Source organism: Veillonella sp. S13053-19, from assembly GCF_002959835.1.
In the GTDB taxonomy this organism is placed as follows: Bacteria; Bacillota; Negativicutes; order Veillonellales; family Veillonellaceae; genus Veillonella; species Veillonella rogosae.
Window position 1 is genome coordinate 57,672 of record NZ_PPDA01000002.1, and the last position, 55,562, is coordinate 113,233.

The following is a 55,562-nucleotide window of genomic DNA, read 5'->3' on the forward strand; positions in this document are numbered from 1 at the left end:
ACGCCTGGTACGAATTCAAATGGTACACCAGCTTCCCCAAGAGCCATCGCCTCTTCACCACCGCGACCGAATACGAGTGGGTCGCCGCCCTTTAAGCGTGCTACGATTTTACCTTCTTTACCTTTTTGAACTAACAGCTCATTGATTTCCCATTGGTGCATTGTGTGATCTTTACATTGTTTACCAGCGTAAATCAACTCTGCATCTGGGCGAGCCCATTCTAACAAATGAGCATCTGCTAAATAGTCATATACAATTACATCTGCTTTTTCAATGCATTCGCGACCTTTTACAGTAATGAGTTTAACATCGCCAGGGCCTGCACCGATTAGATATACCATACCTGTCATTTTATAATTCCTTCCTCTATGAGAGCATCCACAATATGTTTGCCACCTTCTTCGTATAAGGCTTTTGCTAGGTTTTTACCAAGAATTTCAGCTTTTTTCGCTGGCCCAGAAATTTCCCCTTCGTATACCGTTTTACCGTCGAGGGAAGCGATCATAGCCTTTAAGGTCAATTGACCTTTCTCAATAGTACCATGTACCCCCATCGGCACTTGGCAACCACCATTTAACTGACGCAAGAAGCTGCGTTCCCCTTCAACAGCATAGCGCGTAGCTTCGTCGTTAATAGGAGCCAGCATTTCAAGCATTTCCGTATCGTCAGCACGACACTCGATAGCAAGTGCCCCTTGACCAACAGCAGGAATCATTTCATCGGCTTTAAATACTTGGGTAATTTGATCATCTAAGCCCAACCGTTTAAGACCAGCTTGTGCCAAGATAACGCCATCTAGTTTTTCTGTTTCAATCTTGCTCAAACGAGTTTGTACATTACCGCGGATAACCTCGACCTTAAGGTCAGGACGGACATGTAATAATTGCGCTTGACGACGCAAGCTACTTGTACCGACGCGAGCACCTTGAGGCAATTTATCTAATGTTTTATACACGGGGCTCACAAGCGCATCGTAAGGCACTTCACGAGCAGAGATAGCACCAAGAGTTAGCCCTTCTGGCAACTCTGTAGGCATATCTTTCAAGCTATGTACGGCGATATCAATATCGCCTTTGTGCATAGCTTCTTCTAATTCAGCTGTAAACAAACCTTTGCCACCAACTTGAGCCAGTGGTTTTTCCAAGATACGGTCCCCTTTTGTATTAAAGTGAACTAGCTCGACCGTAATGTTTGGGTACAGACCTTGTAACTCTGCACTAATATGTTCAGCCTGCCATAGGGCAAGGGCACTTTTTCGCGTGCCGATTCGAATATGGTCTCTCATGGCCTTAGCCTTCTTTCTCAAGATTAAACATATCTTTGAATAAATCCCAGTACAAACCTTCTTCCTCTGTACCAGCGATTTCGTTGAAGTGAATCATCGGTTCACGCAACATTTTGCGAATGATCATGCGACTCATAGAGTCCATAATGCGGCGCTCCTTATCAGAAATATCAGGCAATTTAGCTAATGCGCGATGTAACTCACGGCGGCGAATGCGTTCCGCTTTTTCTGTGAGTAGTGCCATCATTGGACGCACCGTCAAATAGCTCAATTTATCTAATAACTCTTCAATGGCGTCGTGAATGATAGGCTCTGCACGACGAGCTTCCTCTTCGCGCTGTGCCTTATTTTCTTCGACTACACTTTCAAGAGAGTCGATATTAAACAGGTAAATACCTTCCATATCTGCTACGCCGGGATCGATATCGCGGGGTACCGCAATATCAATCATAACGATTGGCTCACCTTTGCGAAGGGAGGCAATTTTCTTTGCTTCTCGCTCTGTAATAATATAATGTGGCGCCCCTGTAGATGTGATGAGGATATCCGCATCTTTAGCGTAATCTACAAAATTATCGAGCTTAACGGCCTTACCGTTGAAGCGTTCAGCCAATACTTCTGCTTTTGCAAAGGTTCTATTGGATACGAAAATCGTTTTTACGCCCTTTGCTTGTAGGTGCGTTGCGGTCAACTCACTCATGGTGCCTGCCCCTAAGATGAGTACAGTTGCTTCAGATAAAGGTTTTTCTAAGCTATCCTCCGCAAGGTTAACAGCAGTGTAACTAACGGATACAGGCGTATTAGCAATGCCCGTATTAGTACGCACCTTTTTACCAACACTAATAGCGCGTTGGAATAAGATATTAAAAATTGTGCCCGTACAGCCTGCGCTATAAGCCTGAATATAAGCCCCTTTTAATTGGCTCAAGATTTGACCTTCCCCCAACACAAGGGAATCAAGGCTCGCAGATACTCGGAATAGATGTTCAATGCAATCGCGCTCTTCATAGAAGAAAAAGGCATCTTCATCGATGTGGTCGGCACCTTTTAAATCTTTTAACACTGCCAACATGTATTCTTTAGGGAACTCTACACCTTCTAAGGCCGCATAGATTTCAGTTCGATTGCATGTAGACAAAATAACACATTCTGCTACACAGTCAAATTCATAGAGGCGGTTCAGTGCAGTAACTACCTCGTCTTTATCAAACGAGAAACGTTCACGCACCTCTACAGCGGCACTTCTATGATTTAGACCTAATACCACTAATTTCATGGTCAAGTTTCTCCTCTATAGTCATCCACTCTCCCTTGAGAATGGCTTCAAAAGTTTCTACGGTCAGATGATCTCGCCAAAATTTCTGTCGAGCCTCTGGGGTAGGAAGTAGTAACTTTACTTCTTCTCTAAATATTTTAAGTCTAGGCATAGCCTTTTGCAACTGCCCATAACGATTCATCATATCTTGCCGCACGAGGCGATTGATACGAGGCCCTACGTTATTAGCGCTAATAGCGATGTGAAGATCACCTAGTTCAAGGGATGAAGGTACAGTAAATCTGCACGCCCTAGGGGCGTCACTGCGATTAGTCCAAACGCGGTGTTTTTTCCCCATATCATCTAACGTATCGTTTAATTCGCTATTATCTGTGCAGATAAAGAACAAACTGCTCGTTATAATGTGGTGTTCATCGTCCATTGTGAAAGCACGGTCGTGCCAAGTGATACGATTATCCTTTGCCCATTGGCAAATCCTATCTGTTACAGTGGGAGCAATTACCACAATATTGCATGGCTCCTTAACAAAGAGCTGCATTCGTCGCTCTGCGACCTCCCCGCCGCCTACGAATAGGATTGTATCTTCTGTTGTAGGTTGAAATGTTATGGATACCATGGCTGTCCTACTATATATAAAAAAATCGGCTTGATGGTCAAGCCGATTTTCAATTGCCTACATGAATCGTTTCAGATATACGCCGATACGCCCCTTACGAGATGTACCTGTAATGGCTTCTACCTTCATTCGGCCACGACCACGCATAGAAATCACATCCCCTTCTTTAACCTCTTGGGATGCCCCCTTAGCTGGTTGCCAGTTTACTTGCAATAATCCTGCATTTATAGCGCTTACCAATTTAGTACGAGACACGCTAAAACCAGAACTTGCCACCGCATCTAAGCGCAAAGAAGCAACTGTAGTGCGGACTTCTTTAATTTTTTCTTCTTTTGGTGCAATATCCGATAGCTCAATAGCCTCTACAGATACGGAAACCATAGCGATTTTTGTAAAGTTTTGGATTACAAAGTCTGCTACGCTTTCATCCACCATAATTTGAGCGCCCCCTTGCTGAACGATAACGTCCCCAAATTTGGAGCGATCAATGCCAAGGCCCATCAAGGAGCCTAGCACATCGCGATGGGTAAGCAATCGGAACCGTGGGTCCCAATTCACCTTAAGGGCGCGAATGCCCATGTCCACAGTACCGTTAAAGTCGCTATCTACAAAGGCGATGCGGATACGTTCCGCCCCTTCATAGCCACCATCTGTCTTAACGATAAGCTGTGGGTAGTTAGCCTTGATTGCGTCTGCAATGACAAGACCTGCAGGGCTCGTAAAGTCCGCCACGCGGTAAGGGCGACCTTTTACAACCTGCTCAGCCAAGTCAAGCATGCGACGAGCTTCCTCACCGCTGCCACTGGCTTCAAAATATCGTATTAATTTACTAGTATCTGCCAAAATTATTTCCCCAATTCATTCGACCGAGCAAGACATGCTACTACGCCGTCTTGGAGAGCACTGCGAAGTCCACCTTTTTCCATAGCACCAATACCGGCAATGGTCGTGCCACCTGGACTTGTTACTTGATCTCGTAGTACTGCTGGATGATTGCCACTTTCAAGAGCCATCTTACCAGCACCATACATCGTTTGAGCCGCGGCCTTGATTGCCAAGTGACGAGGCAATCCAATGCGAACGCCCGCATCAGCTAAAGCATCAAGAATGACGAACATATAGCCAGGACCTGCACCAGATAGTGCGCCTAAGCGATCTAAATCAGCTTCGCTTACCACGGCCACTTCGCCGACAGCCTCAAACAAGGCTTGCACAGCGCGACCAAGGTCTGTATTCACATCATCCCCAGCAAGAGCCGTCATGCCTGCACCGATAGAAGCCGGTGTATTTGGCATAGCTCTAAACCAGTTAGCTTGCGGAATCGCTGCATCTAGAGTATCTAAGGTGATACCTGCTGCAACGGAAATCATAACAGTCCCATAAGGTACTTCTTTTAACGTTTCTAATACAGATGGTAACACTTGTGGTTTTACGGCCAACAAAATGGTATTGTACTCGTTTACATCAGGCAATGTAGTAAAACCTACTATACCGAGTTCCTCAGTTAGAGCCTTACATTGTTCTTCGCGACGCACGAGAATGTGTGTATCACTTGCTTTCAATACGCCATGCTGTAATGCACCGCGCAATAGAGCGCCACCCATTGAGCCAACGCCTATACATAGGGTTTTACCTAACATCGTTGTCACCACCATTTATAAAGAAATTATTTATTGTCCCAAGCGTATTCGTTTTGCTCAGTTTTGTTGCTGTCATTATCAGAATAATCAATGGAAATGTTTACAGGTACACACATGAAAATATCTTTACCTACTTTTTCCAATTTGCCATCCAATGCAAAAGTCGCACCAGATACGAAGTCCACAATACGAGCTGCTTCATGAGGATCTGTATTTTCAAAGTTGATCAATACAGGACGCATGTCGCGCAATTGATGTGTAATATTTTCAGAATCTTCAAATACTTTTGGTTCAATTACAACTACTTTCATAGCTGTTGGACGTTGTGTCATCGTAGATTGGCCTCCTACCTTGCGTGGATGAAATTCAGATGCGCCGGATACTGGAGCTACTGGAGCTACTGGTGTAGGTTCCGCTTCATATTCCTCTTCATCTTCATAGTCATAATCATCATATTCATAGTCATCATCATTTTTGCCTAAGAATAAGTTTTTTGCTTTGTCTAAATAATCTCCCAATGCCATTTGGATTTCCTCCTAATACTTAACGCTATCGATTATCAGGCAACCCAAGCCTTAATCATACACACGTTCCCCAAAAATTGCTGTGCCTACACGAACGATGTTAGCCCCTTCTTCTAAAGCGACTTCAAAGTCGTGAGTCATCCCCATAGATAAATATTGAATCTGCCCCTCTTCAAAGTAGCCTTTCATATCCTCATACAAGGCGTTTGCTACGCGGAAGATTGGACGTGCTTCCTCTGGATTGTCGAAAAATGGCGCCATACACATCAAGCCCCGTACACGTACATGAGGCAATGTCTTTGCATAGTCTCGAATATCTGGAAACTCCTCTACGGACATGCCCGTTTTGGAGGCTTCTCGAGCTACATTGACTTGCAATAATACGTCTTGCACCTTGTCGTGCTTTGTAGCAACCTTTTCGATTTCATCTAATAGTTTACGGCTGTCTACAGAATGAATTAAATCAAACATAGGCACCGCTTGACGCACCTTGTTGACCTGTAAATGTCCAATCAAGTGCCATGTTAATTGTGGCCCCTTATAGGTGAGCTGTTTTTCCTTGGCCTCTTGTACTCGGTTTTCCCCTACATGAGTGACACCGAGACTAGCCGCCTCCTCTACAGCTGACACAGGGTGATTCTTTGTAACCGCCACTAACAATGCTGTATCTACGCGACCAACGCGCGCCATAGCATCTGCCATGCGCTGCTGTATTGCGTGTAGGGATTCTTCAATCACGTGAATGCCCCCTTCAATCTATATATAGTAATCATTAAATATATTTGTATAGACTATTCTATTATATAGTATTTAGCCTTGAATGTACATGATTTAGAGCTTATAAGCACCATAAATCCTTGCATGGATATGCTAACAATCATCTGCTTGATTCTAATTATTGTGAAAGCTAATTATTAGCGCTCTTGTAACATTCCAAAGAGTGCCATACGGCCTGTTGTTCCTGCTTCACGGCGATAGGAATAGCAGTCGCTTTCAATTACACTATCGGTACCACCGATAGCAATATGTTCTCTAGGTACACCATTAATTATGAGTCCTTCGGCAATAAAGTTCCATAAATTGATATAGGCCTTATCTAATTTATCACCAGGGTAGTTAACCACGTCAGCTGCATTTCGCTTTGTCATAGCTCGCCAAGCTAATTCAAAGCGTTTTCCTAGCTCTACGTCGACTTCAAATGACTCCGGCCCAATACTCGGCCCAAGATATACATAACAATCTTTGAACTCAGTGCCGTAAGTTTCTTTCATAGCCTCAATCGTGAGCACTGGCAAATGTCCGATAGCACCGCGCCAGCCTGCATGTACGGTAGCGATAGCATGATGTTTAGCATCGTAAATACCAACGCCTACGCAGTCCGCCGTAAACAAGAACAATGGCACATTGGGTAATCTTGTAAATACCGCATCACAGTCAGCAATAGCCGTATCCTCCCCTAGGGCACCAGCACCAACGAGGTTTTCCGTAATTTCTACAGCCTTAAGACCATGTACTTGATTACCGCAGGAAATACGCGTCGGATTAACGCCTAAATGATCCGTCACAATAGCTCGATTAGCTCGTACATTCTGAGCCTCATCCCCTACGTGAAAGGCTAAGTTTAACGATTCATAAGGGGCCTTCGATACGCCACCATGACGATAGGTATCTCCCATAACGATAGGAAATTGTTCAGTCCATTTGGGTGCTTCATAGGACCAAGTACCATGAGGTCCTTTTACATCTATACGTTTTACAGATTCATTCATGAGTACCTCCTATTTACAAACACCACAACGTTTACAGCCTTGTACACACGGCGGTGTATACGCTTCATCAACGGAACGCTTCCATTCCATTTCAAGATAACCTTCGTCCATGCCCATATCTAAGTGGCTCCAGGGCAAGAATTCATCAAAGCTGCGTTCACGATAGTTCATTTCATCCATATCTAGGCCTGCGGCCTTCAATTCAGCTTTGAAGGACTTGCTACCACGATCTGCGGCGCATGCGGCAATGACAGCGCCTAGACGGCGATCACCACGAGCTAGTACACCTTGGATATATGCCTCTTTAGGTGATTCAACGAGCACCTCGATGCGACGATTCTTTTGCAATGCCTTCTTAATATATTGCAGTTTTTTCTCTACCGTTTTTTGATTATCCATAGCCATCCATTGGAACGGTGTAAAAGGCTTCGGAATAAATGGATTAATGCTGAGCGTTAACCGCCCTTTACAGCCTACCTCTGCCATATGAGCTTGTGTCCGTTCTGCAAGGCCTACGATAGCTTCGATATCTTCGTCAGTTTCCGTTGGAAGGCCAATCATAATATAGAGGCGCATATGTTGAATGCCAGACTTTGCAGATAAGGTAGCTGCATTTTGTAAATGTTCTTCGCTAATGCCCTTATTGATGACGCGGCGCAACCGTTCACTGCCCGTTTCGGGAGCAATGGTAATCGTCTTTTGACCACTGTCAGCCAAGCCATCTACTACGGCTTGCGTTAAGGAGTCCGCCCGCAAGGACGCACAGGAGTAGCGCATATCTTTAGAGCGAATATAATTAACTAACTCATCGACCTCTGGATAATCAGAAATAGCGGCCCCCATAAGGCCTACCTTTTTACCTAATTGCTCCGCTCTATCTACGCCTTCTTTTAAAATATCGAGAGGACGCACACGAGGCACGCGGAAGCAGTATCCAGCCATACAGAACCGACAATGACGGCCACAACCACGTGCTACCTCGATGATATACATGGCACCAAACTCGGTATAGTTCGTAGCCACTACGGTTTCACCGCCGCTAGTGAGCATTTCAAAATGGCGTGTAATCGTTGTTGGCACGCCTTCTGCAATATGGTAACCTTTAAATTCGCCTTCTTCACTGTAAATTGGCACATACAAGGACGGAACATATACGCCAGACTCATTCGCTAATTGACGCAAAATAGCATGTCGATCTAGACCCTCCATTTTGCCATCGCGAATAATATCTAGAACGCGACTGACGATGCCTTCCCCTTCACCAATGATGAAAGCATCAATAAAATCCGCAAAGGGCTCTGGATTGAAGGTAGCACAAGGGCCCCCGGCAATGACGATAGGATCAAATTCAGTGCGATCTTTCCCCATAATAGGTACGCGTCCATGACGTAACATCAGCGGAATATGGAAATAGTCCATTTCAAAGGTCACGTCAAAGGCCACCACATCAAATTGATGCATAGGCCGCTGTGTTTCAACGCTCATTAACGGTGTCTTAGTCTTATCATATGCTTCTAATTCCTTTTTCTCAGGTAAGAAGATACGTTCACATACGCTATCATGGCGTAAGTTGATTTCCTCATAAATGATGTGAAGACCAAGATTACTCATGCCTACAAAATATGTATTGGGATAGACCATAGCCACCTTCTGCCCTGCATGAGGATTTACAGTAACTCGACTATCCTCGTCTTTATATAAAGCTTGTAATCGATCAATTAAATCTTTACGATTCACTACTTTCCTTTCTATATAAGCCCACTACACAAGTAGTGGGCTTAATAAAAGTCTATTATATTATCTTTAGCAAATTATAGAACAATCTATTAATACTATAAAGGATATTAAATTTTAGATTTTAAGGTATCCTTAGTTTGAGTAGTCTTAGCTTTAAGACTATTTACAATCTGAGGGCGACGTTTTTTCTCATAAGGATATAATACAACTTTACCATCTTTATATTCAGCAATATAAATATCCTTCACGGAATAACCTTGTTCTTGAACCTCTTGTTCAAGCCATTCTCTGTCCTTTTCAATCATATCAAGAGTAAATTGGTTAATTTGGCCATCATTAATGAGGTCAAATCGGATATTATCATCACCAAACTGAACTATATTAAGCTGCCCATTTTGCTCCAATACAGCACGTTTAACGTCTGTAATATATTGTACACCAGCAGCACGAAGTTTAAGTTTTAACTCTGCTGATTGAATCCCATAACGCATACATTCTTCAGTTAACACCTGCCCTTTTTCGATAACGATAACTGGATGACCATCAAGAATCGTTTTGAAGAAGCGAAGATTACCTTTTAAGAATTTAAGCGTCATTACAAGGATAGTCCATAAGATAAGGACTAACATAAATTGTAAAATACCAATTTGATCATTGTAAATAATGGCACCGATAATACCACCAAGTACGTAGTTTTGCAATTGGTCTAATGCAGATGTTGGTGCTAAATTGCCCTTCCCCATTAAATTGATTTGTAGAATAATAGCTAAGAGACCGATGGCAAGTTTAGCAAAAACCATGCCATATATAGTCATAGATTCTATCATATTATTACTCCTTTTTATGCTTTTTAAAAATCTTTAAGACTGAAGTTTGTTCAAATGGATATATATCAACCTGACCATCCGTATATTCAGCTACGTATACTTGCTTAACCGTATAGCCTTGCTTGTTCACTTCACTAATAAGCCATTCTTCATCTTTATTAATTAAGTCTAGTGCAAAAGGATTAATTTGACCATCAGTGATCAAATCTAATAAAACATTTTCTTCTCCGAACTTAACAACCTTTAACTGTCCATTTTGTTCTAAAATAGCACGTTTTACGTCCTTTGCTCGCTGAACACCAGCTGCACGCAATTTCATTTTTAATTCTGCAGCCTGCATACCAAATCGCATACATTGATCTGTCAGAATCACACCATTCTCTACAAGAATAGCAGGATGACCATCAAGAATTTTTTTGAAGAATCTAAAATTACCCTTCAGGAATTTTATGGTCATTACTAGAATTGTCCATAAGACAAGAACTAGTATAAATTGGAGAATACTAATGGCAGGATTCTAAATAATCGCACCGATAATACCACCAAGTACATAGTTCTGTAATTGGTCTTGCGCAGATGTAGGAGCTAAATTTCCTTTCCCCATTACATTAATTTGTAAAATGATAGCCAATAAGCCAATACCTAATTTAGCAAATACCATCCCATACATAGGTATGAAATCTGTCATGATGAACTCCTTACAACCTTAATCAGCTTTATCATGAAGTCGATCTTCTGGACTCACCTTATACACACGAGTAGTTGTATACGTCGTATATTCAGGATTAAATTGTACCTCATAATAAGCATCACTTACTTTTAAAATCATACCATTACGAACCTTCAAAGAGTTAATCGCTAATTGCTCTTCTGGTATATTGCGTTCGGCACTAAAGGAATGTAAGAATTGAGCCATTCGAGAGGAATCTTCAGAGTAGTTTTTTACACGACCATATTCTTGATATTCTAACCCTAAGAAAAATACAATAATTAAGGATAAAATAACAGTTAAATCGCGATAACGGCTAGTAAACCCATTACGCAACACCTGAATCCCAACACCGAGAAGGGCTAATAAAATAACTACAAAAATAACAAAGCCTACTGTGTGACTAGATGTAATCTGACTCTCCACATATGAAACCGTATAGAAGTCCATTTTTAATACTCCTTTCAAATGAATTACTATTACGTCTATTTATAAATAACGAGGCCCTTTATTATAAAGCACAAGTTTATTTACGTTAATTACTATCATATCTATTATATTAAAATTTGAAAGAATATTATATAAAAAAGTTTCCTATTATTCAATACACAAAATTACTATTTTGATATATAAAACAGATGATGTGATTAGCACATCATCTGTTTTTTAGTATATGTTTTCTAACTCAACCATATAGTTAGATAGGTATTAAATAATACAATACAAAAGCGCCCCATAAAAGGAGCGCTTTTAATTTGCATATTGCTGTACAAGAGATTACTAAATAATACTCTTATTTCAACCAGCTCATCAAGTTGCGAAGTTCTGCACCAACTGGTTCGATTGGATGAACAGCTGCTGCTTCGCGATGTTCTTTAAGGAATTTTTGACCATTTTTGGAATCAGCCAAGAATTCGTCAGCGAATTTACCGGATTGGATATCAGCCAAGATTTGTTCCATCGCTTTTTTAGTATCTGCAGTGATTACGCGAGGACCTGCATGGTAGTCGCCGTATTCAGCAGTGTTGGAGATGGAGTGGCGCATTTTTTGGAAGCCACCTTCGTAGATAAGGTCTACAATCAATTTCATTTCATGTAAGCACTCGAAGTAAGCGTTTACAGGTTCATAACCAGCTTCAGTTAATACTTCGAAACCAGTTTTGATCAATTCAGTAACGCCGCCGCACAATACAGCTTGTTCACCGAAGAGGTCAGTTTCAGTTTCGGATTTGAAGTTAGTTTCCAAGATACCGGAACGGCCACCGCCTACACCGGAAGCCCATGCTAATGCAACTTCTTCAGTATCGCCAGATGGATCTTTTTCTACAGCGTACAAGCAAGGAACGCCGGAGCCTTCTTGGTATGTACGACGAACTAAATGACCAGGGCCTTTAGGAGCTACCATGAATACGTTTACGTCTTCACGAGGAACGATTTTACCGAAGTGAATGTTGAAGCCATGAGCGAATGCCAAGTATGCGCCTTGTTTCAAGTTTGGCTCAATATCGTTTGCGTAAACGTCAGCTTGTAATTCGTCTGGAATCAATACCATAACGATGTCAGCACCTTTAACTGCTTCTGCAGTTTCTTTTACTGTAAGGCCTGCTTCTTCTGCAGCTTTCCAGCTAGAAGAACCACCACGAAGACCAATTGTTACGTCCATACCATTTTCTTTTAAGTTCAATGCATGCGCATGACCTTGAGAACCGTAACCTAAAACTGTAATTTTTTTGCCTTCTAATTTGCCCAAATTACAATCTGCATCATAATAAACTGTAGTACCTAAAATTTTACCTGCCATATTAGACAACCTCCAAACATATTCAATAGAATATAGACTAATATATACTGTACACAATCCAACAAATTTTTGCAAGATGTGGCGTACATTAATTTAGTATCAGTAAGCTAAATTCAAAGTTACTGATAAAGAAATTTGATTACTACCGAACAATCACCCACGGGCGATCATCTTTCCACACAACTTGTACGGGAATACCAAACACATCAGACAGATTTTCATCTGTTAATACAGCGTGTTTAGGCCCCGCATGTATCATCTTGCCTTCTCGCAAGATGGCTACATGTGTAATCGCTGGTAGTATCTCTTCAATTTGATGTGACACATAGATAATCGGTGTCTGTTGCTCCGCAACCAAGTTAGCAACTGTACGCAAGAATTGTTCTCGCGCTGGTAAGTCTAAGCCAGAGCAAGGCTCATCCAAAATCAGTAAATCTGGATTTGCCATGATGGACCGTGCCAATAATACACGTCGCTGTTCTCCAGCGGACAAAGTATGAAAGCGATGTCCTTCTAAGTGGCTTACCCCAAACTCAGCTAATAATTGCATACCACGTTCACGCACATCTGGTGCAACCTCTTGGTATATACCGATGCTATTGAAAGCACCAGAAATGATGACATCCTCTACAACTTGCTTATCCAAGGTAGACTGAAACTGTCCTAGAGCAGAGCTAACAAAGCCTAATCTCGATTTGATTTTAGGCCATGCATATTTCCCAAATTCATGACCAAAGACACGCAAGGTGCCCGTTGTTGGAATTTGGTAGGCTGGTATCATGCTGAGAAGCGTCGATTTACCAGCCCCATTGAGCCCTAAGAGGGCCCAATGTTCACCTTCCTCTATATGCCAATTTACATTATCTAGGATATGTCTACCATCGCGACGAAAGCAGACATTTTCATAATGGAGTAATTCATTCCCCACTCTATCATCTCCTACATTTTTTCTCCACGGCTCATCGCTGTAATACCAGTTTTTGCAATTTCAAGGATACCATACGTTTCCATAATTTGGATGAAACCGCGCAACTTTTCAACACTACCGATGACTTCAATAATCATGGACGTAGGAGAAATATCAAGTACATTACCGCGATATACATCGGCAATTTGTACAATTTGAGAACGTGTTGTAGCGGTCGCTTTTACCTTAATAAGCATCAATTCACGACATACTACATCATGATCTTCAAAGACTTTAACCTTTACAACGTCAATAAGCTTGTAAATTTGCTTTTGAACTTGATCTAAGATGCGGTCATCCGCCTCAACAGTGAGGGTAATACGCGCATAACCTGGCTTATTAGTAATACCAGAGGTCATTTTTGTAACGTTAAAACCACGACGATTAAAGAGTGCCAAAATACGTGTACCAATACCTGGTGTATTTTTTGCAATTACTAAGACTTGATGTTCTTTAGCCATTATAGCACCCCTTTCTTGCCCATCATGCCGCTTACAGTGCCGCCTGCTGGAATCATTGGCAATACATTGTCTTCACGCTCAACGCGACAATCTAGGACAATGCTTTCATCAGACGTAATGTAAGATTTGAAATCTTTATTGAAAGTTTCCACATTATCGAGACGCGCCGCCTTTAAATCAAAGGCATCAGCCAATTTCAAGAAGTCTGGGCTCATTTCCAAATCTACATAGGAGTAGCGACGATCGTTAAAGATTTGTTGCCATTGACGAACCATGCCAAGATAACCATTGTTGATGATTACAATTTTGATTGGCAAGTTGTACTGACGAACCATCATGAGCTCTTCGCAAGTCATTTGGAAGCCACCATCACCTACAACAAGAACTACTTGTTTCTTTGGAGCACCTACTTGTGCACCAATAGCCGCCGGTAAACCATAACCCATTGTACCGGCACCACCAGATGTAACGATGGTATGAGGTTTTTTATGTGTTAAGAATTGAGCTGCCCACATTTGATGCTGACCTACGTCAGAAACGATGATAGCATCATCTTTCACAATTTTATTAAGTTCAGATAATACATATTGTGGATGTAATTCACCATCAGTAGATTCTGGAACAACAATAGGATACTCCTCTTGCCACTGACGAATTTGCTCAAGCCAGGCTTCATGTTTTGCGGGCTCCACAAGTGCGTTAAGCTCTGTTAATACCCGTTTCAAGTCGCCTACGATCGGCACATCGATTGTGACGTTCTTGTCGATTTCAGCTGGATCGATATCGATGTGAATGATCTTAGCTTTTTTACAGAAGAAATCAGGATGACCTGTAATGCGGTCGTGGAAGCGAATACCTGCTGCGATAACAAGGTCTGCCTCGTCTGTACTATTATTAGCCGCCACAGAACCGTGCATACCTACCATACCTAGGGCTAATTCGTGGTCCCCAGGGAAGCCGCCAAGGCCTACTAAAGTATTCGTTACAGGAATATGAGCTGTTTCAGCCAATGCTTTAAGCTCATCTACAGCACCGGATTTCAATACGCCTGCACCAGCTATGATAAGAGGGCGCTTAGCATTTTTAATGAGCGTAGCAGCCTTCTTAATTTGACCTTGATGACCTTTATAAGTTGGATCATAGCCTTCAAGTTGAATCGGTACTTCATATAATTTATTGTATTCTGTCATGGATATTTTTTCTGTTTGAATATCCTTTGGAATATCGATAAGTACTGGACCTGGACGGCCTGTACCAGCAATAAAGTACGCTTCTTTAATGATGCGAGGTAAATCATGAATATCTTGTACAAGATAGTTATGCTTTGTAATCGGCATTGTAATACCTTGAATATCCGCCTCTTGGAAGGAGTCCTTACCGATGAAAGGACGACCTACCTGACCAGTAATGGCTACCATTGGTACGGAATCCATGTACGCAGTCATAATGCCTGTTACAAGATTTGTCGCACCAGGACCAGACGTAGCAAGACATACACCTACGCGACCAGATACGCGAGCATAACCGTCTGCTGCATGTGCTGCACCTTGTTCATGACGAACGAAATAATGTTTAATTTCAGGGAAGCTATAAATTTCATCGTAAATTGGAATGACTGCGCCACCTGGGTAGCCGAACATATCGGTTACACCTAGGCGATGCAATGTTTCAAGGACAATGCGTGCCCCATTGATTGTTTCTGCGCTCATAGGAACCCTTTCAACCAGCTATTCAGACAAGGTCTCGCTGGAATTTAAACGTTTAATAATGTAACCATTATTTTTGAAAGTATCAATAATCTGTTGGATGTGTTCTTCACCATTTGTCTCTACTGTTACTTGTAATTCCACTTCATGGAAGCGGTCAAGGTTTTTAAACTGATTGTGATCGAGTTTAATTACGTTTGCATCTGCCTCTGCCAGCATTTGAGAAACAGCCACCAACTGACCTGGTTTATCCGGCAAGTTAACAGAGAAGGTAAAGATACGACCACGTACGACAAGACCTTTATTGATCATAGAGGAAATGGTAAGTACGTCGATATTACCACCGCTGACGATGGCTACAACCTTTTTACCAGTGCAGTTTAATTTTCTAAGGCCTGCTAATGGTAAAATACCAGAGTTTTCTGCTACTAATTTATGTTTTTCTACGAGTAACAAGAATGCTTCCATCAACTCATAGTCAGAAACAGTAATAATTTCATCTACATATTGTTTGATATATTCTAATGTAGTTTCACCAATTTGGCGTACTGCCGTACCATCTGCGATGGTTGCCACTTCATTGAGCGGCACAGGGTGGTCAGCCTTAAGTGCAGCAATTGCACTAGCCGCGCCTTCAGGCTCTACACCAATAATCTTAATACTAGGATTTTTTAATTTTGCAGCCGCTGCGATACCAGAAACAATACCGCCACCACCAACTGGGACTAGCAATACATCAGCATCAGGCAATTCCTCTAGAACCTCTAATGCAATTGTACCTTGCCCTTCAATTACATCTTCATCATCAAAAGGATGAACAAACACATAACCGTGTTCTTGTTGGAGCTCCATCGCCTTTTGGCAAGCTTCATCATAAATCTCACCGTGTAGTACGACCTCTGCGCCGTATTGTTTCGTTGCATTGACCTTGATGAGAGGTGTATGTTTTGGCATTACGATTGTCGCTTTAATGCCGAGGCGTTTTGCGGCAAGCGCCACACCTTGTGCATGGTTGCCGGCAGACGCGGCGATAACACCGCGCGCCTTTTCCTCTTCCGTCAATTTGGCAATTTTATTATAAGCTCCACGGACCTTGAAGGAGCCTGTTATTTGTAAGTTTTCTGGCTTGATATATACATCATTGCCACACTCGTCAGAGAACACATCACTATGAAGCAATTTTGTTTTCACCGTGATTGTGCTTAATCGCTCACGAGCCTCCATAAAATCATACAACTTATGCATGTACTCTATCTCCTCTAGTTAGTATTAATGAAAATCTACTATTAGTCTTCAAATACTTCGATAGCACCTTGTGCTGCAGAGGATACATGAAGAGCATATTTTTTAAGGTAACCAGTTACATTGGATTTGAATGGTTTCAATGCAGCTTTACGACGAGCGATTTCCTCATCGGATACAGCTAATTCCAATTTACCGTTTGGAATGTCGATGTTGATGATATCCCCATCTTCAACAACGGCGATTGTACCACCTGCCGCAGCTTCTGGAGATACGTGACCAATGGATGCACCACGAGTAGCACCAGAGAAACGACCGTCAGTCAACAAGGCTACGTCTTTATCAAGACCCATACCTGCGATCATAGATGTTGGTGTCAACATTTCGCGCATGCCAGGACCACCTTTAGGGCCTTCGTAGCGGATAACTACCACATCGCCTTTTACGATTTTACCGCCTGTAATAGCTTCAACAGCTTCTTCTTCGCTGTTGAATACTTTTGCTGGACCAGAATGAACGAGCATATCTGCATCTACAGCACCCGCTTTTACAACGGAACCATCTTCAGCAAGGTTGCCTTTAAGTACAGCAATACCACCAGTTTCGTGAACTGGATTATCCCAAGGATGAATTACGTCTTCATCAGCTACATAAGCAGCCTCAGCAATTTCACCTTGTGTTTTAAGGGCTACTGTTTGGCACTCCGTATGGAGACGACCATTTTCTGCTAATCGTTTTAATACTGCAGATACGCCACCTGCTGCATACAAGTCTTCGATGAAGTATACGCCAGATGGGGACAATTTAGATAATTGAGGTGTAATTTGAGCAATGCGATCAAAATCGTCTAAGGATAATGGTACACCTGCTTCGTGAGCAATGGCTGGCAAGTGAAGTGCTGTATTAGAGGAGCCACCTAATGCCATATCGAGTGCTACCGCATTTTCAAAGGCTTCACGAGTCATAACATCTTTTGGACGAAGATTTGCTTTTAATACTTCTACTGCTTGCATACCTGCTAATTTAGCCAAACGTAAACGTTCAGAGTATACAGCAGGGATTGTACCGTTACCAGGAAGGCCCATACCAAGAGCCTCTGTTAAGCAGTTCATTGTGTTTGCTGTGTACATACCAGAGCAAGAGCCACAAGTAGGACATGCATTATCTTCAATGCTTGCCAATTCTTCGTCGCCCATTTCGCCAGTTTGGTGTTTACCTACTGCTTCAAACACGTCGGACAAACCAATTTTTTTACCTTTATGTACACCAGCAAGCATTGCGCCACCAGATACGAATACAGATGGAATGTTAAGGCGAGCCGCCGCAATCAACATGCCTGGTACTACTTTATCGCAGTTTGGAATGAATACCATCGCATCGAATGGTGTTGCCATTGCAGTTGCCTCGATGGAGTCAGCAATGATATTGCGTGTAACCAAGGAGTATTTCATGCCGATATGGTTCATTGCGAGGCCATCGCAAATACCGATTGTATTGAACTCGATTGGCACACCACCTGCGTTGCGGATGCCGTCTTTTACGGCTTGTACAATATTTTTCAGGCCTACGTGACCAGGGATAATCTCGTTGAAAGAGTTCGCAATACCAATGACTGGTCTGCCCATTTCTTCGTCAACGAAACCTAGAGCTTTTAGCAAAGATCTGTGTGGTGCACGTGCTACGCCTGTTTTTAAATTGTCACTTCTACAACTCATGTTAATCTCCTCACTTTTGAAAGCATCCACTTGGACGGCTTTCACAACGCATAAAAAAAGACGATTCCTATGAATCGTCTTAAAAGTTTACAAATGATATTCCTTTTGTTTACAGAATTCCTATATACATAAATAGACCTATGTATCCCTTGGAAAATATACACATAAGAAACAAACTATATAGCCAAAATCTTATTGATTGTATATTAACCCATTCGCGGAACTTCTAAGACAAAAACGTGTTAAGTTGTTGTTCATAATTCGAATGTCATTAATAATCACGACTAGCGCAATAATCAATAAGCTAATGACTAAACCTAACATGTTTCCTCCTAAAATAATCTGTAATATTAATCACGGAATAATAATAACACGTTACATTATCCTGTGCAAGATAATTCGCTATAAATTCTATAGATTCACTATAGTTTTTTTATGAAGTTCACCATATAAAAAAGCTATAGCAAGCCTAGTTAGGTATAAAAGATATACATATAACACGAAAAAATCCCCCACCGTAGTGAGGGATTTTTATACTATAGGATACCAAAGATCCACATACCAAGGGCGCCGCCCCAGAAATGGATGAGGAAGCTTACCACGGAAATGGCAAGCCCAACGCGCCACCACGTACCTTGCGGTACATAACCAGCGCCAAAGAAGATTGGCGTTACACCAGAGCTATAGTGAGTTAATGTACAACCAGGGCTGTTCATCAAACCAAAGAGCAAGATGGTAAACGGAATTGGTGCGCCCATAGCCACGAGAATGGCCGCAAAGGCGGAGAACAAAGCTGTAATACGCGCCGTACCACTAGCGAAGAAATATTGGGAGTATACAAAGGTTGCAGAGATAATAAAGGATGCCCAGAACCAGTCAATACCAGCAAGATGTTGGCTAACAAAGTTTGCAAAGACAGCAACTACACCGAGTTTACCTAGTAAGCCTGCCATGCCAACCAGAGTGCCCATCCAAATGAGGATATCCCAACCAGTGCGCTCACCTAAGATATCATCCCACGTAAGAGAGCCTGTTACTACACATGCAAGAACGCCCATCATAGCCACTACGGTTGGATGAAGCTTCGTCCAAATCGCAGTAGCCCAAAGCAAGATACAAAGCACAAAGATAATGGCTACAGAAATTTCGGCTTTTGTAATAGGCCCAAGAGCATCTAACTCTTTTTGAGCCATCGCCGCTGCTTGTGGGGTTTCTTTAATTTCTGGAGGATAGATTTTATAGATGAACCAAGGCATCAAAATCATACAAATCACACCAGGAATCACACCCGCTTGGAACCATTCCCACCAAGAAATATCATAGCCAAATAATTTTGCACCTAAGGACGTAATAAGTAGGTTACCACTACATGCAGTCAAGAAGATCGTTACAGTAATAGTGTTGATGGTATGAGCCGTCGTCATCAAGTACGCTCCAATGCGACGAGCTGTCTTCCCATATGGTTCAGAATCAAAAGCTAAAGAAATATTTTGCACGATGGGGAATACGATACCACCCCCACGCGCCGTATTAGATGGCGTCGCTGGAGAGATAATCAAATCCGTACAAGCTAATGCATAAGCTAGTTTTAAAGAACTTGTGCCGAATGAACGAATCAAAGTGTAGGCAATGCGCTTACCAAGACCAGAATTAATAATACCTCTAGAAAAGAATACGGCCGCTACGATAAGCCATACATTCGCCTCTGCATAACCACCTAAGGCTTGCACCATCGTAATAGACTTTGTGGCTACTGCTGCAACGATACCAAAGAGCGCCATAATACCAGTTGGCCAAGGGCGCAAAATAAAGCCTACAATGGTAGCCGTAAAGATAGCTAATAAATGCCACCCTTCAGGCTTAATTGCCTCCGTGTGAGGCAAGAACCAAATCACTAAGCCCACCAAAACGGTAAGGGCCGCACGTGTAAAAGGATTCATAGAACCTCCCTATCAAACTACACAAATCAACTATTACAGTAATAGTTACAGTTACAGTTACAGTTACAGTTACAGTTACAGTTACAGTTGATTATAAAACGATATGGCGGTCATCACACATAACCGCCATATATATTAGCAACTTTCTAAGAATTCTTTGATCTTAGGATTTGCCTGTAATCTTTCCATTTCTTCTGGAGATAATAATTTAACCTTATCTCGCTCTTGGTTTACCAAACATAAGAAACCAATATAATCCCCTTTATTAGCGCGGAACTGATGAATTGTCTTGCCTGGAATTTCAATGAAATCACCAGACTCTACATCATGAATTTCGTCACCTAATAAAAGCTGACCTTTGCCGCGGAATATCATAACCATATGCGTATGCTCATGATATTCTAATGTGGAATAACCACCTGGCAAACATTCAAAATAACGGAATTGGCATGGAATATCATAAGCACCATCGTACAGCACTTGACGTGTTACATCTTTAAAAGGACTACCATCTTGTTTATATACCAAGGTGTCGACGCCATCCCACTTGAAATTTTTAGCATCAAACTTGCGTATCATATATTACCTCTTCATACAAAAAAGTGCTGCATCGAAACAGTGTTTCAATACAGCACCAAAGGTTCGATTATTTGAAGAAACGTTTCAAGGTTCCCATTAAACCATGACTATGTTGTTGTACACCATCTGCAACGCCTGTTACTTCAAAGCCAGTTTTTTCAATAGCCATAGAAATAACCTCTACTGCAGATTTAGTAGGATCAAAAGAAATCGTTACAGTTTTATCGTCTAAATTTACTTCTGAGCTCAATACGCCTGGTAGCGCAAGAGATGCCCCTTCTACTGCTTCCTTACAGTTGTTGCACACCATACCAGGTACAGTAAATACCTTTGTTACAACGCCATTTTCTTCGCCACAACCACAATCTTTGCACATAGTAATACCTCCTATTAATCGTTAGCTTCTTTATGTTTATCGTCGTTTTTAGCCCCTGCTGTTACGTCGATAGTAGTCGCCTTTTTAACGGCTTCTTTCGTTTCATCCACAGCCTTTTTAGGACCAGAAATAGCATCCTTAAACTCATTGATGCCTTTACCAATAGCTTTGCCGACTTCAGGCAATTTACCAGGACCGAAGATAACTAGAGCAATCACTAATATAACTATTAATTCAGGTGTTCCTATAGACCCCATATGTATCTCCTTTATCATTACTAATACTTATATTCTTTAGTGTACATCATCATAGGCAGACTTGTCCACATACCAAGTGGCTTCTTGTGAAAGCACTGCCCCAGGTAGTACGCGACCAATGCGTTTTTCCCAAGGTAAATCCTCATAATCCTCGCGTTGGTACAACACCTTAGTAAGTGCGGTTTTCTTGCTTTCACCCGTTACAGTGAACCAAACAGCATCGGATTTAGCAAGGAAAGAAAAGGTCATAGAAATACGCTCCCATACCTTGCCATCCTCTACGGCCACTACCTCTTGATCTGCCACGCGAAGTGCATGAGAGCCTGCAAACAGCCCTGCTGTATGCCCATCTTCGCCTAGATCGAGCAATGCTAAATCGAGGCCAGATTTCTTGCAAGCCTTGAGCACATTCTTAATCTCTTTCTGATATTCCTCAGCCGCCTCTACAACGGTTCTAGAATCCGTATTAATTGGCAAGAAATGAGCCGCCCCTTTTGCCTTACAGAGCAAATGGGGTTTAACGCGATTAAAATAATTATCCTCGTGAGTTTGCGGCAAGAAACGCTCGTCAGTCCACACAAAGAATATGCGCTCCCAATTGAGGCGCTCAATATATTCAGGGGAATTGAGCAATTCTAACAAACCATTAACAACAGTGCCCCCTGTGATACCAACAATGCACGATTCCGTGCGGCTAATCTCTTCATTGGTAAAAGCAATGAAATCCTCCGCTAATGCTTGGACTACATCACTAGGACTGTCATAACATTTAATTGTATTTTGAGCCATGTAATAATGACCTCCTAAACTATTATAATAGTACTATTATATACACTTTTGCATCGTAATGAAAGCAAAAACCGATGTAACTCAATATAGGGAGCCACATCGGTTCGAATTATATTAGTAACTGCTTATAAATTACATGATATTTAGTACAATTACAAGAGGATAATTATTATTTTTGACCAAATTTAGGACGACGACGCTCTGTGAAAGCCAGAACCCCCTCTTTGAAGTCCTCAGAAAGACCTAATTCACATTGTTTTTCTACTTCAAACTTCTTGTATTCTTCCCAGCCAGCTAAGAAACTATTCCACATCATTTCCTTCATAACGCGGTAAGATTGTGCAGGACCTTTAGCTAACTTCTCTACAAGACGTCTTGTGGCTGTTTCTAGATCTTCTAATTCACAAACTTTATATACAAAGCCAAGTTCTTTACCTTTTTCAGCAGATACAGCTTCACCAGTCATAACGATATGCATAGCACGGTTCATGCCAATAGCTCGAGTCAACAAGTATAAACCGCCTGCATCAGGAGCAAGACCTACGTTTACGAAAGCCTGAATAAAGCGTACGTTATTAGCAGCTACAACAAAATCGGCAGCCAACGCCATGTTAAAGGCCGCACCTGCTGCAGCACCTTGAAGGCTCATAATAACAGGTTTAGGCAAACGTTTCAGAGCCATAGAAATCTGAGCTACTAACTCAACGATTTCAAATAAAGACTCTGTATCCCCTTCGTTTACAGCGCGTTCCATTTCTGTTAAATCGCCACCAGCAGAGAATACCTTGCCTTCAGCATTAATAAGCAATGCACGAACACTTTCATCGTTGTGTGCTTGAGCTAAAACCTCAAGGATCTCCTTGCACATCTCGATATTAAAACCATTCGCCACTGTAGGGCGATTAAATGTCAACGTACCAATCCCGTTGTCCACTACGTATTGAATTGTATTATAAATCATATGATTTCTCCTATATGAAAATCTATTTTCGAAAAAATTCGATTATTATATATCTATTATAGGAGAATTAAATGTCTCTGTAAATGATAGAAATGCAAAAACACCTGCAGACATTGTCTGCAGGTGTAATAACCTGTATTCCAAATATTAACGTTTGGAGAATTGGCTTGCTTTGCGGGCTTTTTTAAGACCGTATTTTTTACGTTCTTTCATACGTGGGTCACGAGTCAAGAAGCCAGCTTTTTTCAAAGATTGACGAAGTTCGCCATCTACGTCCAATAACGCACGGGAAATACCGTGACGAATTGCACCAGCTTGACCGGAAGGACCGCCACCAGCTACAGTTGCGATAACATCGTATTGTTCAACTGTGTTAGTCAAATTCAAAGGTTGTTTTACGATCAATTCCAAAGTTTGGCGACCGAAATAATCATTAAGTTCACGTTTGTTAACAGTGATTTTACCTGTGCCCGGTACCAGACGAACTCTAGCAACGGAAGATTTTCTACGACCAGTGCCGTAATATTGTGCTACTGCCATTATATGTTCCTCCCTCTAGATTATCGTACGGAAATTTCTAATACTTCTGGTTTTTGAGCTGCATGTGGATGCTCAGGACCAGCGTATACGTTTAATTTACGGTATTGTTGTGCACCCAATTTATTTTTTGGAAGCATACCACGAACTGCCATCTCAACAACACGTTCAGGTTGTTTTTCAAGCATCATACCCAATTTAGTGAAACGAGCACCACCTGGATAACCAGAATGACGGAAGTATTCCTTTTGCTCTAATTTTTTACCAGTTACGCGAATTTTTTCTGCGTTTACAACGATCACATGGTCACCAGTGTCTACGTGTGGTGTGAAAGTTGGTTTATTTTTGCCCCGAAGAACTTTTGCAACTTCGGCAGCAAGGCGTCCTAAAGTTTTACCTTCAGCGTCAACAACATACCATTTCCGTTCGATTGTGTTCGGATTGGCCATAAATGTAGTTTTCATGCTGCATATCCTCCTAATAACGTCATAATTCTACCAAAATCAGCTTGTCCTTTGCTTCCGGGGCTAATGGAAACACGACTAAAGCTTACTCAAAATAGTATACAGATTTTATGGGTTTGTGTCAATTAAAATTTAGTACTTATATGCTGTCATCAAATTATTTTTTTAATATAGAATTACATTGCTGTATTACATCATTCAATACGGTCTGATCAGTATTAAGAAGAAGTTTAACCCAATTATCACGCCAACTGCCTCCTAATTGAGCGTCTACTTTTATATGTCCATATGAATTACATATAATATGGACATAATCATCCGAATCAGCATAAGCAATACGAACTTCTCCATCTAATGTTATATATATTAATTTGAGTTGACTAATTAATTCTCTAAATTCATTTACAGTATAAACAAAGGCACCTCGACCAGAAAAGTCTCCACTTTTGATATATACACTAAAAGCGATACACTCATCTCGCGGCTCAGCATCAGCGATATATTTTTCTTCTAACTCAACACGGATAATATCCATTAATATCTCCTCTAAATAATAAAAATGAACAGACCTCTTTATTATCCTTCATTAGCAAAAACCTACTTATATTACACATTACTTTATATTGTGCAGGAAATTTAAATATTTATATAGAATTATGAATATATAACATCAAAATTGATAAAAGTTTAATTGAGATTTTGTAAAATAATACATATTATATCAGTACATCTATAATCTAGGAGATGATGATATGAATCTAGAAAACAAAAACTCATTTCTCTTAAATAGTGCTCTATTCTTTTCAACAATGGGAAGCACCGCAACAACACTAGGTTTTATAACATATATATTCAATACCACCCACAGTCCCTTTAATACAGGGGCAGTTACAATAGCGACATTATTAGTTGGAATGTTATTAGGCCCATTTTTAGGGATACTCGTAAAAGAAAAAGGCTTAATGTGGTCTATGGTAGTTCCTGAAATAGTTTCGAGTTTTATATTATTAATTTTTGTTTTCATAGATAACCTATATCTAGTATATATCATAGCTTTCCTTATAGGTTTTAATAATAAAATTTTAGGAATCGCTAGACTTTCTTTTGTACCTAATATTACAAATGATTTAGTCAAATTCAATGCACTGCTCCGGTCTATTAATCGTTTTGCATTAATAAGTGGTTCCTTATTATTTAGCGTTATAATTAATTACTCTTTAACGCTAGTATTCGTTATTGATGCAGTTACTTATATTCTTTCAGCCTATCTACTTTATCGTTTAAATAAAAATGTAAGAATACAGTCACACTCGACTATCTCCAAAAAAACCATTAGAGAAAGCATATATGATCGCATTCAACTTCTATTAAAAGGATATAAGTTATTATTCCTAAATAAAAAAATCAATTTTATAGTTTATTTGGGTATATTAGCCAGAATATTTTATATGTGTATACCTATTCTACTATTAATATTTATTAAAGATATCTTACATTTAACTGATAGTCAGTATGGATATACGCAAACAATCTCTAGATTGGCATCATTCATTATTTTTGGACTTCTTGCTAAATATTTTACTATTAACTTAGCAACGAGTTTTAAAAAAGTTTTGTTCCCTCTTTTTATACTATATGGAGGAAGTATTTTTTGCATAGGCTATATAGAAACAATAGAACAACTTTATATTCTATATAGTATATCTGAAATATTATTATTTACAGCCGTTGTTTTAGTTCATGCATATATACAATCTATTTTTTCACAAGAAGAGTTAACATTAGCTAGCGGTTCTGTAAGTACAGGCTTCTCTATTGGATCAATATTATCAATAACTATATTTACAAACTTAGCAAATATATTACCGCTACATGATATATTTTTTATATGTGGACTGGGGATAATTATAAGCACAGTTATTATAATAGGCTATACTCGATTAAACCAAGAAAGATAGATTTTATGATAATTATTTAATTTATCCTTTTATAAATAATACACTCATAACATATAAAAAATCCGCAGTGCGTTGCACTGCGGATTTTTGCGCCAAATTATTTGGAGTACAATTCGACGATAAGTGTTTCGTTAACTTCGATAGGAAGTTCTTCACGTTGAGGAAGACGAGTGAATGTAGCTTTGAAGCCTTCCAAGTCTTTTTCAATGTAAGGAAGTTCGAAAGAACGAAGTTCTTGGAAATTAGTTTTGAACATTTCGTTGTCGCGGGAAGCTTCACGAAGTTCAATAACGTCACCTGGTTTGCAGGAGTAGGATGGAATGTCTACACGACGACCATTTACCAAAATATGGCCATGGTTTACCATTTGACGAGCTTGACGAATGGAGTTACCGAAGCCGATGCGATATACAAGGTTATCAAGACGTTGTTCCAAAAGGATCAACATGTTTTCACCTGTAACACCTTGCATTTTTTTCGCTTTATCATAATAGCGTACGAACTGGCGTTCTAGCAAGTTGTAGTAAGCTTTAACTTTTTGTTTTTCTAATAATTGTGTGCCATACTCAGACATTTTTTTCTGACGTTGGTCTTTTTTGACGCGATTCAAGGCTTTTGCGTGACCGAATACGTTCACACCAAAGCGACGACAAAGTTTGAATCGAGCCTCTCTTCTCGTTGCCATGTGATTATCACCTCATAGTTGAATAAAAAACTTGTACCGACACATAATGGTACCCATGTATAATATCATTTTCATTTACTTATGTCAATTAATGATAATTGTGAAAGTTATTGAAATAAGTGCATAATCACAATTTTTAATTAATCTTTTTTATGATAATAGTACACGCTATATCGATTGTGCATGCTTCATCATATTTTATAGATTTAGATGAAAAAACAATTATAGTATGCTACAATATGAATAAGTAAGGTAATAGTTATCATTGGATTCTTATTACAAAATTGGGGGAACAACATGAAAGAGTTACCTACAATGCAAGAGCTACAAAGTTTTATTACTTATAATAAAACAGGAAGCTTTACATTAGCAGCACAATCTATGAATATTACACAATCAGCTTTCAGCGCTCAAATGAAAAAATTAGAGCGTTTAGTTGGTGTGAAATTAATCTCCCGTTCTACAAGAGGTAGCCGTTTAACGCCAGAAGGCGAATTATTCTTACCAGAAGCAGAACAAGTTCTCGATACATTAGAACGTGCTATTCAATCCATCCGCCTAGCAAGCAAGGTGGAACGTCCGATTTTGAACATCGGTGTACTGCGTAGTTTAGGTGATATTCGTCTAAATGGTTACGTATCACACTTCTTCCGAAATCATCCTGAGTTCTCTGTCAGCATCTATGACATGGAAGAAGAAGAGTTGATGCTCGACTTGCGCGAAAATCGTATCGACATTGCTCTACTTTATTTACCAAATAACAAAGATATGTCCGCATACGAATCTACAGCTCTTAGAGAGGACGAATTCGTATACTATGCGCCAAATTTAATAGAAGGCATGGAAACAGCTAGCTTGAAAGCGATTCAGCAACAACCTTTGCTCATGTATCCACCTAAATACTTCATGTATCGCACATTGAAAAACTACGTAGGCAACGGTCAACAAAATCTACACATCCGTGGTAGCCGCTTATCCAACCCTTACACAATGATCGACTATTGCCAAAAAAATAATTCTGGTTGCATCGTAGCAAAACAAATTTTAAATTCCTTAGGCATCACTGATGGTTTTGTTCCTTTAGAAAAACCATTCAAACTACAAGTGTGCTTCGCATTCAAGAAAAATAACTCCAAAACAGAAACGATGCATACCTTTATGGACTATGTACATAGCGAATCACCACCACGCTTATAAAAGTTAACTAAACCCCGTATACCTTTTAGGTGTACGGGTTTTTTTATACACAACACAACTCGATTCCATCACTAGATGCCATTACTATTAGAATCAATTTATGAGTACATTTTCGCCTTCATTCTAAACAATTATTAATCTAAGGATATAAAATAATTGCTCTCTCCTAATCTAGGTTGTAAAATAGAGAATAGATTTCAATTAATGTAGTAGAATACAGTGAGGTTATTATGCTCTTATCTATCCTCTTCTTTATACTAGCTGGACTTGCTGAGATTGGTGGCGGTTATCTTGTATGGCTTTACATGCGCGATGATAAAGGCCCTCTCTATTTAATCGCAGGTGCCATTATTCTATTTTTATATGGTATCATTCCTACCTTCCAACCGGAAGCAAGCTTCGGCAAAGTATACGCAGCATACGGCGGCGTATTCATCGCCCTTTCTATTCTATGGGGCTGGCTTGTTGACGGCTTGCGACCAGACACATATGATATCATCGGCGGTCTCGTTTGCATCGTAGGTGTATATATCATCATGTACGCACCACGGTAAACAGAATTACAGAACGTCTATAAGCCCAACAGAAGGAGTACAACTATAACAGTTGTACTCCTTCTTTATTTATATAACCATATGTATTCTCTTATGATTGTATGTATGTTCTTATGATTGTATCTATCTACTTATGACTGTATGTATTCTTATGACCATAGGTATTTTTACCCAAGTGTACTTTTAGATACTAAAAAACGGTCATCCGAAGATAACCGTTTACTTTGGTGGACGATGACAGGATCGAACTGCCGACATCCTGCTTGTAAGGCAGGCGCTCTCCCAGCTGAGCTAATCGTCCATGTGGTGACCCGTCCGGGAATCGAACCCGGGATACCGCCGTGAAAGGGCGGTGTCTTAACCGCTTGACCAACGGGCCAGAAATATGGCTCCTCGAGTAGGACTCGAACCTACGACCGATCGGTTAACAGCCGATTGCTCTACCGACTGAGCTATCGAGGAATGTTTATGGAGCGGGAAACGAGATTCGAACTCGCGACCCCCGCCTTGGCAAGGCGGTGCTCTACCGCTGAGCTATTCCCGCATGTGGTGGACGATGACAGGATCGAACTGCCGACATCCTGCTTGTAAGGCAGGCGCTCTCCCAGCTGAGCTAATCGTCCATATGTGGTGACCCGTCCGGGAATCGAACCCGGGATACCGCCGTGAAAGGGCGGTGTCTTAACCGCTTGACCAACGGGCCAGAAATGGTGACTCACCCGCGACTCGAACGCGGGACACCCTGATTAAAAGTCAGGTGCTCTGCCAACTGAGCTAGTGAGTCAAAATGGCTCCTCGAGTAGGACTCGAACCTACGACCGATCGGTTAACAGCCGATTGCTCTACCGACTGAGCTATCGAGGAATGTATGGAGCGGGAAACGAGATTCGAACTCGCGACCCCCGCCTTGGCAAGGCGGTGCTCTACCGCTGAGCTATTCCCGCATACAGAACCGATAATTAATATAACATGATTATCAATCTGTCGTCAAGAACAAATTGAGAATGTCCTGACTGCCTTATAATAATATCAATTTACACATATAGTGTCAATGGTTTTTCCATGAAATTCCTGCAAAATTTTGATTTTACAACGGCCCTAATTAAAAATGAGGGATTATGTAATCCCTCATCTATTTAATCACTATTTTCTAGGATTTTCGGTAACTTTGACTGATATCTCAACTAGTCTTATCCCCTATATAGCTTGCGTTAACCCATATTTAGCTTGAGTTCTCCATATTTGGTTAGTGTTACCTTATCTTTAATTAATTTTACCGGCTTGTCGTCCTTTACCGGCCCCATCTTCTGCGACACTAACTTCAGCTTCGATAAATGTTTTCATGTCATTTAGCATATGCATAGACGCATCGATAATAGATAGCCCCATTGTAGAACCTAAGGCTTCATCGATTTGCAAGTGATAGTGCAAACATGGTTTCACACCTAGGAATCGACATTGTTCCTTATGAATTGGTTCCTCATAGGCCGCCGATGGGAATACATAGTCTTTTACTAATGGCTCAATGGTAACAGCCGCCAATACAGCAGCACCTGTTACGGCATTATCAAAAACGATAGCCATACGATGACTCGCAGCACCTAAAATAAAGCCAGTTAAAAATGCAATATCAAGACCGCCTGCAATATGGAGCAAATGTAATACCGCATCACGGCGCTCGCTTTCACTCAATGCAGACCAATCATCAACAGCAATATTAAAGCGATCTACAAAGGAATGAATATGAGCAGACCGTTGTTCTACCGTAGGTCCACATTCGGTATGAACGAGAATATCGTCATAGGCACAGCCTGTAATTGTAGCCGTCGTTACGAGGGAGTCAAGGAACGCCCTTTCCCCTATATTGCCGATAGCCACCACTTGTAATCCATCAGCATGTAGTGTATCAGCATAGGTAAAGCCAAGCTCTAGAGCTCGCTCAAGTTCATCTTGAGAAATAACAGGTTCTACACCAAAGAAATGAGAGCCTTTACGAATGACTTGTTGATCAATATATTCTAGATCACTAGTATCTTGCTCAAGACCTACATTTACAACATGTACGTCTGCATTTAACTTAAATGCCGCCCCCTGCGTAGCCGTTCTACCTTCATTGAAATGTTTGATAGCGGCGTAGCTTTCACTACCATGCTGATTATTTTGAGGACCATCTACCAAGTGATCCGCTGCTGCAATGAGCACACCATGTCGCAAATGATTGGGCTTAGGATTTGCCAAAATACCTGCAAAGCGTTCTGCTATAAGCTCTAAGGTTGCTAGGCTATAAATAGGTTTTGTTAAATTATCAATACGTAACCGGCACTCCTCCATGGAGGGTGCGTGCAATGGTTCTATGTTGAAAGTTCTCATGCCTTACCTCCTGTTATGGCCAAATACATATGAACTGCAAGGTCTAGCATCCCCATTTGAACCGAACTACCAGAGGCCTCGCCTAGACAAAGTCCCAAATCTACATACGCTTCTAAGCCTAGATTTTCTAAAGAGGACTTCGCTGCCTTTTCGGCCGACAAATGAGATGCCATCACATAATCCATGACTTCTGGCACTAAAGTTTTAGCCACCAATGCACAAGCAGATGTATTGAAGCCATCGATGATAACTAATCCATTATTAGCGGCCGCACCTAAGATAACGCCAACGATACAAGCAAACTCAAAACCACCTACAGAGGATAAAATACCAATAGCATCGTCTTTTGGAATATCCTTATATTTTTCCAGCACATCATGAACGATGCGTTGTTTTAATTTGAGCCGTTCATCGGAAATATTCGTCCCTCGACCTGTAGCTTCTTCCGCAGTAAGTCCAGCAAACTTAGCGGTCATAAGGGCACTGGCGGTCGTATTTGATATGCCCATTTCACCGACTAAGAATACGTTAAAGCCTTCATCAATTTTCTCTTTTACAAGACGAATACCTGCTTCAATGCCTTCAATCGCTTGTTCCCGTGTCATAGCTGGTTCTTCTACAAAGTTTTTTGTTCCCATCCCCAGTTTGTGACTGCGTAAGCCTGGTACCCAGCTCATATCCGCATCAATGCCCATGTCGATGACTTCCATTTGAGCACCACAGTAATTAGCTAAGGAATTGGCACCAGCCCCTTTTGGAATTAGGTAGTTCTGTGTCATACCAACGGTCGTTTCCTTTGGATACGCACTAACCCCCATATCCGCCACACCATGATCCGCACTAGCGATAATCATACATGGCTTTGGTACAGTCAAAGTGTCTTGATTTGTGGCAGACCCATATTGGGCCACTACATTTACAAGACGACCATATTGCTCTACAGGTGACGCTGTATTCCAGCTATCAATTATATGTTGTTCAATCTCTTGGTTGCGACCTACAATAGCGCCACAAGTTTCTTGTAACAAACTCATACGATCTCCCTTAACTAATTAATAGATCAGTTTACTTTTAGAATATTAGTATATCTTTATAATACTATTATGTTTTTATAATACTATTATGTTTTTATAATATTAGTATATTTTAAGAATTTCAGTATACATATGTTAGGGCATAAACAATGTCACTTCAGCTACATAACCTTTATTATATTAACTATCCTTAATTTGCCCTGTTAAATACGGCAACTTAGTGCGTATGTCACGACTGCGTTCCAAATAGGATTCCAATTCTTGACCTTCATCATCTTGTGAAAGCACCTCTTTTACACGTTGTATTTCAGCTTCTATCCGAGTAAGCCCTTCAATGACATTGCGCCGATTACCGTAGATGATTTCGCGCCACATAGACGGCAAGCCACCGGCTACACGGGTGCAATCTCGAAAACCACCTGCAGATAATCTCATGCGCAATTCTCCCAATTCATCACCACCAGAAACTTGCGTCAAAATGGCAGCTAGCAAATGAGGCATATGACTAACCATGGCTAGATATTCATCATGAGCGTAAATATCGACGAACTCAATGCGTGAACCTACGGCACGGCCCATCTCAGCTAGCTCCTCGGCTACCTCTTCGCTATATACTTCAGAGGCCTTATCCTCTAGGACGATCCATCCCATACCTTTAAATAAGTTTTTATGAGATACTTCGTAGCCACCTTTTTCTGAACCCGCCATAGGATGGACGGAGACAAAAATCGTTCCCTTAGGAATTGATTCATAGACAGCACGGAGGAAGTTTTCCTTCGCACTCGATACATCTGTTACAACTTGTTTTGGTCTAAATAGATGTGCCGTTTCAGTAAAGAGTCGTGCGTTTGTATCTGGTGGTAAGGAGAACACAACAATATCTGAGCTTTCAATCAATGGTTCTACCTCGGTCCAAGCAGCTTTCACCACCCCATCTTGGATGGCCGCATCACAAACCTCTTGGCGACGAGCATACCCTACCACCTCATAATCGGTGTAAGCCTTCAAAGCCTTTGCCAATGAACCGCCTAATAAGCCTAAGCCAATAATACCTACTGTCTTACTCATATAAACCTACTTTCACAATATCTAGTAAATTACACTCTCCCATGTAATGCTACATATATCTACAAACTATAAAAGGAATTAATTAAAATAACAGAAACGCAAACCTAAGCTTCAATAAGTCTCTTGTTTTTCCATTTACCGCTATACCAGCGATACACAAATAATAACCCCCGTAAAATTTCATCGACAGCCATAGCAACCCAAATACCTACGAGGCCCCAGCCCCAATATATGCCAAAGAGATATGATAGTGGCACTGCACATAACCACATGCCTAAGATGCCTACGAGCATTGGAGTTCGAATATCCCCTGCGGCTTGTAAACAAGATACCATAACGATATTTACGGCACGACCTAACTCAAGGAAGATTTCTACTAATAATACATTATGGGCTAATGATAAAATTTCAGGATCTGTAGTAAAGACAGAAAGAACAACATCGCTAACAAGATAGAAGAATGTAGCAAGACCTACGTTAATAGCAATGGCTAAAAACGTAGAATGCCATACGCGATTACTTACCTCCTCTTGGCGTTTGGCCCCCATCAAGAATCCAACGATTACCTGTGAAGCATTGGCGAGTGCTATTGTATATACATAGCAAAGCATAGCAATAACGGATACATATACCTTTGTATTGATTACTGCGAGTCCCAAAATATTGACCATTTTCATAATCATCGTTTGAGACAATTGATAACTCAATGTTTCGCCACCAGAAGGAACACTGATATGCAATAAAGACTTAATCGTATGCCACGGAAATGGTTTTAAGAATGTAAAGCTCACCTCTAAGGTTAATAATTTCTTAAAAGTATATCCAATAATCACGAGCCCTACCACTTTAGATAGCCATGTTGAAATAGAAACACCTAATACACCAAGACTTGGTATTGGACCATGTCCAAAGATTAATACATAATTCGTTATAATATGAATTACATTCATAACGAGTGCTATATACATGGTAATACGCGTTAGTGAATGACCTCTAAACACAGCCACTAATGTATAGTACATAGCTTGTATCGGCAGCCCCGCCGCTACGATGGTCGTATAGAGCGACGTATCACTCATCGTTTCTGGCGGAATTCCTAGCCACGTGAAGATCCATTCATGACAAGTGATAAAAAATACTGCCGCTATGGATGAAAACAGAAAATTCATCACTAAGCTGACCGTACATACCTCAGATAGCTTGGACTGATTCCGAGCCCCTAAATACTGGGCAATCAAAATCGTCGTAGCTGTACTCATAACAATAATGAGCATAATAAAGATATTTAAAATTTGATTGGCATTAGCTACCGCTGCTACCGCTTGAGGAGAGTAGTGACTCATCATCACTTGGTCTATATTACCTACTAACAGCTGTAGGAATACTTCGATAAATATAGGCCAACTCAAAGTCCAGATAGATAAACTAATCCCCTTTTCGTCTGCTTTCATAAAAACCTCTGCAACGAACACGATACAATTGCAATGAATATCATACAATGTTCTTATTATATCACGTTATATAACCACATGGGACAAATCGCAGAAATCAATATACCAAATAGTTTTCATAAAATAGTACATACAAAAAAACGTGCCACCCGAAGGTGACACGTTTATTATGTAGATAAGCAAGTATCTATTGTGTTCTGCTAATGCTTATTTGAAGCCGTTACAAAGGCTGTCGAATAATGCTTGGTCAGGTTTTACAACGTCTTCAGTCAATGGACGTGGGTGTGCGCCGCCATTAGCTGCTGCCAAGGATTTTTCGAAGGAAGGTTTAGATGTATTTTGGTAAATAAGACCAGTAACCAAACCATCTGTATCGCCCAAAGTTTTAAGTGCTGCTGCACGATCTGTTGGATCATAGCCTTCAGGCAATGCTACTAAGTGTTCTTTGAACCAGTCATAGCTGTTGCGTTTGTTGTATGTAACACATGGGCTAAATACGTTGATGAAGGAGAAGCCATCATGGTCCATAGCTTGTTGAACCAAATCAACAAGTTCTTCACGGTTGATCATATAGCTTTGAGCTACGAATGTAGCACCTGCTGCAATCGCAGTTTCACAGATGGACAATGGAGACTCGAACGCACCATGAGGAGTTGTTTTTGTAACAAAACCGATGTCGGAACGAGGGGATGCTTGACCTTTAGTCAAACCATATACATGGTTATCCATTACAACGTATGTCATGTTTACATTACGTTTGAAAGCATGGATAGTGTGACCCATACCGATAGCGAACGCATCACCGTCACCGGAGAATGCGATAACTTCTAAATCTTGGTTAGCAAGTTTTACGCCTTGAGCGTAAGGAAGTGCACGACCATGAGTTGTATGAGCACCGTAAGCGTAGAAATAACCACCGATACGGCTAGAGCAACCGATACCGGAAATTACTGCTAATTTTTCTGGTGGAATATTTTTCGCTACTACAGCGTCAGTAATCGCTGCTTGAACCCCATAATGGCCACAGCCTGGGCACCAGTTAGGACGAATATCGTTTCTGTAATCTTTAGCTGTTGCCATATTATAGGACCTCCTTAATCGCATTTTTCACATAACTTTTTGTGAATGGATTACCATCGTATTTTAAGCAGCTAGAAATTTTATTTTTCTTATGCATGTTGATTTTAAACAAGTTAGTCAATTGACCAGTTTTATTGTGCTCTACGATAACCACTTTTTTCGCAGCATCAAAGAATGGTTGTAATTGTTTTGCTGGGAATGGTTTAATCAAGCGCAATTGTAAGTGGTTAACTTTAACACCTTCTTGATCGAATTCAGCAACTGCTTCTTCGATAGCGCCACGGCTAGAAGCCATACCTACAACAAGTACATCTGCTTCGTCGTATTTAGCGTTGTTCAAGAATGGTTCGTAGTTATCAGCTACAGTTTCCAATTTGCGGAAACGTTTATCAGTTTGCGCTACGTGCATTGTAGGCGCTTCTGCTGGTTTACCCTCTTCGTTATGCTCTAAGCCTGTGGAAAGGAATAGACCATTTTTCATGCCAGGAATTGTACGAGGAGAAATACCATCTTCAGTCAATTCAAAGCGTTTGAAGTATTTAGGTTGTTCCAATGCAGGAAGTTCTGCTTCTTTCATCATTTTACCGCGGTTAATAGGTACACGGTTCAAGTCGAAAGTAGGAACGGATTGTTTATTCAAGCCTTGTTGTAAGTCAGGCATAAAGATTACTGGACATTGGTACATTTCTGCCAAGTTGAAAGCTTTTTGAATTTCATAGAAGCATTCTTCGATAGATGTTGGAGAAATTACGATACCGGAGTAGTCGCCATGTGCATTGTAGCAAGCCGCATCAATATCGGATTGCTCAACTTTTGTAGCCATACCAGTAGATGGGCCAGAACGTTGAACGTCGATAACAACCATTGGCAATTCAGCCATGGAAGCCATGGACAAGGATTCTGCCATCAAGGAAAGACCAGGGCCAGAAGTACATGTGAAGCCACGAACACCAGCGTATACGCCGCCCATAGCTGTCATGCATGCTGCGATTTCGTCTTCTGTTTGAACAACAGTAGCACCCAATTTATCCATGTTTTTAATCATGAATTCCATAACTTCGGATGCCGGTGTAATAGGGTAAGATGCCATGAAACGGGAACCCGCTGCAATAGCACCGAGAGCACATGCTTCGTTACCTAATAAGAACATTTGATCTTTCTTACCAGGAGCTGTCAATGTATCGATTTCAACATCGCCCAATTTTTCCATTACAAGGCCATGACCATCGTCGAAAGCAGCCAAGTTTTTATCGATAATTTCTTGGGATTTTTTTGCGAATTGTTCAGCAATAGCATCTTTGAACAACTTAGTTTCAAAACCAAGAAGTGCTACGGACATGCCAAGTGCTACGATGTTACGCATCAACATAGATCCTTGTTTCATCGCTGTTTCAGAGATTGGCAAGGATAAGCAATTGATTTTTGTACCTTCGTATTTAGAGAAGTCCGGTTTTACTTTACTATCACAAATGATGTAACCGCCATCACGAACTTCAGAACCGTGCATATCAACAGTTTCTTGGTCAAGAGCTAGCAAGAAGTCTACGCCTTCACCAATAGACATAATTTGTTCTAATGCTACGCGCAATGCGAATGTAGTATGACCACCTTTGATACGAGATGCAAATAAACGTTGGCTATACAAGGAATAGCCTTCTTTAGCGAGGATTGTCGCCATAATTTCGCCGCAACTCTCGATACCTTCACCTTGTTGGCCGCCCATTTTCCAGATAAAATCTTTACGTTTTTGCAAGAGATTCACCCTCCTTAGGATAAAAATTACACTGCTGACAAGAGTCTAACTTACTATTTTATATATGTATAGTACGAATCTGTCTTATATCGTCATTGTATCATGTATACTTTAGGTTTACAATGTATCATTTCTCATAATAATAGGTATAAATTAGAGCATTATAACTAAAACTTATAAGAGAAAAAGGATACTACTTTTTTCGTAGTATCCTTTTAGTATTTATGCTCATCGTTTCATAATTACTCGTTTAAAAAATATTCTATATGAAATTATATAGAATATTTATTCTTAAATTATATAGAATATTTATTCTTAAATTATATAGAATATTTATTCCGTAATACCTCTTGTTGTCGTTCCTCAGTAAAGAAGATTTCTTCTAAACATAAACCTTGAGCGGGCGCAGTTTTTCCGATAACGCGACGGTCTTTAGCAGCTAAATAGCCTTTGATATCCTCCACCTTACGGCGACCAAGTCCTACATCTACGAGTAAGCCTGCAATATTACGTACCATATGGTATAAGAACCCATCGCCTACCACAGAAATAGTCACATGAGGTCCCTTACCCTCTACATGAATGCCCATAATCGTCTTAACGGGATCAGCCGGTGTAGAATTCGTCCCCTTTAAGGTCGTAAAATCATGTGTACCTAGTAATTCATTACCAGCAGCTTGCATGAGCTCGATATTGAGAGGCTTTTTTACATGCCAGTGATATCGTTTCGTCAACGGATTAGCAATGAGCTGATTATGAATAGTATATACATACTCTTTACCGTATATATTCCAACGTGGTTTCCAATCGAGTGGAATGTCCACAGCTTCAAGGACCACAATATCTTTAGGAATATGAGCTATCATGGCACGCGGAATATTTTCTACAGGTATAGCACCAGAGGTTTGAAAGGTACATACTTGAAACTTTGCATGTACCCCCGCATCTGTACGAGAAGCACCGTAGATTTGAATGGGCTCATTACAGATTTTTGACAAGCCATATTCTAAACAACCTTGTACGGTTAAGCCCTTATCATCAGGTTGCTTTTGATAGCCCGCTAAATCAGTGCCATCATAAGCAACTATGATCCGTATATTTCTCATAGGCCAAGCCACCACAACGCAATGAGTACAACAGTAACCAAAATAACAGCACCGACACCGATATAATCGACATAGGTCACTTGTAATTCTTTCATACGCGTACGATTTACACCGCCGCGATAACAGCGAGCCTCCATGGCGATAGCCAGTTCATCAGCACGTCTGAAAGCACTGATAAATAATGGTACCAATAAGGGCACCATATTCTTTGCTCGTTGAATGATAGAGCCGGTCACAAAGTCTGCACCACGGGCTGATTGGGCTTTCATAATACGATCCGTCTCATCCAATAAAGTCGGAATAAAACGAAGTGCAATAGTCATCATCATAGCCAGCTCATGAGCAGGTACGCCAATGCGACGGAATGGATTGAGCAAATGCTCGATACCATCAGTTAAACGAATAGGAGATGTGGTATACGTCAATAACGAGGAGAACAAGATTAAGAAAATTAATCGTGCCGCCATTTGAAGGCCCATTGCCACACCATGATCGGTGATATTAATAATACCCCATTGGAAAATGGTATTACCAGGTGTCGTAAAAATGTGAATCCCCATAGTAAATACAATGATAATCCAAAGCGGTTTAATAGCGGTCCACATAAGACGTAGTGGTAAACGAGATAATAGCATGGCAAAGATTGTAAAACCACCTACAATGCCATAAGCTAGCGGTGAATCTGCCAAAAAGATGGCAACTACGAAAATAGTAGTAGCAATAATCTTTGCTCGTGGATCCATGCGGTGCAAGAAAGAATTTCCAGGGAAGTATTGACCAATAGTAATGTTATTTAACATGGCTACCTCCTTCTAGAATTGCTTCTACTGCATCATCTACAGATAGGACTCTGTTAGACACATCAAGACCTTGTTCACGTAAGTACTCCATAGTTACAGACACAGGCGGTACATCTACGCCAACAGCTTGCAATGCATCTCGATGATTATTAAAGATATCCATCGGTTCCCCATCGAGTACTATACGACCTTTATCGAGTACTACTAGGCGAGAGGCCATGCGGGAAATATCCTCCATATTATGGGATACAAGGATAACCGTAATTCCTTTCTCCTTATGGAGGCGAATGATTTCCTCAAAGATTTCTTCACGACCAAATGGGTCTAGGCCTGCAGATGGTTCATCAAGAACTAAAAAGTCTGGATTCATAGCCACTACCCCAGCAATAGCAACGCGGCGCATTTGACCTCCGGATAAGTGAAACGGAGATCGTTCTGCATAGGTATTGTAGTCAAGACCTACAAACTTCATAGCATCACGAACGCGTTCATCTACTTCATCAGAGCTAAGACCTAGATTTTTAGGCCCAAAGGCAATGTCTTCAGCGATGGTTTCTTCAAATAATTGATGCTCTGGGTATTGGAATACCATACCTACCTTGTGGCGCATCTTTTTAGCTTCCTCTGTGGAGGCACTAATATCTACACCATTTACGGTTACTGTACCTGTTGTAGGGTGTAATAAACCATTTAAATGTTGTACAAAGGTGGATTTGCCAGAACCAGTATGACCGATAACACCTAGAAATTCACCATTTTCAATAGTAAGAGATATACCATGAAGGGCTGTTTTTTCAAAAGGAGTTCCCATGCCATAGGTGTATGTAATATTATCTAATACAATCGCCATTAGTGAGATTCCTCCCCTCTTGCATCAGTTGGCAGTTCACTAGCAGGAACTTCTTCAACCTTAGCAACCACATGATTAGAGTTTACTAATTGATCTGCCAGTTTTGAACTTTTCAGACCTTCTGCCAGTTCCTCATTGTTTATAATGCTGTTACCCACTTCATAACCTTTTGCATTTAATTTGAAAGCAATTTCAGAGGCTACAGGCACATCGAGGCCAAGTTCTTTCAAGGTATCTACATGACTAAAGATTTCACGAGGTGTGCCATCGTGTAATTTCACACCATTTTTCATAACCACCACACGGTCAGCCGTAACGGCTTCCTCCATGAAGTGTGTAATAAAGACAATAGTAATGCCCTCTTCTTTATTGAGCTTATGGACTGTCTCTAAGACCTCACGACGACCTTTTGGATCGAGCATGGCCGTTGGTTCATCAAGAACAATACAGTCTGGTTTCATAGCAAGCACGCCTGCAATGGCAATGCGCTGCTTTTGACCACCAGATAACAAGTGAGGACCATGTTCTCTATATTCAGTCATATTAACAGCTTCTAACGCTGCATCGACACGTTTTCTAATTTCATCACTAGGAATGCCTAGATTTTCAGGACCAAAGGCAACGTCCTCTTCTACGACAGCCGCTACGATTTGGTTATCAGGATTTTGGAATACCATGCCTACATGTTGGCGAATATCCCAAATATGCGCTTCATCGCGCGTATCAAAGCCACATACATTGACATGACCTTCGCTAGGTTGTAATAGCACATTAAAATGCTTGGCTAGGGTACTTTTACCACTGCCATTAGTACCGATAATACATACAAACTCGCCGCGCTTGATGGATAAATTCACATCATCTAATGCGCGTACATCATTGCCGTTTTCATCAGTATATATATGACTCATATGATTGACATCAATCATAATGTCTTTTTCGTTCATGAATAGCCTCATATCTTTCTAGTCAATTTCGTTTCTATGAAAGTATAACCTTTAAATTGTATATCACATTATTGACCCATTAACTACAACAAATTAATGTAATCCACTTTATAGATTAAGCATTAATTATTGCCATAAATATATATCATAAGGTTAACAATACTTATTCATCCTTTACGATAACTGCTAATATATTACGATATTGTACTAATCGATTGTACCATAAAATTGACAATAAAAAAACGGTGCTGCAACGTAAGTTACAACACCGTATGAGTTTGATTAAACTAACTCGATAATAGCCAAAGGTGCAGCGTCACCTTTGCGAAGACCAGTTTTGATTACACGAGTGTAACCACCTTGACGGTCTGCATATTTTGGAGCAATTGTATCAAACAATTTTTTTACTACGCTTTCATCCATGAGGTATGCAAGAACTTGGCGACGTGCATGAAGATCACCACGTTTAGCCAAAGTTACCATTTGATCAGCTAAAGAGCGAAGTTCTTTCGCTTTAGCTTCAGTAGTTTCAATACGCTCATATTGGAAGAAAGATGTTAACATGCTACGGAACAACGCTTTACGAGCGGAGCTGTCGCGGCCTAATTTTCTGTACATTCGTCTTCCTCCTTATTCGCCTTTTTGTTTAAGTTGAAAACCACCTGGATGATTGTTGAGTTTTTCCTCAATTTCATCGATGGATTTTTTGCCTAAATTGCGAACTTTTCCTAAGTCATCAATGGTTTTGTCTAGCAAGTCTGCAATTGTATTAATGCCAGCACGTTTCAAGCAGTTATACGCACGAACAGAGAGCTCCAACTCATCGATGGAAATCTTTGCTGGGCCGTCATCTACAGCTGGTTCTTCATTATCGGAACCTACTGGATCAACAACGATACCGCCTTCACCTGTGTTAACATCTACAACGTCTGCAGAGTGCGCTAATTTAGTGAAGTTCCCTAAATAACCAATCATAATGGCAGCAGATTTTGCCACTGCATCAGCAGCGGTAATGGAACCATCAGTCCAAACTTCTAATGTAAGTTTGTCAAAGTCCATTTCATTGCCTACACGAACATCACTCACTTCGTATTTAGCACGAAGAATTGGAGAGAAGATGGAATCGATTGGAATGCAACCGATAACATCTGTATCTTTTTTATTCTTCGTAGAAGGAACGTAACCTTTGCCACGTTCGATTACTACATCCATTACGAGATGAGCTGTCTCATCCATTGTCGCAATCACGAGTTCAGGATTCAATACTTCTACTTCTGGTGGGAATTGTTCAGCCAAATCAGCAGCTGTCAATACACCGTCCTTTTGGAAGTCAAAGTGTACTTCCAAAGGTAATTGAGCATCTTCTTCAACTTTGATGCACAATTGCTTTAAGTTAAGGATGATATCCGTAACATCTTCGCGAATACCAGGAATAGTAGAGAATTCATGAAGAACTCCATCAATTTTGATAGAGGTGATAGCTGCCCCATCCAAGGATGAAAGCAAAATTCTGCGTAAGCTATTACCAAGAGTGATACCATAACCACGGTCCAATGGTTCACATACGAACTTACCATAGCGACCGCCGTCGGCGATGTCCACTTTCTCGATTTTAAGTTTCTTTTCTTCGCTCATCAGGAACATCCTCCTATACAACACACGTTCATAGTTTAATTATAGCACCGTATCAAATCGGCCGCTATAAATTATACACGACGGCGTTTTGGAGGGCGACAACCATTGTGAGGAATTGGAGTTACGTCTTTAATGGAAGTAACTTCAAGACCTGCAGCTTGTAAAGCACGGATTGCAGCTTCACGGCCGGATCCAGGACCTTTTACGAATACTTCAACAGTGCGAAGACCATGTTCCATTGCAGCTTTAGCAGCTTGTTCAGCAGCCATTTGAGCAGCGAATGGAGTGGATTTACGGGAACCACGGAAGCCCAAGCCACCAGCGGAAGCCCAAGACAACGCGTTACCGTTTGTATCTGTCAAAGTTACGATAGTGTTATTGAATGTAGAACGAATATGAGCCGCACCGGATTCAATATGTTTCTTTTCTTTTCTTTTTGTTCTAACAACTTTTTTAGCCACGCTTTATCCCTCCTTTATCTTATTTCTTTTTACCAGCAATTGCTTTTCTAGGACCTTTGCGAGTACGTGCATTCGTTTTAGTACGTTGACCACGAAGTGGTAAACCCATACGATGACGTTTGCCTCGATAGGAGTTGATTTCAATTAAGCGTTTAATGTTAAGTGCTTCTTCACGACGAAGGTCACCTTCTACTTTGTATTCAGCATCTAACAATTCACGGATTTTCACGACTTCATCTTCGGAAAGATCGCGAACGCGTGTGTCTGGATTGATGCCAGTTTTAGCAATAATTTCAGCTGCCAAAGTTGGACCAATACCATAAATATAAGTTAAACCAATTTCCACTCGTTTATCACGAGGTAAGTCTACACCGGCGATACGTGCCATCTAATCATCCACCTCCTATCAGATTATCCTTGTTTTTGTTTATGTTTTGGATTTTCGCAAATAACCATTACACGGCCTTTGCGTTTAATGATTTTACATTTTTCGCATATCTTTTTAACTGATGGTTGAACCTTCATTAGTACCTCCTTTGTGGACCCTATGCTTATTTAAAGCGATAGGTGATGCGACCACGATTTAAGTCATACGGTGTCAGTTCCATAGTAACTTTATCACCAGGAAGAATACGGATAAAATTCATACGCATTTTACCTGACACATGAGCCAATACGATATGACCATTTTCCAATTCTACTTGGAACATGGCATTCGGTAATGCCTCAACTACCGTACCTTCCACCTCAATAACGTCTTCTTTTGACATATCTTTTCCTCCGGTTACCTGTTTTATTTAATTAACCGCGGTTCTTCCCGCATAGTTAATATTTCAGGGCCGTTTTCTGTAACAACCACTGTATGTTCGAAATGAGCAGCAGGTTTACCATCTGTGGTAACTGCTGTCCAGTCATCCCCTAATACACGAACACGATGCGTCCCTAGAGTAATCATCGGTTCGATACACAATACCATACCTGGTTTCATAATAGGTCCTTGTTCAGGACTACCATAGTTTGGTATTTGCGGATCTTCATGCATTTCGCGGCCTAAACCATGACCTACGAAGTCGCGAACGACACCGTAACCATGTTTCTCACAATACGTTTGAACAGCGTGGCCGATGGCACCAATTCGGTTACCAACTTTCACTTGTTCAATTCCCTTGAACAGACTTTCTTCTGTAACTTTTAACAATTTCATCACATCAGGTTTGACGTGACCGATAGGAACCGTCACAGCCGAATCGCCGTGATATCCATCAATAGATGATACAAGATCAATACTGAGGATATCGCCGTTTTTAAGCTTGCGCTTAGCGCTCGGAATACCATGAACGACTTCTTCATTGACAGAAGCACAGATTGTTGCAGGGAATCCATAGTACCCTTTACAACTTGGTATACCACCGTGGCTGCGAATATATTCTTCGGCAATTGTATCTAACTCAAGCGTCGTGATGCCAGGTTTAGCCTTTTCTACTAACAAGGACAACGTGTCTGCTGTAAGCTTACTTGCCTTGCGGATACATTCAATCTCATGGGGCGATTTCAAAATAATCATAGATTATTTCTCCAACGCCTTAATGATGTCAGCAAATACTGCGTCTACATCTTGTAAACCATTGATTTCTTCATACAATCCGCTGTTGCGATAGTAGTCGATTAATGGTTTAGTTGATTCGTCGTACACAGCTAGACGTTTCTGTACTGTTTCAGGGTTATCATCAGCACGATTTTCTAGAACAGCTCGTTCGCTAATACGTTTAACCAATTCCTCAGTAGGAACGTTTAAGTTAAGTACAGCGTCCAAAGAAATTCCTAATTCTTTAAGGATTGCATCCAAGGATACAGCTTGTGCTGTAGTTCTTGGGAAACCGTCAAGAATAAATCCAGATTTGCAGTCATCTTTCACCAAGCGATCACGTACGATACCAACAGTTACACTGTCTGGTACCAATTGACCAGCATCGATGTATTTCTTAGCCTCAACTCCAAGAGGTGTTTCGTTCTTAATCGCAGCGCGGAACATATCACCTGTTGAAATTTGGGGAATACCGTATTTTTCAATAAGTCGAGCTGCCTGAGTGCCTTTACCAGCACCAGGAGGTCCCATTAATAGAATATACATATTGTTTCCCTCCTATTTCACAAAGCCTTTATAGTGGCGTGTTACCATGAGCGACTCGATTTGTTGCATTGTATCAAGTGCTACACCTACAACGATGAGAAGAGCCGTACCACCAAAGTATACGCCTTGGACGCCGGTAATGCTACCGAGGAAATTCGGTATAATAGCAACGACAGCTAAGAATACAGCGCCAGCCAAAGTGATTCTGGTCATCACGTTATCCACATAATCAGCAGTTGGTTTACCCGCACGAATGCCTGGGATAAAACCACCGTATTTTTTCATATTATCTGCCATATCTGTAATGTTGATAGAGATTGCAGTATAGAAATACGTAAAGATAAAGATCAATAATGCATACAATGCCGTTTGTAACGGCGTACCCCATGTAAATAGATCCGCAACTTTATGAACAAATTCATTGTCAATAAATTGCGCAATCGTCACAGGGAACATCAACACAGATGACGCAAAGATAATTGGGATTACACCTGCCTGATTGACTTTCAACGGCAAGAATGTAGAGTGACCACCGTACATTTTACGCCCTACTACGCGTTTTGCGTATTGGATAGGAATGCGACGTTGGCCTTGTGTAACTGCGACTACGACAGCAATCATCGCAAGTGCAATTACAGCAAATAAGAATGCTTGGAACATGTTAATTGTTCCGTTTTGGATATATTGATAAATTGTTTCTAGACCATCTGGTAATCGAGCTACGATACCAGCAAAGATGATCAAGGAAATACCATTACCTATACCATATGCTGTGATTTGCTCACCAATCCACATCAACAAGCATGTGCCTGCTGTAAGAATGATGGCCACAACAAATACACTAAGGAAATCATTATTTACCAAAGCGTTGTTTGCTCTAAGAGCAAATGCCATGCCTGCGGCTTGTACAAAGCCAAGGACTACGGTGCCATAACGAGTTACCTTCGCTATTTTCTTACGCCCATCCTCACCATCTTTACTCCATGCTTCAAACTGTGGAACTACAGACTGAAGCAGTTGCATGATGATGGAAGCATTGATGTAAGGGGTAATACTCATTGCAAAGATAGAGAACTTACTAAGCGCACCACCAGCAAACAAGTCTAATAGACCGAATAGGTTACCGGATGTAAACAAAGATTCAATGACAGATGCATCTACACCTGGTACTGGAATGTGAATGCCGGCTCTAAATACGGCAAACATCATCAACGTGTACAAAATCTTGTTACGTAACTCGGTAATCTTAAAGATGTTCGAGAGGCTATCTAGCACCCTAGATCACCTCTACTTTTCCGCCTGCTGCTGTGATTTTTTCTTCAGCAGATTTAGTGAAGCCATTAGCGATAACAGTCAAGTTTTTAGTTTCCAATGTACCGTTACCTAAAATACGAATACCATCGCGTACATTTTTCAAAATGCCAGCTTCAATAAGAGCTACTGGATCAACTGTTGCACCGTCTTCAAAACGGTTCAATTGTTCTACGTTAACTTCAGCATATTGTTTAGCAAAAACGCTGTTGTTGAAACCGCGTTTTGGTAAACGACGATAAAGAGGCATTTGGCCGCCTTCAAAACCGGAGCGAACGCCACCGCCAGAACGGGAGTTTTGACCTTTTTGACCACGACCAGATGTTTTACCCAAGCCAGAACCTAAACCACGGCCTACACGAGTACGAGCTTTTTTGGAACCAGCTGCTGGTTGTAATTCATGAAGTTTCATTCAGTGCACCTCCTTATCAGTATTAAACTTCTTCAACTTTAACTAAATGTCTAACTTTGTGAAGCATACCTTCGATTTGAGGTGTTACTTCTTTTACAACTTGAGAATTAGTTTTTTTCAAGCCCAAAGCTTTAACTGTCGCGCGTTGATCTTCAGGACGACCGATTAAGCTTCTTGTTAATGTTACTTTAACTTGTGCCATTTCTTGTCTCCTTATTACGCGTTATAGATTTCTTCAACGGTTTTACCACGAAGTTCAGCAACTTCGCTAGCGCGTTTCAAATCTTTCAAACCTTCAATTGTAGCACGAACCATATTGTTAGGGTTAGAAGAACCCAAGGATTTAGTCAAGATGTTACGAACACCTACTAATTCCAATACGGCACGAACAGGGCCACCAGCAATAACGCCAGTACCTTCAGCAGCTGGTTTCAAGAATACGCGGCCTGCGCCGAATACGCCTGTTACGCTGTGAGGGATTGTACCATTTTTAATAGCTACGTTTACAATATTTTTCTTAGCATCATCGATACCTTTGCGAATTGCTTCTGGTACTTCCGCTGCTTTACCTAAGCCAACGCCTACATAACCGTTGCCATCACCAACAACTACAAGAGCGCTGAAGGAAAAACGACGACCGCCTTTAACTACTTTGGCTACGCGGTTGATGAATACTACTCTTTCTTTAAGATCAAGACTGGTGTAGTCAATTCTCGCCATGTCTATAGTTCCTCCTTCTTAGAATTTTAAGCCTGCTTCACGAGCACCTTCTGCAAGGGCTGCTACGCGGCCGTGGTAAATGTAACCACCACGGTCAAACACTACTGTGTCAATACCTTTAGCGATAGCTTTTTTAGCAACTGCTTCACCAACAGCTTTTGCAGCAGCTACGTTACCACCATAGGATAAGTTCAAATCTTTATCTAAAGAGCTAGCAGCAACCAAAGTTGTACCTGCTACGTCATCGATAACTTGAGCATAGATGTTGCCTAAAGAACGGAATACGTTCAAACGTGGGCAAGTTGCCGTACCAGAGATGTGACGGCGAATACGAAGATGACGTTTTGCTCGAGCGATGTTTCTACTAGATTTACGAGGCAAGATATTCACTCCTTTCATTCATATAGATGATATTACTATTTACCTTTTGCACCAGCTTTACCAGCTTTACGACGAACAACTTCGCCTTCATAGCGGATACCTTTACCTTTGTAAGGTTCTGGTTTTCTCCATTTACGGATATCAGCTGCTACTGCGCCTACAACTTCTTTGTCTGCACCAGACACAATGATTTTGTTAGGAGCTGGAACGTCAATTGTAATACCAGCTGGAGCTTCCATTTCTACTGGATGAGAGAAGCCAAGTGTAAGAGCTAATTTATTGCCTTGTTTAGCCGCTCTGTAACCAACACCGTTGATTTCAAGAGTTTTTGTGAATCCTTCAGATACGCCTGTTACCATATTAGCAACAAGAGCGCGAGTCAAACCGTGAAGGGAACGATGAGCTTTATCCTCGGAAGGACGAGCTACTGTAATTGTGTTACCTTCTACAGTGATAATCATATCTGGATGCAAATCGCGAGATAATTCACCTTTAGGACCTTTTACGTTCATATGATGGTTATCATATGTAACAGTAACGCCTGCAGGGATCTCGATAGGCATTCTACCGATACGTGACATTATTTCTACCTCCTATTGCTACTATTACCAAACGTATGCGATTACTTCGCCACCAAGACCTTCTTTACGAGCTTGTTTGTCGCTCATAACGCCTTTGGATGTAGAAATAACTGCGATACCCAAACCACCAAGTACACGAGGAAGTTCTTCCTTTTTCGCGTAAACACGTAAACCAGGTTTGGAAATACGTTTAATTCCTGTAATAACTTTTTCGTTATTGGAACCATATTTCAATGTTACTTTTAAAGTATTTTCTTCTTTTTCAACGCTCTTAACGAAACCTTCTTGTAAAAGGATGTCAAGAACTGCTGCTTTCATTCTAGATGCAGGAATGTTTACCGTTTCATGAAGTGCAGCGTTTGCATTACGGATGCGCGTAAGCATATCCGCGATAGGATCGGTCATTACCATAATCTAAAAACCTCCTCTCGTCTAATATTACCAGCTGGCTTTTTTAACACCAGGAATTTGTCCTTTGTACGCCAATTCACGGAACGCAATACGGCTGATACCGAATTTACGCATATAGCCGTGAGGACGACCAGTTAAGTTGCAACGGTTGTGCAAGCGTGTTGGGGATGCATTTGCTGGTAATTTGGACAAGCCTTCATAATCACCTGCTGCTTTTAACGCTTCACGTTTAGCTGCATATTTTTCAACGATTTTAGCGCGTTTCTTTTCGCGTTCAATCATAGATTTTTTAGCCATCTATATGTTCCTCCTATTATTTTTCAAAAGGCATACCGAATTGAGTCAACAATTCACGAGCTTCTTCATCTGTATTAGCACTTGTTACGATAATGATATCCATACCTGTAACACGTTCTACCTGATCATATTCGATTTCAGGGAAGATGAGCTGTTCTTTAAGACCCAAAGCGTAGTTACCACGGCCATCGAATGCAGTAGCGCTGATACCGCGGAAGTCACGTACACGAGGTAATGCCGCATTGATCAATCTATCAAGGAATTCATACATGCGTTCGCCACGAAGAGTAACTTTTGTACCCAACGCCATGCCTTCACGAACTTTAAAGTTCGCAATGGATTTTTTAGCTTTTGTGATTACAGGTTTTTGACCAGCAATGATAGTCAAATCTTTAACTGCTGCTTCCAATGCTTTTGCATTGCCTACTGCATCACCAACGCCGATGTTGATAACGATTTTTTCCAATTTAGGGATTTCCATAACGTTGCCGTATTGGAATTTTTCTTGCAAACTCTTTTTAATTTCAGAGTTGTATTGTTCAAATAAACGAGACATTTATTTAGCTCCTCCTTTCCTGATTATTTAAGTACTGTACCAGATTTAACTGTAGCGCGAACGAATTTACCGTCTTTGCCTTCAACTTTTTTGATACGAGTAGCTGTTTTAGTTTCTGGGTCAACAACCATTACGTTAGAAACATGGATACCAGCTTCTTTAGTAACGATGCCGCCTTGTGGGTTAGCTTGGGAAGGTTTTGTATGACGTTTTACAGTGTTTACGCCTTCAACAAATACGCGTTCTTTTTTAGGTTCAGTTGCGATAACTGTACCTTGCTTACCTTTATCTTTACCGGAGATAACAACAACTGTATCGCCTTTTTTGATTTGTAGTTTAGCCATATGCTGCGTTCCTCCTTCTTATAATACTTCTGGAGCCAAAGAAACAATTTTCATGAAGTCTTTTTCACGAAGTTCTCTAGCTACAGGTCCAAAGATACGAGTACCACGAGGGGTCTTGTCATCTTTAATAACTACTGCTGCGTTTTCATCGAAACGGATATAGGAACCGTCTTGACGGCGGATACCTTTTTTAGAACGAACAATAACAGCTTTGACTACGTCGCCTTTCTTGACAACGCCACCGGGTGATGCATCTTTTACAGAAGCAACGATTACGTCACCGATATTGCCGAATTTGCGATAAGAACCGCCCATGACTTGGATGCACATAATACGTTTTGCACCAGTGTTGTCGGCAACATTCAAAATTGTTTGTTGCTGGATCATCGTCTATTCCTCCTTACATCACTCTTATTTTAGTCTTTCAAGAATTTCAACAACTCTCCAACATTTATCTTTAGAAAGTGGACGAGTTTCTACAATTTTAACTGTATCGCCAACTTGGCACTCATTATTTTCATCATGAGCTTTGAAGCGTTTTGTGCTAACCATTGGCTTGTTATATAATGCGTGAGGTACTTTACGTTCTACAGCAACAACAACAGTTTTATTCATTTTGTCGCTTACAACTTTACCTACGCGGACTTTACGTACGTTTCTTTCTTCTGCCACGATTTTAAGCCTCCTTTTCAACCTTTAACAAATCTGTTATTATGCGTTTTCAGATTTAAGTTCAACTTCACGTTGTACAGTTTTAATACGAGCGATTGTCTTCTTAACTTCACGAATGCGCATAGGATTTTCTAATTGACCTGTTGCAAGCTGAAAACGGAGGTTAAATAACTCTTCCTTAAGACCGGAAACTTTTTGTTCCATTTCGGCAGCGCTCATATTGCGAATGTCATTAACCTTCATTTACGTCACCACCCAATTCTTTACCCTTAACAACAAATTTGCATTTGATTGGAAGTTTATGGCTTGCAAGACGCATAGCTTCACGAGCTGTAGCTTCTGGCACACCGTCCATTTCAAACATTACACGACCTGGTTTAACTACTGCTACCCAGTATTCAGGAGAACCTTTACCGGAACCCATACGAGTACCAGCTGGTTTAGCTGTAATTGGTTTGTCAGGGAAAATTTTAATCCATACTTTACCACCACGTTTGATATAACGAGTCATAGCAATACGGGCAGCTTCGATTTGACGGTTAGTGATCCAAGATGGTTCGCATGCTACCAAGCCGAACTCACCATGAGACACTGTATTACCGCGCATAGCACGACCTTTCATACGGCCGCGGAATTGCTTACGATGTTTTACGCGCTTTGGAATAAGCATTACTTGCCACCTTCTTCCTTCTTAGCAGGTTGTTTTGCTTCTGGCAAAACTTCACCTTTGTAAATCCATACTTTAATGCCGATACAACCATATGTTGTATGAGCTTCAGCAGTGCCGTAGTCGATGTCTGCACGAAGTGTATGCAAAGGAATAGAACCTTCACGGTAGGATTCGCTACGAGCGATTTCAGCGCCGCCAAGACGACCGCTTACCATGATTTTGATACCTTTTGCACCTAAGCGCATTGTACGACCAACAGCTTGTTTCATTGCACGACGGAAACCGATACGGCGTTCCAATTGGCCAGCAATGTTTTCAGCAACTAAAGTTGCATCCATGTCTGCTTGTTTAATTTCTGCGATGTTAACGTCCACTTGTTTGTCAGTGAAACGAGTCATTGCTTTTTTGATATCTTCGATACCAGCACCACCACGACCGATAACCATACCTGGTTTTGCAGTGTGGATAGTCAATTTAATACGTTTATTTGTACGCTCGATTTCAATGCGGGAAATACCAGCAATGAAAAGGGTTTCTTTCAAGAAGTTACGAATTTTTACGTCTTCATGAAGATTAGCAGCGAAATCTTTATCTGCATACCATTTTGCGTCCCAATCTTTTACGATACCGACACGCAAACCGTGTGGATTAACTTTTTGACCCACTCTGTTTCCCTCCTTCTTAAGCTCTTTCTTTAACTACTACTGTTACGTGGCTAGTGCGTTTCAAAATTTTGAAAGCTTGACCACGGGAACGAGGATGAATGCGTTTTAATGTAGGGCCTTGATCAACGAAGATCTCGGATACGTAAAGATTGTCAACATTCATATCGAAATTATGTTCAGCGTTTGCGATTGCAGAACGCATAACTTTTTCTACTACATCAGCGCCAACTTTCGGAGTGAACTTCAAGATGGCAAATGCTTCGCCGATGTTTTTACCGCGCACTAAATCAGCTACGATACGGATTTTACGAGGCGCGATTCGGATATGTCTAGCGATTGCTTTTGCTTCCATGTATTAATTCCTCCTATTTTCTGCCTGTAGATTTTTCGTCCTTACCATGACCTTTATAAGTACGTGTAGGAGCGAACTCACCTAATTTATGACCTACCATATCTTCTGTAATGAATACAGGTACGTGTTTGCGACCATCATGCACAGCAATTGTGTGGCCTACAAAACTTGGGATAATAGTAGAGGCACGGGACCAGGTTTTTACAACTTTCTTTTCGTTAGTTTCGTTTAAAGCTTCAACTTTCTTAAGCAAATGATCTGCTACGAAAGGGCCTTTTTTAATAGATCTGGACACTATTTTATCTCCTTTCCTTTATCCTATTTTGTACGACGTTTAATGATTAAGCTGTTAGAAGCTTTTTTCTTGTCGCGAGTTTTAACACCATGTGCTGGTTTGCCCCAAGGTGTAACAGGATGTTTACGACCAACAGGAGATTTACCTTCACCACCACCATGTGGATGGTCACAAGGGTTCATTACAACACCACGAGTGCCAGGACGAACGCCCATCCAACGATGACGACCAGCTTTACCAATTACTTGGTTGCTGTGGTCAGTGTTACCAACACCACCAACTGTTGCACGGCATTCTTGACGTACGCGACGCATTTCGCCAGATGGTAAACGAAGAATAGCATAGCCATTATCTTTACCCATCAATTGAGCGGATGTACCAGCGGAACGAACGATTTGGCCACCTTTACCGATTTTTAATTCGATATTGTGGATTTGTGTACCGTCAGGGATATTAATCAATGGTAAGCAGTTACCAGGTTTAATATCGGATTCAGGACCGGAGAAAACAACGTCACCAACTTTTAAGCCGTTAGGAGCTAAAATGTAGCGTTTTTCACCATCAGCATAGTTAAGCAAAGCGATACGAGAAGAACGGTTAGGATCATACTCGATTGTTGCTACTTTAGCTGGAATATTATCTTTAGTACGTTTGAAGTCAATAATACGGTATTGACGTTTATGACCGCCACCTTGGTGACGAACTGTCATTTTACCAGTATTGTTACGACCACCTTTTTGAGAAACCTTAGCGAGCAAGGATTTTTCCGGTTTGCTTGCTGTGATTTCGTCGAAGGCGGATACTGTCATAAACCGGCGACCAGCGGAGTACGGTTTAAATGATTTAATTGCCATTAGTGGGCCTCCTTACAACTAGACTCTTAGACACCTTCAAAGAATTCAATGGATTCGCCAGCTTTCAAAGTAACGATAGCTTTTTTGTAATCGCTACGTTTACCTTGTGTACGACCCATGCGTTTAGTTTTGCCTAAAACGCGAATAGTAGCTACTTTTTCTACTTTTACATTGAAGATTTTTTCAACTGCTTGACGGATTTGCACTTTATTTGCAGTTAAAGGCACACGGAAAGTGTATTTGCCTTCTTCCATAAGCATAGTGGATTTTTCGGTAATAACCGGGCGGATTAGTACATCATGTAATTGCATTATCCAAGTACCTCCTCGATTTTTGCGACAGCGCCTTTAGTAATGAAGAGCTTATCGTAATGAAGAAGATCGAAAATGTTCATACCTTCGCAAGCCAAAGCTTTAACACCTTGAATGTTGCGAGCGGAACGTTCAACATTTACATCACCTTCAGTGATGAACAATACTTTTGCATCACCAACGTTGAAGCTATTGATAATGTTCAACACTTCTTTAGTTTTAGGAGCTGCTAATGTGATTTCTTCCAAAACGTATAATTCGCTATTATTCACTTTATCGCTAAGAGCAGATTTAACTGCTAAACGTCTAGCCTTACGAGGCATAGCTTTGTAATAGCTGCGAGGTTGTGGACCAAATGTAGTACCGCCACCGATCCAGATTGGGGAACGGCTGGAGCCTGCACGTGCACGGCCAGTACCTTTTTGTTTCCAAGGTTTGCGGCCACCGCCACGAACCATACCTCTAGTTTTTGTTGCATGTGTGCCGAGACGTTCGTTAGACAATTGACGAACTACGGCTTGATGCATTACGGCTTCGTTAACTTCAACGCCGAATACTGCATCGTTTAACTGTATTTCACCGACTTTAACGCCGGATTGATTATATGTTGCTACTGTAGGCATTACATAATCCTCCTTTCGACAAATGATTATTTAACAGGTTTAACCGTGTTGCGAACCATAACCAAGCTGCCTTTAGCGCCTGGGATACCGCCTTTAACCAATAAAAGGTTACGTTCAGCATCAACTTTCACAACAGATAAGCGTTGTACGGTAACTCTGTAACCACCCATTTGTCCAGGGAGTTTTTTACCTTTGTATACCTTACCGCCACCACCGGAGATCATAGGACCGATGGAACCAGGTTCACGGTGAGATTTAGAACCATGAGTTTCAGGACCACGGGAGAAGTTATGGCGTTTAATTGTGCCAGCAAAACCCTTACCTTTACCTGTACCCACTACGTCCACTAATTCACCTTCTGCGAAGATATCAGCTGCCAGAGTTTGGCCTACTGTGTAGTCAGCTGCATTTGCAACGCGAACTTCGCGAAGATATTTCACTGGAGCTACGCCAGCTTTGTCGAACTGACCTTTTACAGGTTTTGTTAAATGTTTTTCTTTAATGGAACCGTAACCAATTTGTACTGCTTCGTAGCCGTCTGTTTCAACAGTCTTAACGCGCACTACAACGCTTGGGGTAGTTTCCACTACTGTTACAGGAACTAATTGGCCTTCAGCTGTGAAGACTTGTGTCATTCCCAATTTTTTACCCAAAATAGCTTTAGACATTATCGCACCTCCTTATAGTTTTATTTCAATAGATACACCAGCTGGTAAATCTAAACGAGTGATAGCATCTACTGTTTTCGAATTTGGTTCAAGAATATCGATTAAGCGTTTATGTGTACGCATTTCGAATTGTTCACGAGAATCTTTGTTTACGTGTACAGAACGAAGAATTGTGAAGATA

The 55,562-nt window shown here is 41.0% G+C and carries 71 protein-coding genes, 9 tRNA genes and 1 pseudogene (2 of these 81 cut by a window edge); 3 read left to right on the forward strand and 78 right to left on the reverse strand.

Annotated elements, in window-relative coordinates:
* From cobA to VEHSUH06_RS00395, 28 genes and pseudogenes are all read right to left on the reverse strand, one after another.
* On the reverse strand, window positions 1–350 hold the 5' end (the start) of the coding sequence (gene cobA / locus VEHSUH06_RS00260; RefSeq protein WP_105097372.1) for a uroporphyrinogen-III C-methyltransferase. 1,159 nt of this gene lie to the left of the window's left edge; the window shows 350 of its 1,509 coding nt (coding positions 1–350); it begins with the start codon at window positions 348–350; the stop codon falls past the left edge of the window.
* Window positions 347–1,285 carry a hydroxymethylbilane synthase gene (hemC, locus tag VEHSUH06_RS00265; RefSeq protein ID WP_105097373.1) on the reverse strand — a complete coding sequence of 313 codons (939 nt, stop codon included), beginning with the start codon at window positions 1,283–1,285 and terminating at the stop codon, window positions 347–349. The genes cobA and hemC overlap by 4 nt, the downstream gene beginning before the upstream one ends.
* Window positions 1,286–1,289: 4 nt before the next feature.
* Window positions 1,290–2,561 carry a glutamyl-tRNA reductase gene (gene hemA / locus VEHSUH06_RS00270; protein ID WP_105097374.1) on the reverse strand — a complete coding sequence of 424 codons (1,272 nt, stop codon included), beginning with the start codon at window positions 2,559–2,561 and terminating at the stop codon, window positions 1,290–1,292.
* Window positions 2,530–3,177, reverse strand: coding sequence for a bifunctional precorrin-2 dehydrogenase/sirohydrochlorin ferrochelatase (locus tag VEHSUH06_RS00275; RefSeq protein WP_105097375.1), 648 nt, complete (start codon window positions 3,175–3,177; stop codon window positions 2,530–2,532). The genes hemA and VEHSUH06_RS00275 overlap by 32 nt, the downstream gene beginning before the upstream one ends.
* A 57-nt stretch (window positions 3,178–3,234) precedes the next feature.
* Window positions 3,235–4,020, reverse strand: coding sequence for an RNA-binding protein (locus tag VEHSUH06_RS00280; protein WP_009350993.1), 786 nt, complete (start codon window positions 4,018–4,020; stop codon window positions 3,235–3,237).
* A gap of 2 nt (window positions 4,021–4,022) precedes the next feature.
* Window positions 4,023–4,817 carry a pyrroline-5-carboxylate reductase gene (gene proC, locus VEHSUH06_RS00285; RefSeq protein ID WP_199179700.1) on the reverse strand — a complete coding sequence of 265 codons (795 nt, stop codon included), beginning with the start codon at window positions 4,815–4,817 and terminating at the stop codon, window positions 4,023–4,025.
* A 26-nt stretch (window positions 4,818–4,843) separates the two neighbouring features.
* Complete coding sequence (locus VEHSUH06_RS00290) at window positions 4,844–5,341, reverse strand: cell division protein SepF (RefSeq protein ID WP_009351152.1); 498 nt, start codon at window positions 5,339–5,341, stop codon at window positions 4,844–4,846.
* Between the two features lie 51 nt (window positions 5,342–5,392).
* Complete coding sequence (locus tag VEHSUH06_RS00295; RefSeq protein WP_105081896.1) at window positions 5,393–6,079, reverse strand: YggS family pyridoxal phosphate-dependent enzyme; 687 nt, start codon at window positions 6,077–6,079, stop codon at window positions 5,393–5,395.
* 176 nt (window positions 6,080–6,255) lie between these two features.
* On the reverse strand, window positions 6,256–7,110 hold the full coding sequence (locus VEHSUH06_RS00300) for a polyphenol oxidase family protein (RefSeq protein WP_105097377.1): 855 nt from the start codon (window positions 7,108–7,110) through the stop codon (window positions 6,256–6,258).
* 9 nt (window positions 7,111–7,119) lie between these two features.
* Entirely contained in the window at window positions 7,120–8,847 is a 1,728-nt protein-coding gene (locus tag VEHSUH06_RS00305) for a radical SAM protein (RefSeq protein ID WP_105097378.1), read from the reverse strand.
* 107 nt (window positions 8,848–8,954) lie between these two features.
* Complete coding sequence (locus tag VEHSUH06_RS00310) at window positions 8,955–9,674, reverse strand: DUF421 domain-containing protein (protein WP_105097379.1); 720 nt, start codon at window positions 9,672–9,674, stop codon at window positions 8,955–8,957.
* A 4-nt stretch (window positions 9,675–9,678) separates the two neighbouring features.
* A pseudogene (locus VEHSUH06_RS00315) lies at window positions 9,679–10,362 on the reverse strand (DUF421 domain-containing protein).
* Window positions 10,363–10,380: 18 nt separating this feature from the next.
* Window positions 10,381–10,833, reverse strand: a complete 453-nt coding sequence (locus tag VEHSUH06_RS00320) for a DUF3290 family protein (RefSeq protein ID WP_105097380.1) — start codon at window positions 10,831–10,833, stop codon at window positions 10,381–10,383.
* A 343-nt stretch (window positions 10,834–11,176) separates the two neighbouring features.
* Window positions 11,177–12,184 (reverse strand): ketol-acid reductoisomerase, encoded by a 1,008-nt coding sequence (gene ilvC, locus VEHSUH06_RS00325; RefSeq protein ID WP_054747920.1) that lies wholly within the window; start codon window positions 12,182–12,184, stop codon window positions 11,177–11,179.
* Window positions 12,185–12,326: 142 nt separating this feature from the next.
* Entirely contained in the window at window positions 12,327–13,112 is a 786-nt protein-coding gene (locus tag VEHSUH06_RS00330) for an ABC transporter ATP-binding protein (protein WP_105097381.1), read from the reverse strand.
* Window positions 13,113–13,123: 11 nt separating this feature from the next.
* Window positions 13,124–13,612, reverse strand: a complete 489-nt coding sequence (gene ilvN, locus VEHSUH06_RS00335; RefSeq protein WP_009351165.1) for an acetolactate synthase small subunit — start codon at window positions 13,610–13,612, stop codon at window positions 13,124–13,126.
* On the reverse strand, window positions 13,612–15,321 hold the full coding sequence (ilvB, locus tag VEHSUH06_RS00340; protein WP_105081902.1) for a biosynthetic-type acetolactate synthase large subunit: 1,710 nt from the start codon (window positions 15,319–15,321) through the stop codon (window positions 13,612–13,614). Before ilvB ends, ilvN begins: the two co-directional genes overlap by 1 nt.
* 18 nt (window positions 15,322–15,339) lie before the next feature.
* Complete coding sequence (ilvA, locus tag VEHSUH06_RS00345; RefSeq protein WP_105097382.1) at window positions 15,340–16,563, reverse strand: threonine ammonia-lyase; 1,224 nt, start codon at window positions 16,561–16,563, stop codon at window positions 15,340–15,342.
* Window positions 16,564–16,604: 41 nt separating this feature from the next.
* Complete coding sequence (ilvD, locus tag VEHSUH06_RS00350; protein ID WP_105081903.1) at window positions 16,605–18,275, reverse strand: dihydroxy-acid dehydratase; 1,671 nt, start codon at window positions 18,273–18,275, stop codon at window positions 16,605–16,607.
* Between the two features lie 536 nt (window positions 18,276–18,811).
* Window positions 18,812–20,215 carry a DASS family sodium-coupled anion symporter gene (locus VEHSUH06_RS00355; RefSeq protein ID WP_105097383.1) on the reverse strand — a complete coding sequence of 468 codons (1,404 nt, stop codon included), beginning with the start codon at window positions 20,213–20,215 and terminating at the stop codon, window positions 18,812–18,814.
* Window positions 20,216–20,350: 135 nt separating this feature from the next.
* Window positions 20,351–20,794: a cupin domain-containing protein gene (locus VEHSUH06_RS00360; protein WP_105097384.1), complete on the reverse strand. Its 444-nt coding sequence runs from the start codon at window positions 20,792–20,794 to the stop codon at window positions 20,351–20,353.
* 67 nt (window positions 20,795–20,861) lie between these two features.
* On the reverse strand, window positions 20,862–21,170 hold the full coding sequence (locus VEHSUH06_RS00365; protein ID WP_105097385.1) for a heavy-metal-associated domain-containing protein: 309 nt from the start codon (window positions 21,168–21,170) through the stop codon (window positions 20,862–20,864).
* Window positions 21,171–21,184: 14 nt separating this feature from the next.
* Window positions 21,185–21,427 (reverse strand): twin-arginine translocase TatA/TatE family subunit, encoded by a 243-nt coding sequence (locus tag VEHSUH06_RS00370; protein WP_004695192.1) that lies wholly within the window; start codon window positions 21,425–21,427, stop codon window positions 21,185–21,187.
* A gap of 36 nt (window positions 21,428–21,463) precedes the next feature.
* A complete protein-coding gene (gene pgl, locus VEHSUH06_RS00375; RefSeq protein WP_105097386.1) occupies window positions 21,464–22,216 on the reverse strand; it encodes a 6-phosphogluconolactonase in 753 nt (250 codons plus the stop codon).
* A gap of 169 nt (window positions 22,217–22,385) precedes the next feature.
* Window positions 22,386–23,177: an enoyl-CoA hydratase gene (locus tag VEHSUH06_RS00380; protein ID WP_009351193.1), complete on the reverse strand. Its 792-nt coding sequence runs from the start codon at window positions 23,175–23,177 to the stop codon at window positions 22,386–22,388.
* Window positions 23,178–23,324: 147 nt separating this feature from the next.
* Window positions 23,325–23,717, reverse strand: coding sequence for a 30S ribosomal protein S9 (gene rpsI, locus VEHSUH06_RS00385; RefSeq protein WP_004695188.1), 393 nt, complete (start codon window positions 23,715–23,717; stop codon window positions 23,325–23,327).
* A 20-nt stretch (window positions 23,718–23,737) separates the two neighbouring features.
* Complete coding sequence (gene rplM, locus VEHSUH06_RS00390; RefSeq protein ID WP_059363981.1) at window positions 23,738–24,178, reverse strand: 50S ribosomal protein L13; 441 nt, start codon at window positions 24,176–24,178, stop codon at window positions 23,738–23,740.
* 157 nt (window positions 24,179–24,335) lie between these two features.
* Complete coding sequence (locus VEHSUH06_RS00395; protein WP_105097387.1) at window positions 24,336–24,713, reverse strand: hypothetical protein; 378 nt, start codon at window positions 24,711–24,713, stop codon at window positions 24,336–24,338.
* A gap of 217 nt (window positions 24,714–24,930) precedes the next feature.
* On the opposite strand from VEHSUH06_RS00395, the gene VEHSUH06_RS00400 reads away from it, so the two are divergent.
* Window positions 24,931–26,136: an MFS transporter gene (locus tag VEHSUH06_RS00400; RefSeq protein WP_105081908.1), complete on the forward strand. Its 1,206-nt coding sequence runs from the start codon at window positions 24,931–24,933 to the stop codon at window positions 26,134–26,136.
* Window positions 26,137–26,233: 97 nt separating this feature from the next.
* On the opposite strand, the gene rpsD is transcribed toward VEHSUH06_RS00400, so the two are convergent.
* On the reverse strand, window positions 26,234–26,821 hold the full coding sequence (gene rpsD, locus VEHSUH06_RS00405) for a 30S ribosomal protein S4 (protein ID WP_009350991.1): 588 nt from the start codon (window positions 26,819–26,821) through the stop codon (window positions 26,234–26,236).
* Between the two features lie 297 nt (window positions 26,822–27,118).
* Between rpsD and VEHSUH06_RS00410 the strand changes: the two genes are divergently transcribed.
* Together VEHSUH06_RS00410 and VEHSUH06_RS00415 are read left to right on the forward strand one after the other, a co-directional pair.
* Complete coding sequence (locus VEHSUH06_RS00410) at window positions 27,119–28,018, forward strand: LysR family transcriptional regulator (protein WP_105097388.1); 900 nt, start codon at window positions 27,119–27,121, stop codon at window positions 28,016–28,018.
* Between the two features lie 230 nt (window positions 28,019–28,248).
* Window positions 28,249–28,572, forward strand: a complete 324-nt coding sequence (locus tag VEHSUH06_RS00415; RefSeq protein WP_009351302.1) for a YnfA family protein — start codon at window positions 28,249–28,251, stop codon at window positions 28,570–28,572.
* 225 nt (window positions 28,573–28,797) lie between these two features.
* Here the strand turns inward: VEHSUH06_RS00415 and VEHSUH06_RS00420 are convergent.
* The 49 genes from VEHSUH06_RS00420 to rpsJ all read right to left on the reverse strand — a co-directional run.
* Window positions 28,798–28,873: transfer RNA gene (locus VEHSUH06_RS00420), tRNA-Val, on the reverse strand.
* A 3-nt stretch (window positions 28,874–28,876) separates the two neighbouring features.
* A tRNA-Glu gene (locus VEHSUH06_RS00425) sits at window positions 28,877–28,951 on the reverse strand.
* 7 nt (window positions 28,952–28,958) lie between these two features.
* Window positions 28,959–29,034, reverse strand: a tRNA-Asn gene (locus tag VEHSUH06_RS00430).
* Between the two features lie 7 nt (window positions 29,035–29,041).
* Window positions 29,042–29,116 (reverse strand) — tRNA-Gly (locus VEHSUH06_RS00435).
* Between the two features lie 3 nt (window positions 29,117–29,119).
* Window positions 29,120–29,195: transfer RNA gene (locus tag VEHSUH06_RS00440), tRNA-Val, on the reverse strand.
* A gap of 5 nt (window positions 29,196–29,200) precedes the next feature.
* Window positions 29,201–29,275 (reverse strand) — tRNA-Glu (locus tag VEHSUH06_RS00445).
* A gap of 5 nt (window positions 29,276–29,280) precedes the next feature.
* Window positions 29,281–29,356 (reverse strand) — tRNA-Lys (locus VEHSUH06_RS00450).
* 4 nt (window positions 29,357–29,360) lie between these two features.
* Window positions 29,361–29,436: transfer RNA gene (locus tag VEHSUH06_RS00455), tRNA-Asn, on the reverse strand.
* Window positions 29,437–29,441: 5 nt separating this feature from the next.
* Window positions 29,442–29,516: transfer RNA gene (locus tag VEHSUH06_RS00460), tRNA-Gly, on the reverse strand.
* 319 nt (window positions 29,517–29,835) lie between these two features.
* Window positions 29,836–30,942: a nicotinate-nucleotide--dimethylbenzimidazole phosphoribosyltransferase gene (locus tag VEHSUH06_RS00465; RefSeq protein WP_105097389.1), complete on the reverse strand. Its 1,107-nt coding sequence runs from the start codon at window positions 30,940–30,942 to the stop codon at window positions 29,836–29,838.
* Window positions 30,939–31,976, reverse strand: a complete 1,038-nt coding sequence (locus tag VEHSUH06_RS00470) for a nicotinate-nucleotide--dimethylbenzimidazole phosphoribosyltransferase (protein WP_105097390.1) — start codon at window positions 31,974–31,976, stop codon at window positions 30,939–30,941. The genes VEHSUH06_RS00465 and VEHSUH06_RS00470 overlap by 4 nt, the downstream gene beginning before the upstream one ends.
* 180 nt (window positions 31,977–32,156) lie before the next feature.
* Window positions 32,157–33,044, reverse strand: a complete 888-nt coding sequence (locus VEHSUH06_RS00475; protein WP_105097391.1) for a prephenate dehydrogenase/arogenate dehydrogenase family protein — start codon at window positions 33,042–33,044, stop codon at window positions 32,157–32,159.
* Between the two features lie 104 nt (window positions 33,045–33,148).
* Window positions 33,149–34,495 (reverse strand): MATE family efflux transporter, encoded by a 1,347-nt coding sequence (locus VEHSUH06_RS00480; protein WP_105097392.1) that lies wholly within the window; start codon window positions 34,493–34,495, stop codon window positions 33,149–33,151.
* 207 nt (window positions 34,496–34,702) lie between these two features.
* Window positions 34,703–35,575: a 2-oxoacid:ferredoxin oxidoreductase subunit beta gene (locus tag VEHSUH06_RS00485; RefSeq protein ID WP_105097393.1), complete on the reverse strand. Its 873-nt coding sequence runs from the start codon at window positions 35,573–35,575 to the stop codon at window positions 34,703–34,705.
* Window position 35,576: 1 nt separating this feature from the next.
* Complete coding sequence (locus VEHSUH06_RS00490; protein ID WP_105097394.1) at window positions 35,577–37,328, reverse strand: 2-oxoacid:acceptor oxidoreductase subunit alpha; 1,752 nt, start codon at window positions 37,326–37,328, stop codon at window positions 35,577–35,579.
* 320 nt (window positions 37,329–37,648) lie between these two features.
* The gene (truA, locus tag VEHSUH06_RS00495; protein WP_105097395.1) at window positions 37,649–38,434 is read right to left on the reverse strand and encodes a tRNA pseudouridine(38-40) synthase TruA; all 786 of its coding nucleotides are present in this window, start codon (window positions 38,432–38,434) and stop codon (window positions 37,649–37,651) included.
* Window positions 38,431–39,234 (reverse strand): energy-coupling factor transporter transmembrane protein EcfT, encoded by an 804-nt coding sequence (locus VEHSUH06_RS00500; protein WP_105081916.1) that lies wholly within the window; start codon window positions 39,232–39,234, stop codon window positions 38,431–38,433. The genes truA and VEHSUH06_RS00500 overlap by 4 nt, the downstream gene beginning before the upstream one ends.
* A complete protein-coding gene (locus VEHSUH06_RS00505; protein ID WP_105097396.1) occupies window positions 39,224–40,084 on the reverse strand; it encodes an energy-coupling factor transporter ATPase in 861 nt (286 codons plus the stop codon). The genes VEHSUH06_RS00500 and VEHSUH06_RS00505 overlap by 11 nt, the downstream gene beginning before the upstream one ends.
* The gene (locus tag VEHSUH06_RS00510; protein WP_105097397.1) at window positions 40,084–41,031 is read right to left on the reverse strand and encodes an energy-coupling factor transporter ATPase; all 948 of its coding nucleotides are present in this window, start codon (window positions 41,029–41,031) and stop codon (window positions 40,084–40,086) included. The genes VEHSUH06_RS00505 and VEHSUH06_RS00510 overlap by 1 nt, the downstream gene beginning before the upstream one ends.
* A gap of 282 nt (window positions 41,032–41,313) precedes the next feature.
* Window positions 41,314–41,649, reverse strand: coding sequence for a 50S ribosomal protein L17 (gene rplQ, locus VEHSUH06_RS00515; protein WP_004695155.1), 336 nt, complete (start codon window positions 41,647–41,649; stop codon window positions 41,314–41,316).
* A gap of 12 nt (window positions 41,650–41,661) precedes the next feature.
* Complete coding sequence (locus VEHSUH06_RS00520; protein WP_009350978.1) at window positions 41,662–42,666, reverse strand: DNA-directed RNA polymerase subunit alpha; 1,005 nt, start codon at window positions 42,664–42,666, stop codon at window positions 41,662–41,664.
* Between the two features lie 71 nt (window positions 42,667–42,737).
* The gene (gene rpsK, locus VEHSUH06_RS00525; RefSeq protein ID WP_004695151.1) at window positions 42,738–43,127 is read right to left on the reverse strand and encodes a 30S ribosomal protein S11; all 390 of its coding nucleotides are present in this window, start codon (window positions 43,125–43,127) and stop codon (window positions 42,738–42,740) included.
* Between the two features lie 19 nt (window positions 43,128–43,146).
* Window positions 43,147–43,515: a 30S ribosomal protein S13 gene (gene rpsM, locus VEHSUH06_RS00530; RefSeq protein ID WP_009351251.1), complete on the reverse strand. Its 369-nt coding sequence runs from the start codon at window positions 43,513–43,515 to the stop codon at window positions 43,147–43,149.
* Window positions 43,516–43,538: 23 nt separating this feature from the next.
* A complete protein-coding gene (gene rpmJ / locus VEHSUH06_RS00535) occupies window positions 43,539–43,652 on the reverse strand; it encodes a 50S ribosomal protein L36 (RefSeq protein ID WP_004695148.1) in 114 nt (37 codons plus the stop codon).
* A 26-nt stretch (window positions 43,653–43,678) separates the two neighbouring features.
* Window positions 43,679–43,897: a translation initiation factor IF-1 gene (infA, locus tag VEHSUH06_RS00540; RefSeq protein WP_004695147.1), complete on the reverse strand. Its 219-nt coding sequence runs from the start codon at window positions 43,895–43,897 to the stop codon at window positions 43,679–43,681.
* A 23-nt stretch (window positions 43,898–43,920) separates the two neighbouring features.
* On the reverse strand, window positions 43,921–44,691 hold the full coding sequence (gene map, locus VEHSUH06_RS00545; protein ID WP_009350994.1) for a type I methionyl aminopeptidase: 771 nt from the start codon (window positions 44,689–44,691) through the stop codon (window positions 43,921–43,923).
* A gap of 3 nt (window positions 44,692–44,694) precedes the next feature.
* On the reverse strand, window positions 44,695–45,258 hold the full coding sequence (locus VEHSUH06_RS00550; protein WP_009351243.1) for an adenylate kinase: 564 nt from the start codon (window positions 45,256–45,258) through the stop codon (window positions 44,695–44,697).
* Between the two features lie 12 nt (window positions 45,259–45,270).
* On the reverse strand, window positions 45,271–46,533 hold the full coding sequence (gene secY / locus VEHSUH06_RS00555) for a preprotein translocase subunit SecY (RefSeq protein ID WP_009351196.1): 1,263 nt from the start codon (window positions 46,531–46,533) through the stop codon (window positions 45,271–45,273).
* Between the two features lies 1 nt (window position 46,534).
* Window positions 46,535–46,981 (reverse strand): 50S ribosomal protein L15, encoded by a 447-nt coding sequence (gene rplO, locus VEHSUH06_RS00560; RefSeq protein ID WP_009351117.1) that lies wholly within the window; start codon window positions 46,979–46,981, stop codon window positions 46,535–46,537.
* Between the two features lie 22 nt (window positions 46,982–47,003).
* Window positions 47,004–47,183 (reverse strand): 50S ribosomal protein L30, encoded by a 180-nt coding sequence (gene rpmD / locus VEHSUH06_RS00565; protein WP_004695138.1) that lies wholly within the window; start codon window positions 47,181–47,183, stop codon window positions 47,004–47,006.
* Window positions 47,184–47,197: 14 nt separating this feature from the next.
* A complete protein-coding gene (gene rpsE, locus VEHSUH06_RS00570) occupies window positions 47,198–47,701 on the reverse strand; it encodes a 30S ribosomal protein S5 (RefSeq protein WP_004695136.1) in 504 nt (167 codons plus the stop codon).
* Window positions 47,702–47,719: 18 nt separating this feature from the next.
* Entirely contained in the window at window positions 47,720–48,100 is a 381-nt protein-coding gene (gene rplR / locus VEHSUH06_RS00575) for a 50S ribosomal protein L18 (RefSeq protein WP_050781715.1), read from the reverse strand.
* A gap of 17 nt (window positions 48,101–48,117) precedes the next feature.
* Window positions 48,118–48,663 (reverse strand): 50S ribosomal protein L6, encoded by a 546-nt coding sequence (rplF, locus tag VEHSUH06_RS00580; protein WP_009351078.1) that lies wholly within the window; start codon window positions 48,661–48,663, stop codon window positions 48,118–48,120.
* 24 nt (window positions 48,664–48,687) lie between these two features.
* On the reverse strand, window positions 48,688–49,074 hold the full coding sequence (gene rpsH, locus VEHSUH06_RS00585; RefSeq protein ID WP_009351061.1) for a 30S ribosomal protein S8: 387 nt from the start codon (window positions 49,072–49,074) through the stop codon (window positions 48,688–48,690).
* Window positions 49,075–49,101: 27 nt separating this feature from the next.
* Entirely contained in the window at window positions 49,102–49,371 is a 270-nt protein-coding gene (rpsN, locus tag VEHSUH06_RS00590; protein WP_004695122.1) for a 30S ribosomal protein S14, read from the reverse strand.
* A gap of 16 nt (window positions 49,372–49,387) precedes the next feature.
* The gene (rplE, locus tag VEHSUH06_RS00595; RefSeq protein ID WP_105097398.1) at window positions 49,388–49,927 is read right to left on the reverse strand and encodes a 50S ribosomal protein L5; all 540 of its coding nucleotides are present in this window, start codon (window positions 49,925–49,927) and stop codon (window positions 49,388–49,390) included.
* Window positions 49,928–49,950: 23 nt separating this feature from the next.
* Window positions 49,951–50,271: a 50S ribosomal protein L24 gene (rplX, locus tag VEHSUH06_RS00600; RefSeq protein ID WP_004695118.1), complete on the reverse strand. Its 321-nt coding sequence runs from the start codon at window positions 50,269–50,271 to the stop codon at window positions 49,951–49,953.
* Window positions 50,272–50,289: 18 nt separating this feature from the next.
* A complete protein-coding gene (gene rplN, locus VEHSUH06_RS00605) occupies window positions 50,290–50,658 on the reverse strand; it encodes a 50S ribosomal protein L14 (protein WP_004695117.1) in 369 nt (122 codons plus the stop codon).
* Window positions 50,659–50,682: 24 nt separating this feature from the next.
* Window positions 50,683–50,943: a 30S ribosomal protein S17 gene (gene rpsQ / locus VEHSUH06_RS00610; RefSeq protein WP_009351146.1), complete on the reverse strand. Its 261-nt coding sequence runs from the start codon at window positions 50,941–50,943 to the stop codon at window positions 50,683–50,685.
* A gap of 39 nt (window positions 50,944–50,982) precedes the next feature.
* Window positions 50,983–51,186, reverse strand: a complete 204-nt coding sequence (gene rpmC, locus VEHSUH06_RS00615) for a 50S ribosomal protein L29 (protein ID WP_004695115.1) — start codon at window positions 51,184–51,186, stop codon at window positions 50,983–50,985.
* A complete protein-coding gene (rplP, locus tag VEHSUH06_RS00620) occupies window positions 51,176–51,613 on the reverse strand; it encodes a 50S ribosomal protein L16 (protein ID WP_004695114.1) in 438 nt (145 codons plus the stop codon). The genes rpmC and rplP overlap by 11 nt, the downstream gene beginning before the upstream one ends.
* Complete coding sequence (rpsC, locus tag VEHSUH06_RS00625; protein WP_009351281.1) at window positions 51,613–52,278, reverse strand: 30S ribosomal protein S3; 666 nt, start codon at window positions 52,276–52,278, stop codon at window positions 51,613–51,615. Before rpsC ends, rplP begins: the two co-directional genes overlap by 1 nt.
* A gap of 16 nt (window positions 52,279–52,294) precedes the next feature.
* Window positions 52,295–52,630 carry a 50S ribosomal protein L22 gene (rplV, locus tag VEHSUH06_RS00630; RefSeq protein WP_004695112.1) on the reverse strand — a complete coding sequence of 112 codons (336 nt, stop codon included), beginning with the start codon at window positions 52,628–52,630 and terminating at the stop codon, window positions 52,295–52,297.
* Window positions 52,631–52,643: 13 nt separating this feature from the next.
* Complete coding sequence (gene rpsS / locus VEHSUH06_RS00635; RefSeq protein ID WP_009351118.1) at window positions 52,644–52,925, reverse strand: 30S ribosomal protein S19; 282 nt, start codon at window positions 52,923–52,925, stop codon at window positions 52,644–52,646.
* Window positions 52,926–52,948: 23 nt separating this feature from the next.
* A complete protein-coding gene (gene rplB / locus VEHSUH06_RS00640; RefSeq protein ID WP_105097399.1) occupies window positions 52,949–53,779 on the reverse strand; it encodes a 50S ribosomal protein L2 in 831 nt (276 codons plus the stop codon).
* A gap of 26 nt (window positions 53,780–53,805) precedes the next feature.
* The gene (gene rplW / locus VEHSUH06_RS00645) at window positions 53,806–54,090 is read right to left on the reverse strand and encodes a 50S ribosomal protein L23 (RefSeq protein WP_004695108.1); all 285 of its coding nucleotides are present in this window, start codon (window positions 54,088–54,090) and stop codon (window positions 53,806–53,808) included.
* On the reverse strand, window positions 54,090–54,713 hold the full coding sequence (rplD, locus tag VEHSUH06_RS00650; protein ID WP_004695105.1) for a 50S ribosomal protein L4: 624 nt from the start codon (window positions 54,711–54,713) through the stop codon (window positions 54,090–54,092). Before rplD ends, rplW begins: the two co-directional genes overlap by 1 nt.
* A gap of 26 nt (window positions 54,714–54,739) precedes the next feature.
* Window positions 54,740–55,381 (reverse strand): 50S ribosomal protein L3, encoded by a 642-nt coding sequence (gene rplC, locus VEHSUH06_RS00655; protein ID WP_004695102.1) that lies wholly within the window; start codon window positions 55,379–55,381, stop codon window positions 54,740–54,742.
* Between the two features lie 12 nt (window positions 55,382–55,393).
* Window positions 55,394–55,562: the 3' portion of a 30S ribosomal protein S10 gene (gene rpsJ / locus VEHSUH06_RS00660; protein WP_004695100.1), read on the reverse strand. It continues 143 nt past the right edge of the window; 169 of the gene's 312 nt are visible here — the last part of the coding sequence; its start codon lies off the right edge, out of view — the gene reads right to left on this strand; the stop codon is at window positions 55,394–55,396.

Excerpts from the sequence above, each read along its gene's own strand:
- hemC (WP_105097373.1), bottom strand. The coding sequence starts at position 1,285 with ATGAGAGACCATATTCGAATCGGCACGCGAAAAAGTGCCCTTGCCCTA.
- hemA (WP_105097374.1), bottom strand. The coding sequence starts at position 2,561 with ATGAAATTAGTGGTATTAGGTCTAAATCATAGAAGTGCCGCTGTAGAG.
- VEHSUH06_RS00275 (WP_105097375.1), bottom strand. The coding sequence starts at position 3,177 with ATGGTATCCATAACATTTCAACCTACAACAGAAGATACAATCCTATTC.
- proC (WP_199179700.1), bottom strand. The coding sequence starts at position 4,817 with ATGTTAGGTAAAACCCTATGTATAGGCGTTGGCTCAATGGGTGGCGCT.
- VEHSUH06_RS00290 (WP_009351152.1), bottom strand. The coding sequence starts at position 5,341 with ATGGCATTGGGAGATTATTTAGACAAAGCAAAAAACTTATTCTTAGGC.
- VEHSUH06_RS00300 (WP_105097377.1), bottom strand. The coding sequence starts at position 7,110 with ATGAATGAATCTGTAAAACGTATAGATGTAAAAGGACCTCATGGTACT.
- VEHSUH06_RS00310 (WP_105097379.1), bottom strand. The coding sequence starts at position 9,674 with ATGATAGAATCTATGACTATATATGGCATGGTTTTTGCTAAACTTGCC.
- VEHSUH06_RS00320 (WP_105097380.1), bottom strand. The coding sequence starts at position 10,833 with ATGGACTTCTATACGGTTTCATATGTGGAGAGTCAGATTACATCTAGT.
- ilvC (WP_054747920.1), bottom strand. The coding sequence starts at position 12,184 with ATGGCAGGTAAAATTTTAGGTACTACAGTTTATTATGATGCAGATTGT.
- ilvN (WP_009351165.1), bottom strand. The coding sequence starts at position 13,612 with ATGGCTAAAGAACATCAAGTCTTAGTAATTGCAAAAAATACACCAGGT.
- ilvB (WP_105081902.1), bottom strand. The coding sequence starts at position 15,321 with ATGAGCGCAGAAACAATCAATGGGGCACGCATTGTCCTTGAAACATTG.
- ilvA (WP_105097382.1), bottom strand. The coding sequence starts at position 16,563 with ATGCATAAGTTGTATGATTTTATGGAGGCTCGTGAGCGATTAAGCACA.
- ilvD (WP_105081903.1), bottom strand. The coding sequence starts at position 18,275 with ATGAGTTGTAGAAGTGACAATTTAAAAACAGGCGTAGCACGTGCACCA.
- VEHSUH06_RS00355 (WP_105097383.1), bottom strand. The coding sequence starts at position 20,215 with ATGAATCCTTTTACACGTGCGGCCCTTACCGTTTTGGTGGGCTTAGTG.
- VEHSUH06_RS00360 (WP_105097384.1), bottom strand. The coding sequence starts at position 20,794 with ATGATACGCAAGTTTGATGCTAAAAATTTCAAGTGGGATGGCGTCGAC.
- VEHSUH06_RS00365 (WP_105097385.1), bottom strand. The coding sequence starts at position 21,170 with ATGTGCAAAGATTGTGGTTGTGGCGAAGAAAATGGCGTTGTAACAAAG.
- VEHSUH06_RS00370 (WP_004695192.1), bottom strand. The coding sequence starts at position 21,427 with ATGGGGTCTATAGGAACACCTGAATTAATAGTTATATTAGTGATTGCT.
- pgl (WP_105097386.1), bottom strand. The coding sequence starts at position 22,216 with ATGGCTCAAAATACAATTAAATGTTATGACAGTCCTAGTGATGTAGTC.
- VEHSUH06_RS00380 (WP_009351193.1), bottom strand. The coding sequence starts at position 23,177 with ATGATTTATAATACAATTCAATACGTAGTGGACAACGGGATTGGTACG.
- rpsI (WP_004695188.1), bottom strand. The coding sequence starts at position 23,717 with ATGGCAGTAGCACAATATTACGGCACTGGTCGTAGAAAATCTTCCGTT.
- rplM (WP_059363981.1), bottom strand. The coding sequence starts at position 24,178 with ATGAAAACTACATTTATGGCCAATCCGAACACAATCGAACGGAAATGG.
- VEHSUH06_RS00395 (WP_105097387.1), bottom strand. The coding sequence starts at position 24,713 with ATGGATATTATCCGTGTTGAGTTAGAAGAAAAATATATCGCTGATGCT.
- VEHSUH06_RS00400 (WP_105081908.1), top strand. The coding sequence starts at position 24,931 with ATGAATCTAGAAAACAAAAACTCATTTCTCTTAAATAGTGCTCTATTC.
- rpsD (WP_009350991.1), bottom strand. The coding sequence starts at position 26,821 with ATGGCAACGAGAAGAGAGGCTCGATTCAAACTTTGTCGTCGCTTTGGT.
- VEHSUH06_RS00410 (WP_105097388.1), top strand. The coding sequence starts at position 27,119 with ATGAAAGAGTTACCTACAATGCAAGAGCTACAAAGTTTTATTACTTAT.
- VEHSUH06_RS00415 (WP_009351302.1), top strand. The coding sequence starts at position 28,249 with ATGCTCTTATCTATCCTCTTCTTTATACTAGCTGGACTTGCTGAGATT.
- VEHSUH06_RS00465 (WP_105097389.1), bottom strand. The coding sequence starts at position 30,942 with ATGAGAACTTTCAACATAGAACCATTGCACGCACCCTCCATGGAGGAG.
- VEHSUH06_RS00470 (WP_105097390.1), bottom strand. The coding sequence starts at position 31,976 with ATGAGTTTGTTACAAGAAACTTGTGGCGCTATTGTAGGTCGCAACCAA.
- VEHSUH06_RS00475 (WP_105097391.1), bottom strand. The coding sequence starts at position 33,044 with ATGAGTAAGACAGTAGGTATTATTGGCTTAGGCTTATTAGGCGGTTCA.
- VEHSUH06_RS00480 (WP_105097392.1), bottom strand. The coding sequence starts at position 34,495 with ATGAAAGCAGACGAAAAGGGGATTAGTTTATCTATCTGGACTTTGAGT.
- VEHSUH06_RS00485 (WP_105097393.1), bottom strand. The coding sequence starts at position 35,575 with ATGGCAACAGCTAAAGATTACAGAAACGATATTCGTCCTAACTGGTGC.
- truA (WP_105097395.1), bottom strand. The coding sequence starts at position 38,434 with ATGAGAAATATACGGATCATAGTTGCTTATGATGGCACTGATTTAGCG.
- VEHSUH06_RS00500 (WP_105081916.1), bottom strand. The coding sequence starts at position 39,234 with ATGTTAAATAACATTACTATTGGTCAATACTTCCCTGGAAATTCTTTC.
- VEHSUH06_RS00505 (WP_105097396.1), bottom strand. The coding sequence starts at position 40,084 with ATGGCGATTGTATTAGATAATATTACATACACCTATGGCATGGGAACT.
- VEHSUH06_RS00510 (WP_105097397.1), bottom strand. The coding sequence starts at position 41,031 with ATGAACGAAAAAGACATTATGATTGATGTCAATCATATGAGTCATATA.
- rplQ (WP_004695155.1), bottom strand. The coding sequence starts at position 41,649 with ATGTACAGAAAATTAGGCCGCGACAGCTCCGCTCGTAAAGCGTTGTTC.
- VEHSUH06_RS00520 (WP_009350978.1), bottom strand. The coding sequence starts at position 42,666 with ATGAGCGAAGAAAAGAAACTTAAAATCGAGAAAGTGGACATCGCCGAC.
- rpsM (WP_009351251.1), bottom strand. The coding sequence starts at position 43,515 with ATGGCACGTATCGCCGGTGTAGACTTACCTCGTGATAAACGAGTGGAA.
- rpmJ (WP_004695148.1), bottom strand. The coding sequence starts at position 43,652 with ATGAAGGTTCAACCATCAGTTAAAAAGATATGCGAAAAATGTAAAATC.
- infA (WP_004695147.1), bottom strand. The coding sequence starts at position 43,897 with ATGTCAAAAGAAGACGTTATTGAGGTGGAAGGTACGGTAGTTGAGGCA.
- map (WP_009350994.1), bottom strand. The coding sequence starts at position 44,691 with ATGATTATTTTGAAATCGCCCCATGAGATTGAATGTATCCGCAAGGCA.
- VEHSUH06_RS00550 (WP_009351243.1), bottom strand. The coding sequence starts at position 45,258 with ATGTATATTCTATTAATGGGACCTCCTGGTGCTGGTAAAGGCACTCAG.
- rplO (WP_009351117.1), bottom strand. The coding sequence starts at position 46,981 with ATGAAACTTCATGAATTACAACCAGCAGCTGGTTCCAAAAAAGCTCGT.
- rpmD (WP_004695138.1), bottom strand. The coding sequence starts at position 47,183 with ATGGCACAAGTTAAAGTAACATTAACAAGAAGCTTAATCGGTCGTCCT.
- rpsE (WP_004695136.1), bottom strand. The coding sequence starts at position 47,701 with ATGGCGAGAATTGACTACACCAGTCTTGATCTTAAAGAAAGAGTAGTA.
- rplR (WP_050781715.1), bottom strand. The coding sequence starts at position 48,100 with ATGAAAGGAGTGAATATCTTGCCTCGTAAATCTAGTAGAAACATCGCT.
- rplF (WP_009351078.1), bottom strand. The coding sequence starts at position 48,663 with ATGTCACGTATCGGTAGAATGCCTATCGAGATCCCTGCAGGCGTTACT.
- rpsH (WP_009351061.1), bottom strand. The coding sequence starts at position 49,074 with ATGGTAATGACCGATCCTATCGCGGATATGCTTACGCGCATCCGTAAT.
- rpsN (WP_004695122.1), bottom strand. The coding sequence starts at position 49,371 with ATGGCTAAAAAATCTATGATTGAACGCGAAAAGAAACGCGCTAAAATC.
- rplE (WP_105097398.1), bottom strand. The coding sequence starts at position 49,927 with ATGTCTCGTTTATTTGAACAATACAACTCTGAAATTAAAAAGAGTTTG.
- rplX (WP_004695118.1), bottom strand. The coding sequence starts at position 50,271 with ATGGCTAAACTACAAATCAAAAAAGGCGATACAGTTGTTGTTATCTCC.
- rplN (WP_004695117.1), bottom strand. The coding sequence starts at position 50,658 with ATGATCCAGCAACAAACAATTTTGAATGTTGCCGACAACACTGGTGCA.
- rpmC (WP_004695115.1), bottom strand. The coding sequence starts at position 51,186 with ATGAAGGTTAATGACATTCGCAATATGAGCGCTGCCGAAATGGAACAA.
- rplP (WP_004695114.1), bottom strand. The coding sequence starts at position 51,613 with ATGCTTATTCCAAAGCGCGTAAAACATCGTAAGCAATTCCGCGGCCGT.
- rplV (WP_004695112.1), bottom strand. The coding sequence starts at position 52,630 with ATGGAAGCAAAAGCAATCGCTAGACATATCCGAATCGCGCCTCGTAAA.
- rplB (WP_105097399.1), bottom strand. The coding sequence starts at position 53,779 with ATGGCAATTAAATCATTTAAACCGTACTCCGCTGGTCGCCGGTTTATG.
- rplW (WP_004695108.1), bottom strand. The coding sequence starts at position 54,090 with ATGCAATTACATGATGTACTAATCCGCCCGGTTATTACCGAAAAATCC.
- rplD (WP_004695105.1), bottom strand. The coding sequence starts at position 54,713 with ATGCCTACAGTAGCAACATATAATCAATCCGGCGTTAAAGTCGGTGAA.
- rplC (WP_004695102.1), bottom strand. The coding sequence starts at position 55,381 with ATGTCTAAAGCTATTTTGGGTAAAAAATTGGGAATGACACAAGTCTTC.